This is a genomic window from Streptococcus thalassemiae (assembly GCF_903645285.1).
GTDB classification, from domain to species: domain Bacteria; phylum Bacillota; class Bacilli; order Lactobacillales; family Streptococcaceae; genus Streptococcus; species Streptococcus thalassemiae.
Genome location: NZ_CAHJXN010000002.1, coordinates 1 through 57,671, shown reverse-complemented (window position 1 = coordinate 57,671; position 57,671 = coordinate 1). Strand labels below are relative to the sequence as shown.

The window sequence follows — 57,671 nt, the reverse complement described above, 5'->3', positions numbered from 1 at the left end:
GAATGGCACTGTTAAAATTTTATGATAAAATAGTGGTAAGATTATCATGCTTATTTGAGGGACAAGCTACCCTTCAGGAGCGTTAAAGGCCTGTTTAGGATTTGGTGGGCTTGTATCATAGTATTTTTGCTATTCTCTTTTTAGGAAGAAATCGAAACAAGGAGAGTAAGAAGATGAGAATATTTGTTTTAGAAGATGATTTTTCCCAACAGACTAGGATTGAAACGACGATTGAAAAACTCTTGAAGGAACATCATATCACTTCCAGTTCTTTTAAAGTTTTTGGTAAGCCAGACCAACTGTTGGCTGAAGTGCATGAGAAGGGAGCCCATCAACTATTCTTTTTGGACATTGAGATTCGAAATGAGGAGATGAAGGGTCTGGAAGTGGCTAGAAAGATTCGGGATCGGGATCCTTATGCTCTCATCGTCTTTGTGACGACTCACTCGGAGTTTATGCCCCTGTCCTTTCGCTTCCAAGTGTCTGCTTTGGACTATATTGATAAGGCCTTGTCAGCAGAGGAGTTTGAATCTCGTATCGAGACAGCCCTCCTCTATGCCAATAATCAAGATAGTAAAAGTCTGGCGGAAGATTGCTTTTACTTTAAATCAAAATTTGCCCAATTCCAGTATCCTTTTAAAGAGGTCTACTATCTCGAAACATCGCCCAGAGCCCATCGTGTTATTCTCTATACCAAGACGGACAGGCTGGAATTTACAGCGAGTTTAGAGGAGGTTTTCAAGCAGGAGCCTCGTCTCTTGCAGTGCCACCGCTCTTTTCTCATCAATCCTGCCAATGTGGTGCGTTTGGATAAGAAAGAAAAACTGCTTTTCTTTCCCAATGGGGGAAGCTGTCTGATCGCGCGTTATAAGGTCAGGGAAGTGTCTGAGACTATCAATAACTTACACTAAGTGAGGTGATGTAATGGAAATAGTTTGGAAGATAGTATATTCATTTTTGATAGCTGGATTGGAATTGTTTATATTTTTTAAGGTGGATGGAATTGTTCTAACTCTGGAGAGATTTTTTAAAGCTTTTCTTTTTAAGTTACTTTTAGCAGTCGTTTTTGTAACGATTAACTATATAGTAGGAAATACTTACCTAACTTATTTTATGGAACCCTTGTACGGCATTGGTTTATCTTTCTTATTGTTAAGAGGGCTTCCTAAAAAACTACTCTTCTTTTATGGTCTCTTCCCAATGATGTTGGTGAATCTTTTTTTCAGGGTAGTCTCCTATTTTGTGATTCCATTTTTGGGGCAAGGGCATGTGTATGATGACCGCTCTTTTATTTGGTTATGTATAAAAATTTTCATTTGCTTTATTTCTCTAGCCTTTTTGAAATGGTTAGACTATGATTTTACTAGTTTGAGAAGGGAGACTCTCGATAAAGGTTTTCAAAAGTCCCTGACTACGATTAACTGGATAATGGGGGCTTACTATCTAGTGATGCAAAGTCTGTCTTTCTTTGAATATGAACAAGGTATTCAATCAACGACTGTTCGCCATCTCATCCTAGTCTTTTACCTACTCTTTTTTATGGGTATTATCAAGAAGCTAGATACCTATTTGAAGGACAAACTCCATGAGAGATTGGACCAAGAACAGGCCTTGCGCTACAGAGATATGGAACGCTATAGTCGGCATATAGAGGAACTTTACAAGGAAGTCCGGAGTTTTCGCCATGACTACACCAACCTCTTGACCAGTTTACGTCTGGGCATTGAAGAGGAGGATATGGAGCAGATAAAAGAGGTCTACGACTCGGTCTTAAAGGATTCTAGTCAGAAATTGCAGGACAACAAATATGACCTTGGCAGATTGGTAAATATTCGGGACCGTGCCCTCAAAAGTCTTCTAGCAGGGAAATTTCTAAAAGCTAGAGATAAGAAGATTGTCTTTAATGTCGAAGTTCCTGAGGAGATTCAGGTCGAGGGGATGAGTCTACTTGATTTTCTAACCATTGTGTCCATCCTTGGTGACAATGCTATTGAAGCCAGTGCAGAGGCCAGTCAACCTCATGTTTCAATCGCCTTTTTAAAAAATGGAGCACAGGAGACCTTTATCATTGAAAATTCCATCAAAGAAGAGGGCATAGATATTTCTGAGATTTTCTCCTTTGGAGCCAGTTCTAAAGGGGAAGAGAGAGGAGTTGGTCTCTATACCGTCATGAAAATTGTGGAAAGCCATCCTAATACCAGTCTAAATACCACCTGTCAAAATCAAGTCTTTCGTCAGGTTTTAACGGTTCACTCGATGTCGGTTGATGATTAGAAGATCTGTTGAAAGAAGTACTACCTGTAGTCATCAATTAAAATGCCATAGTATATGAGGTATCCTATATGAATAAGAAATCCTTTTTTATCATCTGTTCTACGTTGATTATAGCATCGAATCTTCTCATGATTTCCGTGGTGAACAAGGGAGAAGAAACAGGGAGCAACCTGTTTGTGATTGCTATAGCCTGTGTTATGCTACCAGCCTTTTTATATGCAGTTGAAAACAGACTTACTTCAATGGTAAGAGTAGAATCAATACTCCTGATTCAGTTGACAGTTATATCCCTACTCCGTCTTATCAATAGAATAGGGAGTACGCCTGAAATCCTCAACATTATCATTACCCTTATCGCTTTGGCAAGTGGGACAGCTGCTATCCTTGTTGCGATTATGAGAATATATGAGAACATACGGAAGTGAGGGTGAGTAGTTTTCTATTTTGTATTTTCACATTGTCAAGTTCCCCCAGGGCAAGTATGTTTTCCATGCTTGCTTTTTAAATTTTTACAATTCAAGAGGTTTTGATGACCATTTATGATTTGAGTGATCCAAGGATAAAATGAGTGCTATACTAGCAGTGTAAAGGTTGTAGCTAAACTAAGATAAAGCATACATTTAGGAGGAAATCTTATGAAGAAAAAAATACTAATCATTTTCGTTCTGTATCTGATCATGTCTATCCTTCTTTATCCGCTTAGGGAGAGTATTTGGTATCATCTATTTTATACCATAGCCTATATGATTGCGGTTGTGATCTATTTTGCTTTAACTAAAAAGAAAGGAGCAAAGAAATGAAAACTTTTCTTGCTAAAAAACGGAACATCTTCCTTGCGAGATTGTTCCTAGGTCAGTTGCCTTTACTTGTCTCTACTTATCTATTTCTATCTCGTCAGTTTTTAAATTTTTCCGTAGTTCTCCAATTTCTTTTAGTGGTTATTAACTTGGCCTCTATTTTGGTTACTGTTTACCTCACTAGGGAAATGAGAATAAGAGAGTTTGAAGATGATGATTTGGTTAGTCCTAGAACCAATCAACTCATGTATATCGGCTTGACAGGTTTTATGTCTATTATCTGTTTGTATAGAGGTATCACAGCAGGAGAATCTTACCAACAACTAATTGCTTATATTGGCGCTATTCTCTGCTTGCTTATCATGCTTCTGCTCATTTGGGGCTTGAAGTATTATAAAAAGTAACTTTCTATCCTCTTCTGGCAGTATATTTGAGTAGAAGGCTCTATTAAAAAGTTCGTGAAATAAATGAATGGAGGTATTTAATATGAAATACAGATTATTTTTTGTTATTTTCTTGAGTAGTGTGTTGAATATTCTTTTAGGGAAATTTTTACAAATCTCTAATGTATCGATTGGGTGGATTGTTCTCTACAGTGGCTTGTTTGAAGCAGGCGTTTTCCTTCTTGCTAATAAAGGGGTGGCGGTAAAAAGCAAGGAAGTAGATATTCGAAATCGCTTTAAATTTATTTTTGGAAAAACCTTATGGTTTCAAATTCTTTTGCTCATCTTTTTGATGGTCAAACTTTATCTTGGTTTGGATGCGAGGTTGATTTTATTCTATGGACATATTTTCATTGTCTTTAATGCCTTAATGTATCTATTATCTAGTAGTCAGGTTAGCCTTAAAAAGAACAAACTGTCTTCTTAATCTTGCAGTAATAGAGCCTGACAGGAGGAGGTTATCCTGTCTTGTAGATAGCGGGGAGGGTTTCTATGAAAAAACACTCTATTCTTTTTAAAACGAGTGCCATTCTTTCTTATTTGTTTCTGTTTTTCGGACTGTCTTGGACGACCCAATTTTGGAGCAATTATTGGGAGTTCTCGTCTTGGGTAGGAAATCTTATCTGGATTCGAAACATCATCAGCCTTCTCTTTATCTGCTTGATGATTTGGATTTTGGTTAGGTCGGGCCATGCTTATCTCTTTCGCATCCCTAGGAAAAAGTGGTTGAGCTATTCTGTTCTGACGGTGTTAGCCGCTGTTGTACTTATCTGCTTTAACTATCTGACAGCTAAACACGTTCAGGGGACGAACGAAGGGTGGAATTTGTTTATTGCCTATAGTGAGACAAATTTTGCGGAGTTTGGTGTTTACCTAACCTTAATCGTACTAGGACCTCTGATGGAAGAATTGGTGTGTAGAGGACTGCTTCAACATGCCTTCTGTAAGAATTCGAGGTGGGGGCTGGATCTTCTCTTTCCGTCATTCTTATTTGCCTTGCCCCACTTTTCTAGCTTGCCAAGTCTCGCAGATATTTTTGTCTATACGGCAGTGGGCTGTCTATTTGCCTGTCTAACACGTTATACGAAGAGTATCTATCCTTCTTATTCGATTCATATTGTTAATAATATCATCGCAAACTTACCATTTTTGCTCACTTTTTTACATAGGGTCTTGGGGTAAAAAAATAAAAGTCTTGCTTTTCAGCCATAGAGGAGGTCATCATGTATAAACACTTATTTTTCCTAGATTCCAAAACCTTAGACTGGTTGACGCCCTATATTCTAGTCTTGGCTTCTGACACCATTGCCTTTAATGTTTTTGTGCTAACCTTTGTATCTGTTGTGGCCTTTTATTTCCTAAACCCCATGCTATCTTTAATGGCTATCTTTTTAGGGGGTGGTTATGTGGTCGGATTTTGGTTACTAAAATGGTTTGTTTTGGAAAGGTTAGAGCTAAAGGATGACTTGTAGGAAGTCTGTTTGGTGAGGAGGATAGTTTTATGGAGTTTTTTGATAAATTTCATGCCTTTTGTTTTGGATTTTTAGTACTACTAATCGTCATTACAGTTCCTTATACGATTAACCATGGGGATTTTTTTCAAAATGAATCTGAATTGATTATTGTAAGTCTTCTAGTAACCTCGCTGAGTGTTGCTTATGCTAAAAAGTTTGAAATGATTTCTTTTGGGATGTTAAGCAAGAAAGAACTTTTGCTTTTCATTGCAATCTTTCTTCTAAGTGTGCTTGAGACGCTGGTTTATATTAAATTCTTTGCTGTTTCTTCTGGCGCAGGAGTTCAACACTTGTCGGAAGTTAGCAGAGGAATTTCTCTGTCTTTGATTTTGACTTCCTCAGTTTTTGGCACCTATCCAGGAGGAACTCATTTTCAGAGGACTTCTTCAAGGTGCAGTTTTTGACAACTCTTGGTTAGGGCTTGTGCTAACTTCCTCTCTCTTTTCTTTCATGCATGGACCTTCTAATGTTCCTTCGTTTATTTTTTATCTACTTGGGGGCTTGTTGCTGGGCTTTGCCTATAAAAAGAGCCAAAACCTATGGGTTTCTACTCTAGTTCACATGTTTTACAATGCTTGGCCACTCTTATATTATTTATAAAAATCATGAAAGGTAAGCAGAAGACGGTGCTTGCCTTTTTCTTTCTATAATGATATCCAAGCCAATCTAGAGGCTTTTCGGTAAATTCCCAAACTAAGTTCCACCGCTAGTAGAAGTGGAAGTTAGTCTGATAAAAATTGTAAAAACCAGTGGAAATCCGTGTCAGGGTAAGTTCCACTGGTTTTACTAATGCTTGATTTTATTGCTTTTGTAGCCAAAATGAATAGAAAAAAAGAGCGCACAAAATCCCCTCATCTGAAAGCGTTTCAGATTAAGTTCCGCTATGGTGGAAGTTAGTGTGAGACGTTTGAATGTGGTTAAAGGTTAGTTTTTAGAACTTATGTTGGAGTAATTTAGACGACTGACAGACGTCTTCTGCAGGTATTTTAGAAATACCTAGAAGTTTAGGAATTTCTTCTCCGTAAGTAAAGGCAAAGAGTTCATAGGCTGACTTTCCATTCAAAGCAGCGCGTTTGACACTGTTGACATGCGAACAGACGAGATTGATTTCCTCTTGAGTTAAATTGTCAAAAGAAGTTCCTTTAGGCAGAATGTCGCGAATCAGCGTGTGATTTTTCTCAATTCTCCCTTTCTGGTCAGAGCGATTAGGGTCACAAAAGAAGAGTTTACTCTCTCCTCGCACATCCATTTCGATATCATCAACCCTGGCAAACTCTCCACCATTATCTGTCAGGATGACAGGAAAGAGTTGACAGAAATCTTTATCAGCTTGGTGAAGAGTGTTCTTGATGTCATAGAGGTGTTTGGTAACCTCAAGGGCAGTTTTATTATCCAGAAGTCTAGCGAAGATAAAGTTACAGAAAGAGAGATTGAAGGTGAGTAGGACTTTACCTCCCATTCTGCCCATAACCGTATCCATTTCCAGCCAAGAGTCTAGTTGATGCAGTGCTAAATAGTTTTGGAAATCCTCATAGGAACGGCCTTTTTTAGCTTCTTTAGGGATGGAAGGTAGCTTAGTTTTCCGTCTTTCTTTGAATTTAACGGCTCTGGCTAGGTCAATAGGAGCGATAGATAGGTATCCTTTTCGGATGTGTCGATAGACGGTTGAGGAGCTGACATCAAGGTTATGAGTTTTGAGGATATGATAGATGTGTTGTCCCTTTTTAACCCCATCAGAAATGACTTTGTCCATTTCCCAGAAGGTCTTGGAATTGAGGGGAGTTCCTTCACGAGCTTCAACAAGAGTTTGTTCGTACTGTTTTTGAGCTTGTTTAGCGAGGTAGAAGATTTTCTGATAGCCACAGTTTTGTCTTCTTTTAGGACATCCATTACAGACAAAGGGAGCTTTGTCGAGTAGAGGGCAAGGAAGATTATTGCATGTAGACTCTCGGACTTGTCTGTTTCGTTTGACTTCTTTAGAAACAGTGGTTGGGTCTTTTAGAATGGATTGTCCAATAGCTTTGAAGGTTTCACCGCGCTCTAAGCCTAGTTGGATATCGTTACGGTCTGAAAGGGTAAGGTGTTTATGTTTTGTCATAGTGAGCCTCATTTCTAATTCAAACGTCTCATACTTAATTCCACCATAAAAATCCGTTTTAGACTAATTTCCACTTTGGTCAGGCAAGTGGAAGTTACTTTGAGAAGTTACCCTAGAGGCTTTTCTTTGAGAATCGGGTGTGGAGCGGTTGACGAATAGGTCAAAAACTAGTAGAATAGTAAGGAAACTTTATACGGAGGAAAGAAATGGATTTGGGTGATAATGAGCTAACACTGACTCCCATACCTGGGAAAAGTGGCAAGGCTTATATGGGTAGCTATCCTGATGGGAAGCGTATCTTTGTAAAAATGAACACCTCTCCAATCCTACCTGGTCTAGCTAGAGAACAAATTGCTCCACAATTATTATGGAGTCGCCGTTTGGCAGATGGGCGTGATATGTGTGCTCAAGAATGGTTGACAGGCAAGATATTGACCCCCTATGATATGAATCGTAAACAAATCGTCAATATCTTAACCCGTCTTCATCGCTCACGTCCGTTGATGACACAGTTGAGTCGTTTGGGATATGCCATGGAAACACCTGTAGATTTACTACAGTCTTGGCAAGAAACGGCTCCAGATGCTTTGCGTAAAAATCATTTTATCAGTGAAGTGATGGCTGATTTACGTCAGACTATACCAGGATTTAGAGAGGACTATGCGACCATTGTCCATGGAGATGTACGACATAGTAATTGGATTGAGACAGATAGTGGCTTGATTTATTTGGTAGATTGGGATTCGGTTCGCTTGACCGATCGCATGTTTGATGTGGCCCATATGCTCTGCCATTATATTCCAGAACATCAGTGGAAGGAATGGTTGACCTACTACGGTTACAAGTACAATCAAACGGTATTAAGTAAATTGTATTGGTACGGTCAATTGTCTTATTTGAGCCAGATTTCCAAGTATTATATGAACCAAGATTTAGAAAATGTCAATCGGGAGATTCATGGCTTGCGTCACTTCCGAGACAAGTATGGAAAGAGAAGATGAGAGTTAGAAATCGTAAAGGGGCGACAGAATTACTAGAGGCAAATCCCCAGTATGTGGTCCTCAATCCCTTGGAAGCCAAGGGGAAATGGCGGAACTTGTTCGGAAACGACAATCCCATTCATGTGGAAGTTGGAAGTGGAAAGGGTGCCTTTGTTTCAGGTATGGCCAAGCAAAACCCTGACATCAACTATATCGGGATTGATATTCAAAAGTCTGTTTTGAGCTACGCTTTGGACAAGGTGCTTGAAGTTGGAGTGCCTAACATTAAGCTCTTGTGGGTAGATGGTTCTGACTTGACTGACTACTTTGAAGACGGTGAGATTGATCGCTTGTATCTGAATTTTTCAGATCCATGGCCGAAAAAACGCCATGAAAAGCGCCGTTTGACCTACAAGACCTTCTTGGATACCTTCAAACGTATCTTGCCTGAAAATGGAGAAATTCATTTCAAGACGGATAACCGTGGCTTGTTTGAGTACAGCCTAGTGAGCTTTTCTCAGTATGGCATGAAGCTCAACGGCGTCTGGCTAGACTTACATGCTAGTGATTTTGAAGGCAATGTCATGACAGAATACGAGCAAAAATTCTCCAACAAGGGGCAAGTTATCTACCGTGTTGAGGCAGAATTTTAAGAAATAGCCTGAAATCAGGCTGTATAAGTGCTTTTGCTTTACATAAGTTAGCAAATGTGATATACTAAGGGTAAGAATATGAGAAAGAGAGGCGGGGAAATATCTTCGCCTCTTACTTATGAGGAGGTGGACGCAATCGCAACAATCGTAGAATTAGTCAGAGAAGTTGTAGAACCTGTCATCCAAGCACCTTTCGAACTCGTGGATATCGAGTATGGAAAGATTGGCAGTGACATGATTCTCAGTATTTTTGTAGATAAACCTGAAGGAATTACCTTGAACGACACGGCAGACTTGACAGAAATGATCAGTCCTGTCCTAGACACCATCAAGCCAGATCCCTTCCCAGAACAATATTTCCTAGAAATCACCAGTCCAGGCTTGGAACGTCCTTTGAAAACCAAGGATGCTGTCGCTGGAGCGGTTGGGAAATACATCCATGTCGGGCTCTACCAAGCCATCGATAAGCAAAAGGTCTTTGAAGGAACCTTGTTGGCCTTTGAAGAGGACGAGTTGACCATGGAATATATGGACAAGACGCGCAAGAAAACTGTCCAAATTCCATACAGTTTAGTATCAAAAGCACGTTTAGCAGTTAAATTATAGAAAAAGAAAGGATAGCTTTTGAGGATTCAAAAGTGAAGAAAACATGAGTAAAGAAATGCTAGAGGCCTTCCGCATTTTGGAAGAAGACAAGGGAATCAAAAAAGAAGATATCATCGACGCAGTAGTAGAGTCGCTTCGTTCCGCTTATCGCAGACGCTATGGTCAATCAGACAGCGTAGCTATTGACTTCAACGAAAAAACAGGTGACTTTACAGTTTATACTGTCCGTGAAGTGGTTGATGAAGTATTTGATAGCCGTTTGGAAATCAGCTTGAAAGATGCTCTTGCCATCAATTCAGCCTATGAACTTGGTGACAAAATCAAGTTTGAAGAAGCGCCTGCTGAGTTTGGTCGTGTAGCAGCCCAATCTGCCAAACAAACCATCATGGAAAAAATGCGCAAGCAAACACGTGCCATTACTTACAATACTTACAAAGAGCATGAGCAAGAAATCATGTCTGGTACAGTAGAACGCTTTGACAACCGCTTTATCTATGTCAACCTTGGTAGCATCGAAGCCCAATTGTCAAAACAAGACCAAATTCCTGGGGAAGTTTTTGCTTCTCATGATCGTATTGAAGTTTATGTCTACAAGGTTGAAGACAACCCTCGTGGTGTCAACGTCTTTGTTAGCCGTAGCCATCCAGAAATGATCAAACGCTTGATGGAGCAAGAAATTCCAGAAGTTTATGATGGAACTGTTGAAATCATGAGCGTGGCTCGTGAAGCTGGTGACCGTACCAAGGTTGCCGTTCGCAGCCACAATCCAAACGTGGACGCTATCGGTACAATCGTTGGACGTGGTGGTGCTAATATCAAGAAGATTACTAGCAAATTCCACCCAGCTCGCTACGATGCTAAAAATGACCGCATGGTACCAATCGAAGAAAATATCGACGTTATCGAGTGGGTAGCAGATCCAGCTGAATTTATCTACAATGCCATTGCTCCTGCTGAGGTTGACCAAGTTATCTTTGACGAAAATGACAGCAAACGTGCTTTGGTGGTTGTTCCTGATAACAAGCTTTCTCTTGCTATCGGTCGTCGTGGGCAAAACGTTCGCTTGGCAGCTCACTTGACTGGTTACCGTATCGATATCAAGTCTGCTAGCGAATTTGAAGCCATGGAAGACGCTGCTTCAGTAGAGTTGGAAGCAGAAAACGATACTGTAGAAGAATAAAAGCTGCTAGAGGAGGGAAAGATGAAAACAAGAAAAATCCCTTTGCGCAAGTCTGTTGTGTCCGATGAAGTGATTGATAAGCGGGATTTACTCCGCATTGTCAAGAACAAGGAAGGACAAGTCTTTATCGATCCGACAGGCAAGGCCAATGGCCGCGGCGCTTATATCAAACTAGACAATGCAGAAGCCCTAGAGGCGAAAAAGAAGAAGGTCTTTAACCGTAGCTTTAGCATGGAAGTGGATGAAAGCTTTTATGACGAGTTGATCGCTTATGTGGATCACAAAGTGAAAAGAAGAGAGTTAGGACTTGAATAAGCAAAAGATAAGCAATCTCTTGGGACTCGCTCAGCGAGCAGGCCGTATCATATCGGGTGAAGAATTGGTGGTCAAGGCCATTCAAGATGGCAAGGCTAAGTTGGTTTTTCTAGCCCATGATGCTGGACCCAATCTGACCAAGAAGATTCAAGATAAAAGTCATTATTATCAAGTAGAAATTGTAACCGTGTTTTCAACACTGGAATTAAGCATAGCAGTCGGAAAATCGAGAAAGGTTTTGGCTGTGACAGATGCTGGATTTACAAAGAAAATGAGGTCTCTTATGGAATAGAAGAGGAGGACATGATTTGTCTAAGAAAAGATTGTACGAAATCGCAAAAGAACTTGGAAAAGAAAGCAAAGAAGTTGTAGCGCGTGCAAAAGAGTTGGGCTTGGATGTGAAAAGCCACTCATCAAGTGTGGAAGAAGCTGTCGCTGCAAAAATCGCTGCCAGCTTTAAGCTTGCAGCTGCTCCGAAAGTAGAAGCAAAACCTGCAGCACCAAAAGCAAGTGCAGAAAAGAAAGCCGAAAAAGCTGAGCCAGCTAAACCAGCTGCAGCTAAGGAAGAGGTAAAATCTGCAGCCCCAAAAGCAAGTGCAGAAAAGAAAGCCGATAAATCTGAGCCAGCTAAACCAGCTGTAGTCAAGGAAGAGGTAAAACCTGTAGCACCAAAAGCAAGTGCAGAAAAGAAAGCCGAAAAGTCTGAACCAGTAAAACCAGCTGTAGCCAAGGAAGAGGCAAAACCAGCTGAGGCAGTCGCTCCGAAGGCAGAAAAAGTAGCAGCTAAACCACAAAGCCGTAATTTCAAGGCTGAGCGTGAAGCACGTGCTAAAGAGCAGGCAGAACGACGCAAGCAAAATAAGGGCAATAACCGTGACCAACAACAAAACGGAAACCGTCAGAAAAACGACGGTCGTAATGGTGGAAAACAAGCTCAAGGCAACCGCGACAATCGTCGCTTTAATGACCAAGCTAAGAAACAGCAAGGTCAGCAAAATCGTGGAAATAATCGCCGTCAACAAGAGGACAAACGTCCAAATCAAGCGGCTCCACGCATTGACTTTAAAGCCCGTGCGGCAGCTCTAAAAGCAGAGCAAAATGCAGAGTACGCACGTTCAAGCGAGGAACGCTTCAAGCAGTATCAGGCTGCCAAAGAAGCCTTGGCCCAAGCTAACAAACGTAAGGAACCAGAGGAAATCTTTGAAGAAGCGGCTAAGTTAGCTGAACAAGCGCAACAAGCACAGCAAGTTCAAGCAGTGGTTGAAGTCGTTCCTGAGAAAACAGAACCTGCAGTGGATACACGTCGTAAAAAACAAGCTCGACCAGACAAAAATCGTGACGATTATGATCACGAAGAAGATGGTCCTAGAAAACAACAAAAGAATCGAAGTAGTCAAAATCAAGTGAGAAATCAAAAGAATAGTAACTGGAATAATAACAAAAAGAACAAAAAAGGCAATAACAAGAACAACCGTAATCAGACTCCAAAACCTGTTACGGAGCGTAAATTCCATGAATTGCCAACAGAATTTGAATATACAGATGGTATGACCGTTGCGGAAATCGCAAAACGTATCAAACGTGAACCAGCTGAAATCGTTAAGAAACTCTTTATGATGGGTGTCATGGCCACACAAAACCAATCCTTGGATGGAGAAACAATTGAACTCCTCATGGTGGATTACGGTATCGAAGCCAAACAAAAGGTTGAAGTGGATAATGCCGATATCGAACGTTTCTTTGTCGAAGATGGTTATCTCAATGAAGATGAATTGGTTGAGCGTCCACCAGTTGTAACTATCATGGGACACGTTGACCACGGTAAAACAACCCTATTGGATACCCTTCGTAATTCTCGTGTTGCGACAGGTGAAGCGGGTGGTATCACTCAGCATATCGGTGCCTACCAAATTGTGGAAAATGGCAAGAAGATTACCTTCCTTGATACACCAGGACACGCGGCCTTTACATCTATGCGTGCGCGTGGTGCTTCTGTTACCGATATTACTATCTTGGTTGTAGCGGCAGATGACGGGGTTATGCCTCAGACTATCGAAGCCATTAACCACTCAAAAGCGGCCAACGTTCCAATCATCGTAGCCATTAACAAGATTGATAAACCAGGTGCCAACCCAGAACGCGTTATCGGTGAATTGGCAGAGCATGGAGTTATGTCAACAGCTTGGGGTGGAGATTCTGAATTTGTTGAAATCTCAGCTAAATTCAACCAAAACATCGAAGAATTGTTGGAAACAGTCCTTCTTGTGGCTGAAATCCAAGAACTTAAAGCAGACCCAACAGTTCGTGCGATCGGTACAGTTATCGAAGCACGCTTGGATAAAGGAAAAGGTGCAGTCGCAACCCTTCTTGTTCAACAAGGTACCTTGAATGTCCAAGACCCAATCGTTGTCGGAAATACCTTCGGTCGTGTCCGTGCTATGACCAACGACCTTGGTCGTCGTGTTAAAGTTGCTGGACCATCAACACCAGTTTCTATCACAGGTTTGAACGAAGCGCCAATGGCTGGTGACCACTTTGCTGTTTACGAAGATGAAAAATCTGCGCGTGCAGCAGGTGAAGAGCGTGCCAAACGTGCCCTTATGAAACAACGTCAAGCTACCCAACGTGTCAGCCTTGAAAACCTCTTTGATACCCTTAAAGCTGGTGAACTCAAGTCAGTTAACGTAATCATCAAGGCCGACGTACAAGGTTCAGTTGAAGCCCTTTCTGCTTCACTTCAAAAGATCGATGTGGAAGGTGTCAAAGTGACCATCGTTCACTCAGCGGTCGGTGCGATCAACGAATCAGACGTGACCCTTGCCGAAGCTTCAAATGCCTTTATCGTTGGTTTCAACGTACGCCCTACACCACAAGCGCGTCAACAAGCTGAAGCTGACGATGTTGAAATCCGTCTCCACAGCATTATCTACAAGGTTATCGAAGAGATGGAAGAAGCCATGAAAGGGATGCTTGATCCAGAATTTGAAGAAAAAGTTATTGGTGAAGCGGTTATCCGTGAAACCTTCAAGGTGTCTAAAGTCGGAACTATCGGTGGATTTATGGTTATCAACGGTAAGGTTACCCGTGACTCAAAAGTCCGTGTTATTCGTGACGGTGTCGTTATCTATGATGGTGAACTTGCAAGCTTGAAACACTACAAAGACGACGTCAAAGAAGTTACAAACGGTCGTGAAGGTGGATTGATGATCGACGGCTACAATGATATCAAGACTGATGATGTGATTGAGGCTTATGTCATGGAAGAAATCAAGAGATAAGATTTTTGCTCCTTTCTTAGGTGGTGAGGGACGCAAGCAAACCGATGGTTTCATTGCTTATTTTTGAGCCTAGGGTCTCAAAAATCCCCTGTGATGGGACTGATAAATCAGTTCCATCACTTTCACCACGGCGAAAGAAGCAGATGACTTCAAATTGAACTTCGTTTCAATTTGAAATGAAAATCAAGAAGTTTAAAATAGCTAGGTCTGCTGGCCTAGCTTTTGATTCAAAGTAGAGAAAGGAATATCATGGCAAATCATTTCCGTACGGATCGTGTGGGCATGGAAATCAAGCGTGAAGTCAATGAGATTTTGCAAAAGAAAGTCCGTGATCCGCGTGTCCAAGGCGTGACCATCACAGATGTTCAGATGCTGGGTGACTTGTCTGTAGCCAAGGTTTACTACACCATTTTGAGTAACCTTGCTTCAGATAATCAAAAAGCTCAAATCGGGCTTGAAAAAGCAACTGGTACCATCAAACGTGAACTTGGTCGCAATTTAAAATTGTACAAAATCCCAGATTTGACTTTCGTCAAAGACGAGTCCATCGAGTATGGAAACAAGATTGACGAAATGCTACGCAATCTGGATAAGAACTAAAGAAGAGGGGCAACCCTCTTTTTTGGTGGAGAAATGGCTATAAAATATATTGGCGGAACCTTTCCAGACTTAAAAATTATTAAAAAGCTTTATAAAATTCAGATAGTGTGATATTATGAAAGAAAGATACAAGAAAAAGAGGTATTTATATGGCTGAACAAGAGTTAGCTATGCAAGTATTGCAACAAGTGGTGAAACTACCTGTTGTTAAGGTTGATCGTTCGAAATTTTTAGTGGATAAGTTTTCCAAAGAGTTGGATCCACAGGACATTCCTACCTTATTAGAACAAGGCCCAACGTCTCTCTTATCTCAAGAAACCTTAGATAGAGCGGCTAATGCCTGCATTAGGGATAATGTTTTATTAGCGAGTGGAACGTCTGTTGTTGCTGGATTACCAGGTGGACTTGCCATGGCAATTACCATACCAGCGGATGTAGCTCAATTTTATGCTTTTTCTTTAAAATTAGCTCAAGAACTAGGTTATATTTATGGATATGAGGATCTTTGGGCTTCACGCGATGAGTTGAGTGAAGATGCTCAAAATACCCTCTTGCTTTATCTAGGTGTCATGTTGGGGGTGAATGGAACTGCTGCTTTGCTACGTGCTGGTGGTATAACAATTGCCAAACAGGTAATGAAAACAGTACCTAATAAAGCTGTAACAAAGACGCTTTGGTACCCTATTTTGAAAAAAGTCTTAAAAATATTTGGTGTGAATCTGACCAAGGGAGGGCTGGCCAAAGGAATGGGGAAATTTATTCCTATCTTGGGTGGTATCATTTCAGGTGGTTTAACCTTTGCAACTATGAAACCAATGGGGGAAAGCTTGCAGAAAGAATTATCCAAGCTAGTCAACTATAGTGAAGTTCAATATCAAGAAGATGTTGAAACAATCCGAAAAGAGGCTGAAATCATCGAAGGAGAGTAATATGGGACTCATAAAAACTCTAGCTAAAACTTATGTTAATTACTTTTTGACCGTGCAAGGTGTAAAAGTAATGAAAACGATAAAGAAAGATGACCACGCCGTTGTCGGTCTGGGAAAACTTTTTATTGCAGACAAGCTAATGGATACGGCTCGGTGGCTCATCAAGCCAGAGGAGAGAGAATGAAATTTTTCTGGGGACTTCTTGCCATTATTTTTATCAAACCGATTATTGGAATTGTGAAATTCTTTTGGATGATCATCTCTTTTGCGGTCCAATTGCTGTTTTACAAGCTATTATTTAAAATATTGGATTGGCTCTTTAAACTTATCTAGGTGGTTATCCAAGTCGCAGTGAACTAGCAGGAACTCTTCTGCTAGTTTTTTAATCTCTTTCCATATGGTATAATATAAGCAGTAAAATCATTTTAGAACATACATGGAGGTCGTCATGGACAATATCATCGATGTGTCAATTCCTGTTGCAGAAGTGGTGGACAAGCATCCAGAAGTCTTGGAAATCCTAGTGGAGCTGGGTTTTAAACCACTTGCCAATCCTTTGATGCGTAACACCGTTGGTCGTAAAGTATCACTTAAACAGGGTTCTAAGCTTGAAGGAACCCCTATGGACAAGATTGTCCGCACACTGGAAGCTAATGGCTACGAAGTGATCGGATTAGACTAATGGCAGATGAACGGATTCATGTCCTACGGGATATTTTGTTAGAATTGCACAATGGCGCCTCTCCTGAGTCGGTTCAGGAGCGTTTTGATGCGACCTTTGCGGGTGTCTCAGCCATAGAGATTTCCCTCATGGAGCACGAGCTGATGAACTCAGACTCAGGTGTCACCTTTGAAGATGTCATGGAACTCTGTGATGTCCATGCTAATCTTTTTAAAAATGCTGTTAAGGATGTCGAAGTTTCAGATACCGAGCACCCAGGTCACCCAGTTCGTGTCTTCAAGGATGAAAATCTGGCCCTCCGTGCTGCCTTGATTCGTATTCGGAGATTGTTAGATACCTATGAGACCATGGAAGACGAGGAAATGTTGGCAGAGATGCGCAAGGGTTTGATCCGTCAGATGGGACTTTTGGGGCAATTTGACATCCACTACCAGCGTAAGGAAGAGCTCTTTTTCCCTATCATGGAGCGCTATGGACACGATTCACCTCCTAAAGTTATGTGGGGAGTGGATGACCAGATTAGGGAACTCTTTCAAACAGCTTTAGCGACAGCCAAGTCATTGCCAGAAGTGTCGATTAGCAGTGTAAAAGAAGCTTTTGAAGCTTTTGCGACAGAGTTTGAAAGTATGATTTTCAAGGAAGAGTCCATCCTTCTCATGATTCTCCTCGAGTCCTTTACTCAGGATGACTGGCTTCAGATTGCGGAGGAGAGCGATGCCTATGGTTATGCCATCATCCGTCCGTCTGAGAAATGGGTGCCAGAAAGACAGAGTTTTGTTGAAGAAAAGAGTGCAGGGGAGCCTGTACAGCTAGATACGGCAGAGGGTCAAGTTCAGCAAGTTATCGATACGCCTGAAGGACAGTTCACCATTACCTTTACCCCTAAGGAAAAGGAAGCAGTGCTGGACCGCCATAGTCAACAGGCTTTTGGGAATGGCTATCTCTCTGTCGAGCAGGCCAACCTCATCCTCAATCACCTCCCTATGGAGATTACCTTTGTCAATAAAGACGATATTTTCCAGTATTACAATGACAATACGCCGGCTGACGAGATGATTTTCAAACGAACGCCGTCCCAAGTCGGGCGCAATGTCGAACTCTGTCATCCGCCTAAGTATTTGGACAAGGTCAAGGCTATCATGAAGGGACTTCGTGAGGGAGTCAAGGACAAGTATGAGATGTGGTTCAAGTCTGAGTCGCGAGGTAAGTTTGTCCACATCACTTACGCCGCAGTGCACGATGAAAACGGAGAATTCCAAGGTGTACTGGAATACGTTCAGGATATCCAGCCCTACCGTGAGATTGACACGGACTATTTCCGTGGATTAGAATAAGGAGAATCAATGAGTTACGAACAAGAATTTATGAAGGAATTTGAAGCTTGGGTTAATACCCAGATTATGATTAACGACATGGCGCACAAGGAAAGCCAAAAAGTCTACGAAGAAGACCAAGACGAGCGTGCCAAAGATGCCATGATTCGCTACGAAAGCCGCTTGGATGCTTATCAGTTCTTGCTTGGCAAATTTGAAAACTTCAAAGCAGGCAAGGGATTCCATGATTTGCCAGATGGATTGTTTGGTGAGCGAAATTATTAAACGAGATAGATTCTTGATTTTTTACTAAAATCTTGATAGAATATTTATATTAAATCCTTGTCAGAACAGGGATTTTTTATTGAAAGGATTTTATCATGTCAAAGAAACTCAATCGTAAAAAACAATTACGAAATAGCCTCCGTCGTGCAGGTGCTTTTTCAAGTACTGTGACTAAGGTTGTAGAAGAGACAAAGAAAGTTGTAAAACGTGCAGAACAGTCAGCAAGCCAAGCTGGTAAGGCTGTTTCTAAAAAAGTTGAACAAGCAGTAGAAGCTACTAAAGAGCAAGCACAAAAGGTAGCCAATTCTGTAGAAGATTTTGCAGCAAACTTGGGTGGACTCCCACTTGACCGTGCCAAAACTTTCTATGATGAAGGCATCAAGTCTGCGTCAGATTTTAAAAACTGGACTGAAAAAGAACTCCTTGCCTTGAAAGGAATCGGCCCAGCTACCATCAAGAAATTGAAGGAAAATGGCATCAAGTTCAAGTAATCTTTCTTGTGCCTTGCATTTCCATCAAAATCTTGCTACAATAGAGCCATTAGAGGTGTTTTGAATCCCACATTTTACAGAAAGTGGCGGTGCTGAGAAGTCCATAAATGTGTCAAAACTGGTTGCTAATGGATGAAAAATTGAAATAAAAGTGTCTTTTTGTTTTAAAGACGAGAGTTGCGGGCTCTGCCCGAAATTGGGTGGTACCGCGGATAAACACATTCGTCCCTGTCATGTAGATGGCAGGGGCGATTTTTTGTAGAAAGCGAGGTATAAGGATGACAAGAACTGAACTGCCAGAACGATTAGAAACAGAACATCTCGTTTTACGAGTCCGTACTGTGGCGGATGCTGAGGATATCTTTGACTATGCTAGTTTGCCAGAGGTCGCCTATCCAGCAGGTTTTCCTCCAGTCAAGACCTTGGAAGATGAGATTTATTATCTGGAGCACATTCTTCCGGAGCGTAATCAAAAGGAAAATCTCCCAGCAGGCTACGGGATTGTCGTCAAAGGAACGGATAAGATCGTTGGCTCTGTCGATTTCAACCATCGCCATGAAGATGATGTGCTGGAAATCGGCTATACCTTACACCCAGACTATTGGGGGCGAGGTTATGTGCCAGAAGCTGCGCGTGCCTTGATTGATCTAGCTTTTAAAGAACTGGGGCTTCATAAGATTGAGCTGACTTGCTTTGGTTACAATCTTCAAAGTCAACGAGTCGCGGAAAAGCTTGGCTTTACCCTCGAAGCTCGCATAAGAGACCGCAAAGATGCTCAAGGCAACCGCTGTGATGATTTGAGATATGGCTTGCTGAGGAGTGAGTGGGAGGTGATTTGATGCATCTTTTCATCATTGGGGCTCCGGCTTCTGGGAAAATGACGATTGGTCAAGAGTTATCTCGACTGACAGATGCTACCCTCTTTTATAACCATCAAGCCATCGATTTTGCATTAGAAATCTATCAGGATTTTACAGAGGAAATGTGGGAATTTGTTCGTGGAATCACCTTTTCTTTCCTTGGAGCAAGTGCAAGAAATCAGCGATCAGTAATTTTAACTGACGTAATTGATTTTTCAAATCAGTACCAGCTGATGTATTTAAAGCAAATTCAGGATTTATTGGATAAGTTTCATCAAGAGATTCTGTTTGTTGAGTTGGAAACAAGTCTTGAAGAGTGTTTACGTCGAAATCGAACGGAGAACCGGTTGAAGCACAAGCCCTTGAAACGGCATATTGAGATATCTGAAAGAGAAATTTTGGAGACCACTGAAACACTTCAATTAAATTCCCGATGTCAACCTAATGAGTTGTACTACTACCTTAAAATAAATAATACGAATCTGTCTGCAGAAGAAGTTGCTAAGCAAGTTCAAAATAAAATGAACAAAATAGAGAAAGGACAAACACATATCTAAACAACTTCATGAAGACGTTCTCAAGACTCAAGAAGTTCAAAAGTCTCAACCTTTTTCATTCGTGATTCCACCACCAAACGTAACTAGAAAACTCTACCTTAATCACACCTGGGGTACAACCTTCAAAGTAAACGAATCACAAAGAAGCTTAGATTCCCGTTCAAGCCTGTAGCTGAGTCCCGAAGGATATCTAAGTCAGTTGAGTCGAATCTATTGAAGGATGAATTAGAGGAGAAAATAGATGGCTAAAAAGAAAAATAGAAAAAAAGAATTAAAACGCCAGCAAAAGTTGGATATCAAAGTTATTTCTGAAGAAGAGGCTGCTTGGACAGAAATTATGGCTAAAAATCCAACTTTTGTAGAACGTCGGACTATTCAAAATTTCGATGAACTGCATACAGCAGTGATGCAATATGCTGATGAACACGGAGAGTATCCAGATCTTCAGCTAATCAATTACCAACTGAAAAATAGGACTTTTGATTGGAATCAGGATCACGCTTTATTTAGAGAAGCGATGCATACTCCAAATACACAGAAGCGAAATAAACTGTTAAAACAAGTTTTAAAAATCAATCCAGATTATTTTGCGGCTGATTTTCACTTGTTCTTATCCGAGGTTGAAAGTTTTGATTTGTCAACCTTTAAAAAAGTATTGGATTTTGAAATTCTAGTTTTAGAAAAATGGAAAATGAATGGCTACAAAAGTTGGAATTATTTTGAAGCACGCCCTATCCTGTCTGCTCTGATGTTTCTGATTGAATATTATATGACAGAAAAAATTTATTTTAAGGCTTTGGAATTGGTTAACTTATACTTAAGTAAGCGACCAGAACGTTTTCCTCCTAATTTTGTCTTCTGTATGCTTTCCTTGTATCATATTACCGGTCAGGAACTAAAGGTTGAGCGCTTCTACCGTGAAGAATTGAATAAAGGGAAACGGGACGATACCATTCTTATTCATGCCATCATCTCTGCTTTTTCTCAAGGAAAAATTGAGGAAGCCAGTCAGTTATTTGCAAAATTAGTGGAAATCAATGATGAAGCTGTTGAATTCTTTATAGAGGAAGATTGGCAATTCAAAGTTATAGATATCGAAGACCAAGAATGTTATTGTCCAAATTCAGTTGAATCGCTACAAGCTAGTTTGTATCCTCTGTTTGATTATTTACTAGAAAATATTATTTTAACGAAATTTTTAACAAACGAAGCCAAAAAGTTCCGCCGTAAACCAGTATTTTCGAATCATTCTAGTATGATAAGAAATTTATCCGAGGTATCCGATTGGTATTCCTTTATGAATGAGGAAAAAATGAAGGGAATCCGGATGGATCTTGTTCGTATCTTTGTAGAAAACAGGATCCGTACATCTTCAGATTTCAAAAAATGGACCGAAAAAGAAGTTCTCGCTTTGAAGGGAATTGGTCCCGTAACCGTTAAAAAGCTGAAGGAAAACGGCATAAAGTTTAAGAAAGAGAAGTAATTGTTTATGGAAGGGAGGAGGTGAAATTGTCTTGAATGAAATTTCTAATTTCATCCTGTATACTACACCAAATGGCGACGTTCAGCTAGATATCCTTTTACAAGATGAAAATCTTTGGTTGACTCAAAAAGGTCTTGCAGAGCTCTTTGGAGTTGAACGAAGTGTCATTACAAAGCACTTAAAAAACATTTATGATAGTGACGAGTTGGATAAGGTATCAACTTGTGCAAAATTTGCACAGGTTCAACAAGAGGGAAATAGAACTGTTCGGCGTGAACTTGAATATTACAATCTGGATGCTATCATTTCAGTTGGCTATCGCGTAAATTCCAGTAAGGCTACTCAATTTAGAATATGGGCAACCAAGACCTTGAAAGAATTTATCATCAAAGGTTTTGTTTTAGATGATGAACGCTTGAAACAAGGACAGACAGTTTTCGGACAAGATTATTTTCGTGAACTTTTAGAACGAATTCGCTCTATTCGTTCTAGCGAGCGCCGAATCTATCAACAAATCACGGATATCTTTGCTGAATGTGCCATAGATTATGATCGAAACTCAGATATTACTAAAAATTTCTATGCTATGGTGCAAAATAAATTTCATTATGCAATTACTGGAAGTACGGCTGCAGAAATTATCTATCAACAAGCCGATGCTAGTAAAGAAAAAATGGGATTAACTTCTTGGAAGAATGCACCTGATGGACGAGTGCTCAAATCAGATGTAACGGTAGCCAAAAATTATTTGCAAGAAAAAGAAATTCGACAACTAGAGCGAACTGTTACAGCCTATTTTGATTATATTGAGGGTTTGGTTGAGCGCCGTAATACTTTTACAATGCGAGGATTGGCAGATAGTATTGATCGTTTTCTATCTTTTAATGAGTACGAAATTTTAGAAGGAAAAGGAAGTATTTCCAAGAAACAAGCAGACTCAAAAGCCATCCAGGAGTATGAAAAATTTAACCGAACTCAAAAAATTCTATCGGACTTTGATAAACATATTCTGAAGATAATGAGAGAAAGTTAATGTAAAATTTTTATACAGTTTCTTTTTTGCTAATAGAAGATACTGAAAAAATCAGATGTGCTGAATCAAGGCCTATCTTCTACATACAAATTTAATTAAAGATATTAACTAGAAAGGACACACATATGTCTAAAGAACTTTCACCTAAATACAATCCAGCCGAGGTTGAGGCTGGTCGTTACCAAAAATGGCTTGATGCTGATGTTTTCAAGCCTTCAGGAGATCAAAAGGCTAAGCCTTATTCAATCGTGATTCCACCACCAAACGTAACTGGTAAACTTCACCTTGGTCACGCTTGGGATACGACTTTGCAGGATATTATCATCCGTCAAAAACGCATGCAAGGTTTTGATACCCTTTGGCTTCCGGGAATGGACCACGCAGGGATTGCCACTCAGGCTAAGGTTGAGGAGCGCTTGCGTGGAGAGGGAATTACACGTTATGACCTAGGTCGTGAAAAATTCCTCGACAAGGTCTGGGAATGGAAAGACGAATATGCCACTACTATCAAGGAACAATGGGGCAAGATGGGGCTCTCTGTCGACTACTCTCGCGAGCGTTTCACTCTTGATGAAGGTTTGTCAAAAGCTGTTCGTAAGGTCTTTGTGGACCTTTACAAGAAAGGCTGGATCTACCGTGGTGAATTCATCATCAACTGGGACCCAGCAGCTCGCACAGCCCTTTCTGATATTGAGGTGATCCACAAGGACGTCGAAGGTGCCTTCTACCACATGAACTACATGCTGGAAGACGGTTCACGCGCCCTTGAAGTTGCCACAACTCGTCCTGAGACCATGTTTGGGGACGTTGCCGTTGCGGTCAATCCAGAAGACCCACGCTACAAGGACTTGATTGGTAAAAACGTCATCCTTCCAATCGCTAATAAACTCATCCCAATCGTTGGAGATGAGCATGCTGATCCTGAGTTTGGTACAGGTGTCGTGAAAATCACACCTGCCCATGATCCAAATGACTTCTTGGTTGGTCAACGTCACAACTTGCCACAAGTCAACGTCATGAACGACGACGGAACTATGAATGAGCTTGCCTTTGAATTTGCAGGCATGGACCGTTTTGAAGCTCGTAAGGCAGTCGTTGCTAAGCTGGAAGAAATCGGTGCTCTTGTCAAAATCGAAAAACTTGTTCACAGTGTTGGCCACTCAGAACGTACAGGTGTCGTGGTTGAGCCACGCTTGTCTACTCAGTGGTTCGTCAAGATGGACCAATTGGCCAAAAATGCTATTGCCAACCAAGACACAGATGACAAGGTAGAATTCTACCCACCTCGTTTCAACGATACCTTCCTTCAATGGATGGAAAATGTTCACGACTGGGTAATCTCTCGTCAGCTCTGGTGGGGTCACCAAATCCCTGCTTGGTACAATGCTGAGGGTGAAATATATGTCGGCGAAGAAGCTCCAGAAGGTGACGGTTGGACTCAGGACGAAGATGTCTTGGATACGTGGTTCAGTTCGGCTCTTTGGCCATTCTCTACCATGGGCTGGCCGGATGTCGACTCAGAAGACTTCAAACGTTATTATCCAACATCAACTTTGGTGACTGGTTATGATATTATCCCGTTCTGGGTATCTCGAATGATTTTCCAAGGTTTGGAATTTACTGGCAAGTCGCCATTTAAAAATGCCTTGATTCATGGTCTCATTCGTGATGAGCAAGGACGCAAGATGTCCAAATCTCTCGGTAACGGGATTGATCCAATGGATGTTATTGATAAGTACGGAACAGATAGCCTTCGTTGGTTCCTTTCAAACGGTTCTGCACCAGGGCAAGACGTGCGTTTCTCTTATGAGAAAATGGATGCTTCATGGAACTTTATTAACAAAATCTGGAACATCTCACGTTACATCCTCATGAACAATGAAGGCTTGACTCTTGAGCAAGCAACTGCTAATGTGGAAAAAGTTGTCAACAAGGAAGCTGGAAATGTCACAGACCGTTGGATTCTCCACAACCTCAATGAAACCATCGGCAAAGCTACTGCCAATTTTGACAAGTTTGAATTTGGTGTCGCTGGACACATCCTCTACAACTTCATCTGGGATGAATTTGCGGACTGGTACGTTGAGTTGACCAAGGAAGTCCTTTATAGCGATAACGAAGAAGAGAAAGTCATCACACGTTCTGTTCTCCTTTATACTTTGGACAAGATCCTTCGTCTCCTTCACCCAATCATGCCATTCGTGACAGAGGAAATCTTTGGGCAAATCTCAGAAGGTTCTATCGTGACAGCAGAATACCCAACTGTCAATCCAGCCTTTGAAGACCTTGTAGCCCACACTGGTGTGGAAAGCCTCAAAGACTTGATTCGTGCCGTTCGTAATGCGCGTGCGGAAGTAAACGTAGCACCAAGCAAGCCTATCACCATCCTTGTTAAGACAAGCGATAGCGACTTGGAAGCCTTCTTTAACAGCAATGTCAACTACATCAAACGCTTCACAAATCCAGAACACTTGGAAATCGCATCAACTATTCCTGCACCTGAACTCGCTATGTCAAGTGTCATCACAGGAGCAGAAATCTACTTGCCACTCGCTGACCTCCTCAATGTCGAAGAAGAACTGGCTCGTCTCGATAAAGAACTGGCTAAATGGCAAAAAGAACTGGACATGGTTGGTAAGAAACTCTCTAACGAACGCTTCGTAGCCAACGCCAAACCAGAAGTCGTCCAAAAAGAACGCGACAAACAAGCCGACTATCAAGCTAAATACGATGCGACCGTCGCACGTATTGATGAGATGAAGAAGTTGGTGAAATAAAGCTAAATAAACACAGAAACACGGTGATGAGCCGTGTTTTTTGGTATAATGAAATCAATATCCATTGATGGAGAAAGTGATGTCTAAACACCCTCATTATGAATTGTTAAATTTAATTGGCTATGGTCTTGCCAAGTTTGATAAGCTTTTTATAAAAGAATTTCAATGTTCTAGCAAGTCGGAGTTTTATCGCTACGTGGTTTCTTTGGGAATTGCTGAAACAACTGGAGTTGTAAAGAATAGAATGGATTTATTTGATCCTTATTTTGACAATAATCGAAAAGGTTGGTGGCAGAAAGCTGAAGTTTACCGTTTTCGTAAAGATTTAATTGATATGATGTTTGGGAATGAAGATGTTCATAGTTATGCTGAAATCGTTAAAATGTTACTTGCTAGTGAAGGAAAGCGAACAGGCATTACTACCCTTGAAAAACCAATTATTCGAACTAAATTCAAACGTCTACAAGAAACTGGAATGGAAGCAGAAAATTATTTTATACTCAACTTTGATAAAGAAGAAAAATTTCAAGGTGGGCTATTGACCGATGCCCGTCTTTATGGTGATGGATATGATTTCCAAGTAGATGTTCAAGAACATTCTTATCTTGCCGAAGTTAAAGGGATTCGAAAACCTAAGGGTCGCATTCGTATGACTGCCAACGAATTTGGGAAAGCTAAAGAGTTTCAATCAGATTTTATTTTATCTCTAGTCACCAACCTAGATGATATTCCAAAGTTAGTGTTAATCGATAATCCTTTAAAACATTTTGAGTTTAAAAAGAATATTATCAAAAATGAAATCATTGAATATAGAAGCTTAGAAGAATTGTATTAGTTCCCCCTTAATTTTACTAGTTGAATAAGATAGAAACCTTGACAGGTCAACGACTCAATGAACTGGAAATCAACGGTATTCGTTTAACCAAGTTTAAAAATGGGGAAATCGGTATTGAATTTATCTGGATTGATACCGAAAATCCCCCAAGTGATGCCATCGGATGGGTAGCAAAGAAATAAAAGTTTTCAAAGCTATTGTAATAAGTAAGGGATTTTATTTTCGTGTACAATTTCAGCTATTCTTGTTATAATCAGCCTATAGGAATCAAGGAGGTGACTCTTATGGCTGTTTTTGTGTCTTTGGATGGAATTGTGGTAGAAGTCCTTGATGTCTTTTCTTCTTTTAATGGGGATAGTGAGTTTTTCTTGTGTAAACGTCTTAAAGACAAGAGTCAGTTTGTGATGGAACGCTCTCGGTTCGAGGAGATGTTCCAACTTCAAAGTAGTCACTTGACGACGCAAGAAAAATTACAATTGTTTACCTCCGTGTTTGCTGGCCGTTATGATGTTTATGCTAAGAGTTTTATCAATGATCAAGGGAAAATTCAGTATTTTCCATCCTATGATTATGGTTAGAAGCAGTTGCCACCTGAAAAACGGAGTTTCCAGACATTGACGGACTCCGGTTTGAAATCTCATTTTCGTGGGGAGATAGCTATCGGTATCTTTCCTATGCACTTAGATGATAGCTGTTATTTTTTGGTACTGGATTTGGATGAAGGGGATTGGAAAGAAGCTGGTTTAGCCATTCGAAGAATAGCCAGGGAACGCCAGATGGAAGCCCATTTAGAGATTTCTCGTTCGGGTCACGGACTCCATATTTGGTTCTTCTTTGAGGAAGCGATTCCGAGTTGAGATGCTCGCTTGTTTGGAAAGAAACTGTTAGAACTGGCTATGCAGGAAAGTATGCAACTGTCCTTTGATTCTTTTGATCGCATGTTTCCGAATCAGGATGTTCTTCCTAAAGGTGGATTTGGTAATTTGATTGCCTTGCCTTTTCAAGGAGAAGCTTATCATCAAGGGCGAACTGTCTTTGTGGATGAACAGTTTCAGCCTTATGAAGACCAATGGAGGTATCTACAAGAAATTCAGAGGGTTTCAACTGCTAAAGTGGCACTGTTAATCCAAGAGGAGGTAGGCAAGCAAGAATTGGATAAGGAGTTGAAGGTCGTCTTATCCAATATGATCCAACTTGAAAAATCGTCTGTGACACCCAAGACACTGTTTTTCTTGAAAAATATGGCTTCATTTTCTAATCCCGAATTTTATTTAAAGCAGGCTATGCGACAGCTAACCTATCAAATTCCTGAGCGAATGTATTTATTTGGAGAATCCGATCATTATTTATGGCTGCCAAGAGGTTTACTATATCCATTGTAAGATAAATTTAATACTCTTCGAAAATCTCTTCAAACCACGTCAGCTTCGCCTTGCCGTACTCAAGTACTGCCTACGGCTAGCTTCCTAGTTTGCTCTTTGATTTTCATTGAGTATGAGCAGGGATCTGTGGAAGATAGGAGAAAGGTACAAAGGTCTATTAGAGTGGAATTTAAGGGAGAACTCACTTTTGAGCAAGAGTTAGCCCTGTCAGATATGATTTCCAAAGAAAATGGTTTACTTCATGCGGAGACTGGTTTTGGGAAGACCGTTTTAGGTGCTGCTCTCATCTCTAAAAGGAAGGCCAAAACAATTATCCTAGTTCATAATAGGCAACTCTTAGACCAGTGGCTGGACCGCCTAAAGTGTTTTTTGACTTTCGAAGAGGAAGAAGTTACCCGTTATACGCCATCAGGTCGTGAAAGGGTAATAGGCTATGTCTGGCAGTACGCTGGGACTAAGAAATGGCTGAGTAAACTGGTTGATGTTGTTATGATTCAATCTCTATTTAAGTTGGAAAATAGTCAAAGTCTTTTGGATAAGTATGAGATGATGATTGTGGATGAGTGTCATCATGTCTCTGCCTTGATGTTTGAAAAAGTTGTTGCTCAGTTTAGAGGGAAGTATCTTTACGGTTTAACGGCTACGCCTGAGCGTAAGAATGATCATGATCCTATCGTTTTTCAGAGAATTGGTGAGATACTTCATACTGCTGATAAGAGGGAAACGGATTTTAAACGGCAATTGCAATTAAGATTCACTTCTTTTGGTCATTTGGAGATTGAAAAGACCAAAGCAAGTAATTTTATACAGCTTGGTGATTGGATTGCTACTGACTCAGTGAGGAATCAGATGATTCTCAAGGATATTCTAGACCAAGTGGCAGAAGGACGAAATATCTTGGTTTTAGTCAATCGAATTCAACAGATAGATTTCTTTGAAAAATTATTGAAAGAGAAAGAGGTTGATGATTTTTATATTATTAGTGGCAAAACCAAAGTCCGAGAGAGAACAAGTTTACTGGAGATATTAGAACAGCTAGATAAAGGGTTTGTATTGTTGTCAACTGGAAAATACATTGGCGAAGGTTTTGACTTGCCTCAGCTAGACACGCTTATCTTGGCAGCGCCCTTTTCTTGGAAAAATAATTTGATTCAGTACACCGGTCGGATTCATAGAAACTACAAGGATAAGTCTTTGGTGCGGATTTTCGATTATGTGGATATTCATGTTCCTTATTTAGAAAAGATGTTTCAGAAACGACAAGTAGCTTATCGAAAGATGGATTATTGTGTCATTGAGGGTGAGGAGAAACAATTCGTTTATGTTGATAGTAGATATGAGAATGTGCTGAGAGAGGACTTGGCAGGGGAAAGACAGGAGTGTATGCTTATTTTACCTTATGTGCACCAGACAAAACTGATGAAATTTCTAAAAGAATTTAGGATTAGTCAAATTGAGATATGTGTACCAGAGACGGTTGCAAATAAAACATGGATAGACCAGATGAAGAGCAAGAAAATTAAAGTGTCTTTCACTCAATCAAAAATAGTCACGCCTATTCTTTTGGTAAACAAGACCATTGTTTGGTATGGTGCAATGCCATTATTAGGGAAGGTAGATGAAATGACCATACTACGTTTGGAATCAGCTAGTATAGCTTCTGAACTAGTGGAAGGTTTACGATAGAGAAAACTTTTAAAAATTTCTATGTATGATTTTCATTTTTTAGTGAGAGTGATGACATTTTCACATTCGAAGCACAGCTAACAAGCAGAAGTGAGATAGGTCTTGCAAGAATGCTAAAAATCTGATAAACTATGTAGTAATTGAATAGGAATCCGCAAGACTAGTAACTCAAGGGAAGTATATCAGGGAGGAGAGCCGTGACTGCAAGCTCTCTATATGAAAGCTGGGTGAATTCACTTGCGCATGGATTTAGAAATGAAGGTCTGACTTGTCAGATAAAAACGGATGGTACCGCGTGTCAACGCTCCGAGTGGAGTTTTTGGCATGTGGTTTTCTTTTTATCTACGAGCGACTGATGGAGGAATTATGTCAACTATTGAAGAACAATTAAAAGCGCTTCGCGAAGAAACGCTGGCTAGCTTGAAGCAGATTACTGCTGAAAATGAAAAAGAGATGCAAGATTTGCGTGTCTCAGTCCTTGGGAAAAAGGGTTCACTTACTGAAATCCTCAAAGGGATGAAAGATGTCTCTGCTGAGATGCGTCCAATCATTGGGAAACACGTCAATGAAGCTCGCGATGTCTTGACAGCAGCCTTTGAAGAAACAGCTAAGCTCTTGGAAGAAAAGAAAGTTGTAGCTCAATTAGCAAGTGAGAGTATCGATGTGACCCTTCCAGGTCGTCCAGTTGCGACTGGTCACCGTCATGTCCTCACACAAACGAGTGAGGAAATCGAAGATATCTTTATCGGTATGGGTTACCAAGTCGTGGATGGTTTTGAAGTAGAGCAAGACTACTATAACTTTGAACGTATGAACCTTCCCAAAGATCACCCAGCCCGTGATATGCAGGACACTTTCTATATCACAGAAGAAATCTTGCTCCGTACCCACACGTCTCCAGTGCAGGCGCGTGCTATGGATGCCCATGATTTTTCTAAAGGTCCTTTGAAGATGATCTCACCAGGGCGTGTGTTCCGTCGTGATACGGATGATGCGACTCACAGTCACCAGTTCCACCAAATTGAAGGCTTGGTTGTTGGGGAAAATATCTCAATGGCTGATCTTCAAGGAACCCTTCAGTTGATTGTGCAAAAAATGTTCGGTGAAGAGCGTCAGATCCGTCTGCGTCCCTCTTACTTCCCATTCACAGAGCCATCTGTTGAGGTGGATGTTTCTTGCTTCAAGTGTGGTGGAGAAGGCTGTAACGTATGTAAGAAAACAGGTTGGATCGAAATTATGGGGGCCGGTATGGTTCACCCGCGTGTCCTTGAAATGAGTGGAATCGATGCGACTGTTTACTCTGGATTTGCCTTTGGTCTTGGACAAGAGCGTGTAGCTATGCTCCGTTACGGAATCAACGATATCCGTGGATTCTACCAAGGAGATGTCCGTTTCTCAGAACAGTTTAAATAATGATTAGAAAAGTAGAAATGGCAGATGTTGAGGTGTTGGCTAAAATTGCCAAACAAACCTTTCGTGAAACATTTGCTTATGATAATACGGAAGAGCAGTTACAGGAATACTTTGAAGAGGCTTATAGTCTGAGAGTTTTGTCAACTGAGTTGGAAAATCCAGAATCCGAAACCTATTTCATTATGCATGAAGAGGAGATAGTTGGTTTTCTCAAAGTCAACTGGGGAAGTGCTCAGACTGAGAGAGAATTAGAGGATGCTTTTGAAATTCAACGTCTCTATGTGCTACAAAAATTCCAAGGATTTGGATTCGGTAAGCAACTATTTGAATTCGCTCTTGAACTTGCTACAAAAAATAGTTTTTCCTGGGCTTGGTTAGGTGTTTGGGAGCATAATACAAAAGCTCAAGCGTTTTATAACCGATATGGTTTTGAAAAATTTAGCCAACATCATTTTATGGTTGGTCAAAAAGTAGATACGGATTGGTTACTGAGAAAGAAATTAAGGTAAGAAGAGGATTCTTCTATTGAAATGATAGGAAAGGAAAAGAACTAGAGTGATAACTGTCATTCTGGAAAACTAAATTATGCTTGTATCTTATAAATGGTTAAAAGAATTGGTGGACATTGATGTGCCATCACAAGAGTTGGCTGAAAAAATGTCAACTACAGGGATCGAGGTAGAAGGTGTCGAATCACCGGCTGCTGGTCTCTCAAAAATTGTCGTCGGTGAGGTCTTGTCTTGCGAAGATGTGCCAGACACTCACCTCCATGTTTGTCAGGTTAACGTTGGCGAAGAAGAAGCCCGTCAAATCGTCTGTGGTGCCCCAAATGTGCGTGCTGGTATCAAGGTTATGGTAGCTCTTCCAGGAGCTCGTATCGCTGACAACTACAAAATCAAAAAAGGGAAAATCCGCGGTCTTGAGTCACTTGGGATGATCTGTTCACTTGGTGAATTGGGAATTTCTGACTCGGTTGTGCCTAAGGAATTCGCAGATGGTATCCAAATCTTGCCAGAAGATGCTGTTCCAGGTGAGGAAGTCTTCTCATATCTAGACTTGGATGATGAAGTTATCGAACTTTCAATTACCCCTAACCGTGCAGATGCCCTTTCTATGCGTGGAGTGGCTCACGAAGTGGCAGCCATCTATGACGAGGCAGTTAGCTTTAAGGAATTCAGTTTAACAGAAACGGACCAAGCTGCAGCAGATGCTCTTTCTGTGGGTATTGAGACAGACAAGGCGCCTTACTATGCCGCTCGTATCTTGGACAATGTGACTATTGCACCAAGTCCACAATGGTTGCAAAACCTTCTTATGAATGAAGGTATCCGTCCCATTAACAACGTAGTGGACGTGACCAACTACATCCTGCTCTACTTTGGTCAACCTATGCATGCTTTTGACTTGGGTACCTTTGAAGGGAGTGACATCCGTGTACGTGAAGCGCGTGTTGGTGAAAAATTAGTGACCTTGGATGGTGAAGAACGTGACTTGGACGTGAATGACTTAGTTATCACTGTCGCAGACAAGCCAGTAGCCCTTGCAGGTGTCATGGGCGGTCAAGCAACAGAAATCTCTGAAAACTCTAGTCGTGTTGTCCTTGAAGCTGCTGTCTTCAATGGCAAATCTATCCGTAAGACTAGCGGTCGCTTGAATCTTCGTTCTGAGTCATCTTCTCGCTTTGAAAAAGGTATCAATGTGGCAACTGTTAACGAAGCCCTTGATGCAGCAGCTAGCATGATTGCCGAACTTGCAGGCGCGACTGTGCGTAAAGGCATCGTTTCAGCAGGTGCACTTGATTCTTCAGATGTGGAGGTTTCTTCGACTCTTGCAGATGTTAATCGCGTCCTTGGTACGGAGCTTTCATACGCTGATGTCGAAGATGTCTTCCGTCGTCTTGGCTTTGGTCTTTCTGGAAATGCAGACAGCTTTACAGTCAGCGTACCACGTCGTCGCTGGGATATCACTATCGAAGCAGACCTCTTTGAAGAAATCGCTCGTATCTATGGATATGATCGCTTGCCAACCAGTCTTCCAAAAGATGACGGTACAGCTGGTGAATTGACAGCGACACAAAAACTTCGACGTCAAGTTCGTACCATTGCTGAAGGAGCAGGTTTGACAGAAATCATCACCTATGCTCTAACAACTCCTGAAAAAGCAGTTGAGTTTACGGCTCAACCAAGCAACCTTACTGAACTTATGTGGCCAATGACAGTGGACCGTTCTGTCCTCCGTCAAAATATGATTTCTGGTATCCTTGATACAGTTGCCTACAACGTGGCTCGTAAGAACAAAAACTTGGCTCTTTACGAGATTGGAAAAGTCTTTGAACAAACAGGCAATCCAAAAGAAGAACTTCCAAATGAGATCAACAGCTTTGCCTTTGCCTTGACAGGCTTGGTTGCTGAAAAAGATTTCCAAACAGCAGCAGTTCCAGTTGATTTCTTCTATGCTAAGGGAATCCTTGAAGCCCTCTTTGCTCGTTTGGGACTCCAAGTAACTTATACAGCAACATCTGAAATCGCTAGCCTTCACCCAGGTCGTACAGCTGTGATTTCACTCGGTGACCAAGTTCTTGGTTTCCTTGGCCAAGTGCATCCAGTCACTGCTAAGGCTTACGATATTCCAGAAACGTATGTAGCTGAGCTTAACCTTTCAGCCATCGAAGCTGCGCTTCAACCTGCTGCTCCATTTGTGGAAATCACCAAATTCCCAGCAGTCAGCCGTGACGTTGCCCTCCTTCTCAAGGCAGAAGTGACTCACCAAGAAGTTGTGGACGCGATCCAAGCTGCCGGCGTGAAACGTTTGACAGATATCAAACTCTTTGACGTCTTCTCAGGAGAAAAATTGGGACTTGGTATGAAGTCAATGGCTTATAGCTTGACCTTCCAAAATCCAGAAGACAGCTTAACGGACGAAGAAGTCGCACGCTATATGGAAAAAATCCAAGCGTCTCTCGAAGAAAAAGTCAATGCAGAAGTGCGTTAAACGATAGTATGATACAAATTCCCCCTCTAGTTTATGAACACTAGAGGGGTGATTTTATATAATACTCAATGAAAATCAAAAAGCAAACTAGGAAGCTAGCCGTAGGTTGCTCAAAACACTGTTTTGAGGTTGTAGATAAGACTGACGAAGTCAGTAACCATATGTCTAAGGTAAGTCGACGCTGACATGGTTTGAAGAGATCGTCGAAGAGTATAAAATAATTAAAATGTGATTTCTGTAAAAATACATCTATGATCAGAGTTTTGAAAACTTACAATGTCTAAATCTTTAACATAGTAGTGGTTTTTAGGCAATAAAATATGATCTATTGTTGCATTAAAAAGTTTTGGACTTTGGCTATTCCAAGTTCCTCTTTTAAAAGGTGGAAGTGCATTTAATGCGTCCCTATGAGAGCTTATTTTTGCAAGTGCTCCATGACGCATAGTTGCATTAAAATCACCTGCAATAATAGCCTTTGGATATTTTGAAGCCAGTTGATTATGAATGATGTTTAAGTCTTGCTTCCAGATTTCCATTAAACCTGGCAGAGGAGGAGCAGTATGCAAAGCAATGATATCTGGTATATTTTGTTTTCTCGAATGTAATAGAATTGTCCCGAACCGTGTTGTATGGAAAGTTTCAGCTTCTGTATAGAAATCGTAACTTTTCTTGACAATCACAGTCACAGGAGCTACTCCACTATTGGTAGGTGGAGAAGTAAAAATATCATAGTTGGCCATAGAAAGTCCAACTTGATGAAACAATAGTTTGATTCTCTGGTTTTCTTGCTCACCTCTGATATTGGTAGCTAGTTCAGGAAATATAGCCATATCGGCATCAAAATGGCTAAAAATTCGCTCAATATGTTGTGCTTCTATTTGATTAGCGACGTTCCAAGTTACTAATTTTAAGGTTTTAGTCTTATTTGATGCAGAAGAAAGGGTTTTATCTGTTCCGAATAATAGTAATATGAACGATAGTAAGAGCAAGATGCTAGAATAAAACCGTATTTGTTTATTTTTCTTGTAAAAAGATAGGGAAAAAAATACGAAACTTAAAATAGAAGCCATAGTTGCAGTAGCTAAGGGGAAGGCATAAATCTGTGCCAAGATAGGTCTGGTAGATAGCCAAATATTAAGATTAGAAGATGGAAAAAAAGAATAAGCTATGATAGGGATAGCAAAGAGAATGACAGAAAAGGCAGAGAGAAATATTTTAATCATTGTATGAGTACCTCGATTTGCAATGGTTGCTCGGAGCTAATGTGACTTTGTGACTTTACTTGATTGATATTCTTTTTTTGTCTTCCTCATAGATTAAGTACAACCCAAGTAAAAAAAGTCCAATTTAAGATTGAAATGATTAAAAGGCACAGAAATGCAAGACAATTATACTACAAAAGGCAAACATTTGACAATCGATAGCCGTCGCTTAATCGAACGATGGAAAAAAGAAGGAAAATCAAATAGAGAAATTGCCTCTCTACTTGGAAAAGTTTCTCAAACTATCCACACTGAAATCAAGCTTGACCAAGGAACTAAAGGAAAAGATTCTCCACTATCATAACCAAAAATTTTCGGCTGAAATGATGGGGATGGCTAAAGGGGTTAACGTGGAAATTTCAACCATTTACTATTGGATTCATCATGGAAAATTAGGATTGTCAAAACAGGATCTGCTTTATCCTAGAAAAGGAAAAGCGCTTAAGAAACAAGCTAGTCCCAACTTTAAACCCGCTGATCAATCTATCGAATTATAATTCGCTCATTTTTTCAAAAAATACATAGATCTAAAAGACAGAGGCTTAAGCGATGAAGAATAGTGCTATCGGGAGTAACTGGAAGGATGTCCGATCTCAACTCTTTACCAAGGAGGAAATTCTTGAAAGTGATATGCGGGTAGCTATCATGAGCGAGTTGATTGAAGCCAGATATAAGCAAGGAATCAGTCAGAAAAAGCTAGAGGAACTTAGTTGGAGTGAGTCAACCTGTCATAGCTAGGATGGAAACAGGTAAGACTAGTCCCCAGTTGGATACGGTATTGAAAGTTTTAGCCAGTTTAGGAAAGACACTAGCAGTCGTCCCACTCGAACAGAGAAAAAGTTGATAGGAAGAAGTTGGAAAACTTTAACAAATTTAACAGTTATAGTGCCTCAAGTGTATAATATAGAAAAATTATGCTTTATTTATATCAAGTGTGAACGAAGTGAGCTTTTAGCGGATATTTCCCGCTATAGTGGTATTCTAGATAATAATTTATTATTATCTAGAACGGAATTTTTGAGACATTCTGGCTCAAAAATTAGGGATGAAATTACGAAGTAAGTTGCTCCCGTCCGCACTTTTCAGGGAAATATCAGAATTACAAAAGAAAAATCAACCTATAGTCTTTTCTAATAACAAGTCATAGTCACTTATAAGAATTACTAATAACGCGTTTGAGCATTCTAACCGGAATACGCCTATAAAACAAGCTATACAAAGGATTTGAGGCATTTGTTTCAAGTCTTTTTCTTTTGTATAAAACAGAGATATAGTTTCAAACTATATCAAAGCCTAATTTTTTACAATTATACAGACGCATTCTTTTCTGTTAAGATAGTTTCAACAACAAATTTTGGAGGACACATCATGTCAACTACAATCATCGGTTTCCCTCGTTTGGGCGAATTCCGCGAATTAAAATTTACAACTGAAAAATACTTTAGAAAAGAAATCTCAGAAGAAGAACTCTTGGCAGCAGCAAAAGATTTGCGTGCTAAACACTGGAACATTGTCAAAGAAAAAGGCATCACTGAAATTCCATCAAATGACTTTTCTCACTATGACAACTTCCTAGATGCAGCTTTCCTTTTCAACGTGGTACCTGCTTCAGTTCAAAACTTGGACTTGTCTGACCTTGAGCGCTACTTCGCTTTGGGTCGTGGTTACCAAGGAGAAAAAGGGGACGTTCGCGCCCTTCCAATGAAGAAATGGTTCAACACCAACTACCATTACATCGTTCCTAAATTTGAAAAAGACACTCAAGTAAAATTGGCAGGTCACAAGATTTTCGATGAATTCCAAGAAGCAAAAGAACTTGGATTGAACACTCGTCCTGTCCTTGTAGGTCCATTCACTTTCCTTCAATTGTCAGACTTTGAAGAAGGTGTGAAAGCAGAAGATTTCGTAGACAGTCTAGTGGCTGCTTACCAAGAAGTTTTTGCTAAATTGGCTGAACTTGGTGCATCTCGTATCCAACTCGACGAAGCTGCTCTTGTGAAAGATTTGACTGCCGAAGAAAAAGCTCTCTTCTTGAACCTTTACAATAAACTTTTGGCTGACAAAAAAGGTCTTGAAGTATTGCTTCAAACTTACTTCGGTGACGTTCGTGACGTTTACGCTGACCTTGTGAAATTGCCAGTAGATGCTATCGGTCTTGACTTCGTTGAAGGTAAGAAAACTCTTGAATTGGTTAAAGGTGGCTTCCCAGCTGACAAGACTCTCTACGCAGGTATTGTCAATGGTAAAAACATCTGGCGTAACAACTACGAAAAGAGCTTGGCTGTTCTTGAACAAATCCCAGCTGAAAACATTGTCTTGACAAGCTCATGCTCACTTCTTCATGTGCCATTTACAACAGCTAATGAAGAATTTGAACCAGCAATCTTGAACCACTTTGCCTTTGCAGTTGAAAAATTGGATGAGATTCGTGATTTGGATGCTATCCGCAATGGTCAAGGAGAAGAAGCACTTGCAGCTAACAAAGAACTCTTTGCGACTGAGCGTGTTGGTGAAAATGCTGAACTTCGTGCGCGTATCGCTGGCTTGACAGACGCAGACTACACTCGTTTGCCAGCCTTTGCAGAACGTGAAGCTATCCAAGAAGAAGCTTTCAAACTTCCAGCTCTTCCAACAACAACTATCGGTTCATTCCCTCAAACTAAGGAAGTTCGTGCGAAGCGTTTGGCTTACCGTAAAGGTGAATTGTCTCAAGAAGAGTACGATGCTTTCCTTGCTGAAACAATTGACGAATGGATCAAATGGCAAGAAGATATCGACTTTGATGTCCTTGTTCACGGTGAATTTGAGCGTAATGACATGGTTGAGTACTTCGGTCAAAACTTGTCAGGTTACCTCTTCTCTAAAAATGGTTGGGTACAATCATACGGTATGCGTGGGGTGAAACCACCAATCATTTGGGGTGATGTCACTCGTCTTAACCCTATCACTGTTAAATGGTCTAGCTATGCACAAAGCCGTACAAACAAACCTGTTAAAGGTATGTTGACTGGACCTGTGACCATCCTCAACTGGTCATTCCCACGTGAAGACATCTCTATTAAGGATTCTACTCTTCAAATCGCCCTTGCGATCAAGGATGAAGTGCTTGACCTTGAAGCTGCTGGTGTGAAGATCATCCAAATCGACGAGGCTGCTCTTCGTGAAAAATTGCCACTCCGTCGTAGCGACTGGTACGAAGACTACCTTGACTGGGCAATTCCTGCCTTCCGCTTGGTACATTCAACAGTAGCACCAGACACACAAATCCACACTCACATGTGTTACTCAGAATTTACAGATATCATCCCAGCTATCGATAACATGGATGCAGACGTTATTTCCTTTGAAGCTAGCCGTTCAAACCTTGAAATCTTGGACGAACTCAAAGCGAAAAACTTCCAAACAGAAGTGGGCCCTGGGGTTTACGATATCCACTCACCTCGTGTACCAAATGAAGGCGAAATCGACAATACAATCGAAGCCATCCTTGCTAAAGTGCCAAGCAAGAAAGTTTGGATCAACCCTGACTGTGGTTTGAAAACACGTGGTATTCCAGAAACAAAAGAAAGCTTGATCCGCCTTGTGGAAGCAGCTAAAGCTGCGCGTGAGAAATTGTAAGATAAGATTTCTCTAAAAGCGCTGTTTGGTCAATCTGCCTGTTTCACTTGGGTTCTAGGAGTCCAGCTAACGAAAAAATCAACTAGAAAAGGATAATGACTATGTCACGCCAAACACCGTCACTCTCATTTGAAGTGTTCCCTCCAAACCCAGCCGTGGGTAATGATAACATTATTTCTGCTCTTCAAGATATGCAGGAGTTGGCTCCCCACTTTATCAGTGTAACTGCCAGCAATAATAAATTTAATATCAAGGAAACGACGGTTCGTTTGGCTGACTTTATCCAAAATGATTTGGCGATTCCGACTATTGCTCACTTGCCAGCTATCTATCTGACCAAGGACAAGGTGGCTGAAACGATTGCAGACTTGGACAAGGTTGGAGTGCAGAAAATCTTGGCTCTTCGTGGGGATGTTATTCCAGATGTGGAACCACAAAAGGATTTCCGCTACGCAACTGACTTGATCGAGTTCATCAAGGAACAAGCCCCTCACTTTGATATTGTTGGTGCTTGTTATCCAGAAGGTCATCCAGATTCACCAAATCAGATTTCAGATATTCAAAATCTTAAGAAGAAAGTGGATTCAGGCTGTTCGAGTCTCGTAACTCAGCTTTTCTTTGACAATGAGCGCTTCTATGATTTCCAAGACAAGTGCATCTTGGCTGGGATTGATGTTCCTATTCATGCAGGGATTATGCCAATTCTGAATCGAAATCAGGCTCTCCGCCTCTTGAAGACTTGTGAGAATATCCACCTTCCACGCAAATTTAAAGCCATCTTAGACAAGTATGAGCATGACCCTGAGTCGCTCAGAGCAGCAGGACTTGCCTATGCAGTGGACCAAATCGTGGACTTGGTAACTCAGGATGTTGCAGGTGTGCATCTCTACACTATGAACAATGCTGAAACAGCAAAATACATCCACCAAGCAACCCATGCCTTGTTTAATCATCAGTCCTTAGGGTAATAAAAAGCAAACCATTCTTCTCAGGTGAGGGGAATGGTTCCTTTTTAATGGTAAAGACCGTACTTTTTAAGAAAAATATGATAAAATAAACTCTGTACGTACTTGATACAAAGATGAGGGTATTGAAGTTTTAAAGGTTTTTTCAAATGTGGTTGGAGCGACACGAGTGAGTCAAATCGATATTATTTGACGAGAGAGTTAGTAAAGCATTTAGCTAATCGCCTGATAGCGATTAGCGTGAAAGGTTTAGATGCTTTAGTATCAAATCTTTCTAATGATTTATATCTTGAGTAATTGAACTCGCCTACAACTCTGTGGAAAAAGATAAATCTGCCTAGGAGCGGTCGCTCCGTCGTCCGATTTCCTATTTTCCTTTGAGTTGCTTAACGGCTTAGTATCTTGATCTTTGTAGGCAAGGCGTATAATTTCATCAATCCAAAGGGGATTAAAATGACAAAACAAGTGTTTCAAACGACTTTTGCGGGTCGTGAGTTAATTGTAGAGACTGGTCAGGTTGCTAAGCAGGCAAATGGCTCTGTTGTCGTGCGTTACGGTGAGTCAACTGTCTTGACTGCGGCCGTGATGTCTAAGAAAATGGCAACTGGAGATTTCTTCCCTCTTCAAGTCAACTACGAAGAAAAAATGTATGCAGCTGGGAAGTTTCCTGGTGGCTTTATGAAACGTGAAGGACGTCCTTCAACGGATGCGACTTTGACAGCACGTTTGATTGACCGTCCAATCCGTCCAATGTTTGCGGAAGGTTTCCGTAATGAAGTGCAAGTGATTAACACTGTCCTTTCTTACGATGAAAATGCATCTGCACCTATGGCAGCTATGTTTGGTTCATCATTGGCATTGTCTATTTCAGATATTCCATTTGACGGCCCAATTGCTGGGGTACAGGTGGGCTATGTAGATGGTCAAATCATTATCAACCCTACGCAAGAACAAGCAGAGCAATCTCTCCTTGAATTGACAGTAGCTGGTACCAAACACGCCATCAACATGGTAGAATCTGGTGCTAAAGAATTGTCAGAAGAAATCATGTTGGAAGCTCTCCTTAAAGGGCACGAAGCAGTTAAAGAATTGATTGCCTTCCAAGAAGAAATCGTTGCGGCAGTCGGTAAAGAAAAAGCAGAAGTGGAATTGCTTCATGTAGACGCTGACTTGCAAGCTGAAATTATCGCAGCCTACAACAGCGACCTCCAAAAAGCGGTTCAAGTAGAAGAAAAATTGGCTCGTGAAGCTGCTACTCAAGCAGTTAAAGACCAAGTAACTGCTGTTTACGAAGAAAAATATGCAGACCACGAAGAATTTGACCGTATCATGCGTGATGTGGCTGAAATTTTGGAACAAATGGAACACGCTGAAGTGCGCCGTTTGATCACAGAAGATAAGGTACGTCCTGATGGTCGTAAGGTCGATGAAATCCGTCCTTTGGATGCGGTTGTTGACTTCCTTCCTCGTGTACACGGTTCTGGTCTCTTCACTCGTGGCCAAACTCAAGCTCTTTCAGTCTTGACCTTGGCTCCGATGGGAGAAACTCAAATCATTGATGGTTTGGATCCAGAGTACAAGAAACGCTTTATGCACCACTATAACTTCCCACAATACTCTGTAGGGGAAACTGGTCGTTACGGTGCGCCAGGTCGTCGTGAAATCGGTCACGGTGCTCTTGGTGAGCGTGCTCTTGCTCAAGTCTTGCCAAGTTTGGAAGAATTCCCATATGCTATCCGCTTGGTAGCTGAGGTCTTGGAATCAAATGGTTCTTCATCTCAGGCTTCTATCTGTGCTGGAACGCTTGCCCTTATGGCTGGTGGTGTGCCAATCAAGGCGCCAGTAGCAGGGATTGCTATGGGACTTATCTCAGATGGAAATAACTACACAGTCTTGACAGATATCCAAGGTTTGGAAGACCACTTTGGAGATATGGACTTTAAGGTTGCAGGTACCCGTGACGGGATTACAGCCCTTCAAATGGATATCAAGATCCAAGGGATTACTGCAGAAATCTTGACTGAGGCTCTTGCCCAAGCCAAGAAAGCGCGTTTTGAAATCCTTGATGTGATTGAAGCAACCATTCCAGAAGTTCGTCCAGAATTGGCTCCAACTGCTCCGAAAATTGATACCATTAAAATTGATGTGGACAAGATTAAGATTGTCATCGGTAAAGGTGGAGAAACTATCGACAAGATTATCGCTGAAACAGGCGTTAAGATTGATATCGATGAAGAAGGAAATGTGTCTATCTACTCTAGCGACCAAGATGCTATTAACCGTGCCAAAGAAATTATTGCTGGTCTGGTTCGTGAAGCTAAGGTGGACGAAGTTTACCGTGCTAAAGTCGTTCGTATCGAGAAATTTGGTGCCTTTGTTAACCTTTTTGATAAGACAGATGCCCTTGTTCATATCTCTGAGATGGCTTGGACGCGTACCAATAATGTCGAAGACTTGGTAGCCATCGGAGACGAAGTTGATGTTAAGGTTATCAAGATTGATGAAAAAGGACGTGTGGATGCTTCTATGAAAGCCCTTCTTCCTCGTCCTCCAAAACCTGAACGTGATGAAAAAGGCGAAAAGTCTGAGAGACCTTACCGCCCACGTCATCACAGGGATCACAAACCTAAGAAAGAATTTACAGAAACACCAAAAGATTCAGAATAAGAAAAGGAGAAATGTATGGGATGGTGGCGCGAAACCATTGATATCGTAAAAGAAAATGATCCAGCGGCCCGCACCACTTTGGAGGTTTTGCTGACTTATCCAGGTGTCAAGGCCTTGGCGGCCCACCGTCTCTCGCATTTTCTCTGGAAGCATGGCTTCAAACTCTTGGCTCGTATGCACAGTCAGTTTTGGCGCTTTTGGACTCAGATTGAGATTCATCCAGGTGCCCAAATCGACTCTGGAGTCTTTATTGACCATGGTTCAGGCCTGGTTATCGGAGAGACTGCTATTGTTGAAAAAGGTGTTATGCTTTACCACGGGGTGACTCTTGGTGGAACAGGGAAAGACTGTGGCAAACGCCATCCTACCGTTCGCAAAGGAGCGCTTATATCCGCTCATGCCCAAGTCATTGGACCTGTGGAAATTGGTGAAAATGCTAAGGTTGGTGCAGCAGCAGTTGTTGTGGCAGACGTGCCTAGTGATGTGACGGTTGTTGGTATTCCGGCCAAGATTGTCCGCCTTCATGGTAAAAAGGATGAGCCGGTCATTCACGAAGTTGAAGAAAAACGAGAGTACTATGTCAATAAACTCGAGCAGGCTAAAGAAGCCAGTCACAGATCGTCTGGTTTGTAGAGGGTACCTATATGATTCAAGCAAGAAACAAGTTAAGCCAAGAGGAGCTATCTGAGGCGAAAAAACTAATTAACTGTTGCCAAAACTATGACGGTACCTATCGTGATCCCTATCTCTCTAACATGCTTAATTTTGACCCAAACATGCCCGCCTTTTTCCTTTATTATGAAAAAGGCGAACTTGTTGGTCTCTTAACTGTCTATGCAGATGATCAAGATGTGGAAGTGACGATACTGGTTCATCCAGGTCATCGCCATCAGGGGATTGCGCGTGCATTGTTTACTAGTTTTGAGAGAGAAACAGTTTCTTTTTCTATTAGTTCAGTCACTTTTCAGACAGAGCGTGTTTTTCTAGACCGTTATCCTGATTTTGTCATCAACTGGGGATTGATCGAAGACGAGGATACAGAAACCTGGTTAGGTAAGGATAGCAAACCTTATCCGTTAGCAACTGTTTCCAATCTTGAAGTTTTGTTAGCAGATAGTTCGTATCAGGATCAAATTAGTCAATTAAAATTTCAGGCATTCTCAGAGGAACATGAGTCTAGAGAGATTGTGGATAGATATGTCGCTGAAGCTCTGAAGGATCCAGAAAGCCGCTTGTATATTTTATTAAAAGATGGTCAGGTTATTGGGACTTGCACGGTAGATTTATCGACTAATACGAATTACTTCTATGGTTTAGCAATATCGGAACCTGAACGTGGAAAAGGCTATGGAAGCTACTTAGCAAAATCACTTGTCAACCAACTAATTGAGCAAAATGACAAGGAATTTCAGATTGCAGTAGAGGACAGCAATGTAGGTGCCAAGTGTTTGTATGAAAAAATTGGCTTTGTCAAACAGACTCAGGTGGTTTATCTGAATGAGAAAGGAGCAAGGGATTCCGAAGTGTAGAGACATTCGGACTGAAATTCAATTGAACTCTTAGTGATGAAATTAACTGTCCTTGGATTTTAGTTTTCCTGACTATTATTTTATGATTAAAATTTACGATACCATGTCTCGTGATTTGGGAGAGTTTGTCCCGATTGAGGATGGTAAGGTTAAGATGTATGTTTGTGGGCCAACGGTGTACAACTATATTCACGTGGGGAATGCCCGTTCGACGGTGGCTTTTGATACCATTCGTCGCTACTTTGAATATCGTGGTTATGACGTTGCCTATATTTCCAATTTTACGGATGTGGATGATAAGATTATCAACCGTGCCAAGGAAGAAGGTATCACGCCTCAGGAGGTTGCGGACAAGTACATCGCTGCCTTTCGTGAGGATGTGACGGCCTTGGGCGTCAAACCTGCGACTCGCCATCCGCGTGTGGTGGAGTTTATGGATGATATCATTCGTTTTGTCGCTGACTTGATTGAAAAAGGTTATGCTTACGAGAGTCAAGGGGATGTTTACTTCCGTGTGGAAAAATCTCACAACTATGCCAAATTGGCTAACAAAACCTTGGAAGATTTGGAGCTAGGTGCATCAGGTCGTACTGATGAAGAAACGGCTCGCAAGGAAAATCCTGTAGACTTTGCACTATGGAAATCTGCCAAATCAGGCGAGATTTCTTGGGACAGTCCTTGGGGACCTGGTCGTCCGGGTTGGCATATCGAATGTTCAGTCATGTCAACAGAGATTTTGGGAGATACCATTGATATCCACGGTGGTGGAGCCGACCTAGAGTTTCCACACCATACCAATGAAATTGCCCAGTCAGAAGCAAAAACAGGCAAGACCTTTGCCAACTACTGGATGCACAATGGCTTTGTCAATATCGATAATGTCAAGATGTCCAAGTCCTTGGGTAACTTTATCACAGTGCACGATGCCCTTAAAACTCTTGATGGCCAAGTGCTTCGTTTCTTCTTTGCGACTCAGCATTACCGTAAGCCTATCAACTTTACGGAAAAGGCAGTGCGTGATGCAGAAACTAATCTCAAGTATCTAAAGAACACTTACGAACAACCATTTACAGGAAACGTGGATGCCCAAGACTTGCAAGCTTTTAAAGATAAGTTTGTAGCAGCTATGGATGAGGATTTCAACTCTGCCAACGGTATTACAGTAGTCTTTGAAATGGCCAAATGGATCAACTCAGGGAACTATGATGCAAGTGTTAAGCAAGCTCTTGCGGCTATGTTAGATGTCTTTGGAATTGTTTTTATTGAGGAAGTTTTGGATGCAGAGATTGAAGACTTGATCCAAAAACGCCAAGAAGCGCGTGCCAATCGTGACTTTGCGACAGCGGACCAGATCCGTGACCAATTGGCTGCTCAAGGGATTAAGCTCCTTGACACCAAGGATGGAGTGAGGTGGACTCGTGATTGATGTCAATCTCATTAACGGGATTGCGTTAGCTTTTGAGGGGGACGCGGTGTATTCCATGTATATTCGTCGTCACCTTATCCTCAAAGGTATGACCAAGCCCAATAAACTTCACCAAGAGGCGACCAAGTATGTCTCAGCCAAAGCTCAGGCTCGCCTGATTTCCCTCATGTTAGAGGAGCAGGTCCTAACGGAAAAAGAAGAAGAAATCTATAAACGTGGTCGTAATACCAATAGTCACACCAAGGCTAAAAATGCCGATGTGGTGACTTATCGTATGTCCACAGGTTTTGAAGCAGTCATGGGTTATCTCCATATGACTGAAAATTTGGAACGTCTTGAGAGCTTGATTTCGTGGTGCATCCAAAAAGTGGAGGGATAGGACATGATGGCAAAAGAACTACAAGACTGGTTTCCTGAGGCTCAGATTTCAGACCAACCAGTAGAGAAAGAGGGTTACTTAACTCTTCCTTTAGCTTCTCAGCAGTGGCTTTTGCTGGAGAAAGCTGGGCTCAGTGAGCGTGAAAAGCAGTTGGTTGCCCTTTTGACCCAGCAGGAGCAGGCTCGTTCGCTCAATCCTTGGTATTCCTATCTGATTGAGGGCAAGGGTCAGGCACCACAAACTTTTAAAAAGATTCAGTTGGTTTATTGTCATCTTTCCTATTTTCAGCAGGAAAATCTAGCTTCTTGGCTAGATATGATGCGGATTCTTTTTCCTAACTGTCAGACAGTGCTTCAGGTCGGAGCTCAGGATTATGTTTTCGTGTTGCAACAAGATAAGTACTCCTCTGTACGTTCAATCTTATCTGATACGATTGAAGCGGTTGAGTATGACTTTGGACTGCGTCTCTCTATTATGTTAGGCCAGGTTTGGTCTCAGACGGGGAATCAAGCCCTATCGGACTTAATCAAAGCGGAGCGGGATTTGTTTAAGATTTGGTGGCGTCAGGGTCACCAAGGTGTTCATACTTTTTCTCAGCTCTATCTTTGGAGTATGGGAGAAAGACTCGTGGACTTGAGAGTAATCAAGGAATGTCTACACCAGATGATTTTGGATCAAGATCAGATTCAGGAAATCATCCTCTCTCTTTGGGAAAATAGTGCTGTTCTCACTAAAACAGCCCAGCAACTCTATCTGCACCGCAATTCTCTCCAATACAAGATTGATAAATGGGAAGAGTTGACAGGGCTTCAGTTGAAAGAGTTGACCGACCTGACCCTGTGTTATCAATTGATTTTAGGTTCTTTGTCAACTATAGTTGGTTTGTAAAGAAGTTAATATTTGGAGAAGAGGATTGCCATCTTCTCCATTTTTATGTGCAGAGTTATAGTGGATTGATGCTGGGAAAGTACACTGTGACTGCTAAAACATTCTTAGAAGTTGCTTTGATTCTCCAAATCTATTTATGTAAATTTTATGTTATTTTACTATAGTTGTTTGATTTTTGTTTAGTATTAGAAGATTAAAAATCAATGAATAAATCTACCAGCAGATGATTCAAAACGTCCTTTTGAAGCTCTAGGTAAAGCAAAGTTGACGTAGTTTGAAGAGGTCTTTCATAGTGGGAACATCCAATTTTGGTGTGTTTAGTTATGGAGTTTTTCCTAGTGATACTTATATCTAGACACAAAACTATAGCTTGAGAGCTAGTCATTTTCAGATAAGATTTAACTTTTCCTAATACTGGGTTTTGTTTGCTTTTCAGAGTCCTTTTCTACTAGAAACTGGAATGTATCCTATTTATAGTAGTAATCGCTAGAAATATGGTAGAATCAAAAAAGAATCAGCTGCTTTTTTATGTAAATTTCAACCTGTGAAGTCTAAAAATTTTTAACTTTCTCCTTTCTTTTCCGAATAAATAGATAGTAGCAGTGAATCTAGTAAACCTAGATTTAATACTCTTCGAAAATCTCTTCAAACCACGTCAACGTCGCCTTGCCGTATATATGTGACTGACTTCGTCAGTCTTATCTGCAACCTCAAAACAGTGTTTTGAGCAACCTGCGGCTAGTTTCCTAGTTTGCTCTTTGATTTTCATTGAGTATAAGACTGTGGTATAATAAAAGGAGGAAAAGGATGATTCTAAGACATCCGGGCATTAGCCCAACTAATGATTTGGTTGCTAAGAAAATTTTCAGCAACCCAGAAATCACTTGTCAGTTTATTCGCGATATGCTGGACTTGCCAGCAAAAAATGTGACCATTTTGGAGGGAAGCAATATTCATGTCTTGCCTTCCATGTCCTATTCAGCGCAGGATTTCTACACCAGTATAGATGTCTTGGCGGAGTTGGATAATGGAACCCAAGTAATCATTGAAATTCAGGTGCATCATCAGAATTTTTTCATCAATCGTTTATGGGCTTATCTGTGCAGTCAGGTCAATCAAAATCTTGAAAAAGTTCGCCAACGAGAAGGTGACACACACCAAAGTTACAAACACATTGCCCCAGTTTATGCTATTGCAATTGTAGATAGTAACTACTTCCAAGATGACTTGGCTTTCCATAGCTTTAGTATGCGCGAGGACACGACAGGTGAGGTTTTAACTATCACCAATAATGGACAAGAAAACCATCTAGTTAAGATGGCATTCTTGGAATTAAGAAAATATAGAGAAACCAGCAAAGACAAGGTTCGCAAGCCGTGGTTGGAATTTTTCGGGAATAAGCCCTTTACCCAGCAACCTGAGCGAGCCATCAGCCAGGCAGACCAACTGCTGGACTACAAGAGCTGGTCCGAGGAGGACAGGAAGATGTTTAGTCAACTACGTATGCGAGAAGAACAAGCCTTGTTAGCGCAGGACTATGCCTTGGAAACAGCTAGGGCGGAAGGTATCGAACAAGGACTTGAACGTGGGAAAGTTGAAGGAAGTCTGTCTATGCTACTAAATCTCGTTCGTCAAGGTCTTCTAACATCTGAAGTTGCCAGTAAGCAGTTGGGGATGACCGTCGCTGAGTTTGAGGCGCTTTTGTAAGTTAGGGGATGTATCTAGCTTTTCTCTTAAAATCTTATCAGAGTGCTAGGAAACTTACATCATATTTCACGATTTTCAGCAGAATGGTTCTGCTGATTTTATATAGAAAAAATGGCGGATTTTATCTTTCTATAGATAGGGTCTGTTTTTTATTTATATTAAATTTAAAATATTATCCATAATAAGGTTGATAGATAAGGGTTTGCATATATATATATATATATAATCGCAAGAAAATACTGTTATATCGGCTTTTTTGCTACTTTTTTAATCTTATCTTCATCTTGGTTTATACTTGATTTCTTTCCGTAAAAGTATTACTATAAAGTTGACATATTATGTGTTGTGGGTTTTTGTGTACTCTTTTGAGGAAAGTTGACCTGTGATACAATGAAAGGATGCTATGCTCATGTTTGGAAAAAAACATAGTGATAATGGTGAAAAAATTTACCGTTACTCAATAAGAAAATATCATTTTGGAGCTGCTAGTGTTGCAGTGGCGGCTCTGATGTTCTTTGCGAATGGGGTGCAAGCGCAGGCCCCTGCAGTGTCTCCAGTAACAGCTAGTGATGTAGTTGCTGGACCTTCTGGAAATTCAGATGGGGATCCACAGGATTCAGATGAGGAGAGTCCTGAGAAAACGGCAGTAGTTGAACAGCCAGTTGAGCTCAAATCAGCAGGAGAATCTAGCGCTCCAGAAGCTAAAACTGAAGAAGGAAGTCAAGAAGAATCAGAAGCTGAAGTTAAAAGTCCTCAGCCCGAGACTAAGATAGATGAGAACGCAGAAGTTCCTCAAGTGACGAAGGAAAAGGATCAGGAAGTATCAGCGCCAGTAGCTGACACAAGTGCAGCCAAATCGACACAAAGCACCCTAGAAGCTTTGTTGGCAAATCTGACCTTAGACTCCATGAAGGCTCTCCACACTGAAGTGGAAGAAGGTCTCGCAAAGGCTAAGGCGGTCTTAGAGAATCCAAAAGCGACACAAGCACAGGTTGATGAGCAAGTCAAACTCATGGAAGACCTGACTCGTCGGGTCAAGGAAGCTTTGTCACCTCAAGTTTCAACTCCTCCAGTCTTAGAAAAAGCAGGTCTAACAAACACTACGCTGGCTGCTCCAGAGGGGGCTGTACTAACTCCAAAGGAAGCTGTTACAAAAGTCCTAGAGAAGAATCCGGTAGCATCAACTAATGGAGAAGTTAGGACTCCATCAACTAAACTTTCAAAGTCAGAAGTTAGTGATAATCAGAATAAAGAAAAATTGAAAACGATTTCAAAAGATTTATCTGCCTATCTGATACAGGCAAATGAAATCACACGTCCTGAGACTAAGAAACTTTTAGAAGGAGTAGAAGAAATTGTTAAATCAATTGAAGCTAGTGTATTACAACCTCAGTTAACACCAGCTGAAATTGAAGAACTCCTCAAAAAAGGAAAGCAAGCTGAGAAGAAACTTGCCTTAGCACTTACTCGTGAGAACTCTGGTAAACGTGATTTGCGAAATAGCAAACCAATGAAACAAGGCTCAGACTTTAGAGCTAATCCGACTGGTCTTAATACAAAAAGAGCCTACATTGTTCAAAATGGTGATGGTTCTGGATTGCCTGCTGAGACTTATTTGTATGCATTGAGACGGGGGCTGAGCGAAAGACCTAGGGCAGATAATTTACGAGAAGTAAATGAGGCTTTGGAAGAAGCTAAGATTACGGTTCAGGATAACGGTAATGGTGATTTTACTTGGAATATTCATTTTAATAGTGGCTATAAAGGTCACAAAAATGCTTTCTATTGGTTTACTCTTCCTAAAGGTCATAAAGTTACAGAGGTGCTGGGGATTACAAAAACCTCTTCTCGTGGGGGAAGAAGTTCTTCGATTGGTAGTTTTGACTTGGATAAAGAGTGGGATACTAAAATTCTATCCATTGTAGGAGGAGATAAAAAAGGAGCTCATGGACCTGCTAAAGGTCCACATGATTTTAATTTTAATTTTAACAGTCTTACAGATGTTACAAATACTACTTTTATCCCTAGTGTTGGTGGGACGCAAAGAGTTCAAACAGGTCCTACTTCTGATAAAAGTTCCTCAGGGTATTATTATTTAGGACCTCTTACTAATAGATTTAATATGATAGATTGGAACACATCTGTTCCTGATGGAGTTGCAAAAAAAGCAGCTAGGAACATTGAAGGGTTACATGCTAACACCAATCAGTTATATCACTTTACTCATGATACTGGTGAGATTACGATTACGTATAAAACTCACACGGAAGATAAGTACGCTCCGCTATATTATGCTGCTGGTATGAGAAGCATTGAGGATAATTCTGCAAAAATGTACTTCATGGCGAGAGGTTTACAAGAAAAGCCGAATGCTCCGACAGTTACACCTAATAGTGAGGGAGCAGTAACCGTAACTCCTTATGCTGATTCTGCTCAAAATAAAAACGTGGATAAGGTAGAACTTTCTTATACGAATAATGGTGCAAAGAAAACGGTAACCCTAATACGTAACCCTCAAAACGGAACATGGAGTAGTAGTGGGGATGGTGCGGATGGAATTCAAATCAATGGAAATTCATTTTCATTAAAAGCAGGAACTGCTAGTGTTGGAACAGATGTTATAGCGAAATCTTACTTTGGAAATAGTGATGCTAGTAACGAAAGTAGACAAAGAATTCGTACGCGTACTGTAAAACCGACAGTTACTCCTAATCAAGATGGTTCTGTGACAGTAACTCCTAACGGAAATGCTGACTATTTGACTGTTAAATATATTGAAGAATCTAATAATCAAAATAAGGAAATTACTGCTAATAAGCAAGGTTCTACATGGACAGTGACAGGTGGTACCAATGTTACAATTGATTCAAGTAGAGGGATAGTGACTATTCCAGCAAATAGTGTTAAAGACAGTAGTACAGTAGAAGCCCAAGCTCAAGCAAAAGCTGCAGATGAGTTCATAAGTGAGAAGGTTACTGCTAGAGCTGAGGATCAAGATAGAACTGCTCCAACTATTCGAGTTCGTAAAAATGGAACAAACACATGGTTGACGCCTAAAGACGGTGTAGTAACAGTTGTTGCTAAGCCAAATAATAGTGGGGAAGTTCATTTAGACGTAAGCATTGAAGATAATCAGGGAGGTAGTGGGTATCATTTCAGTTCTGTTTCAGGTAGCTCACAAACAGCTAAATATGAGGGAACTGGTTATAATAGCAATTCATCATTATATACAACGATTGATAAAGCGTCTGATGCAACAGCTCTTTTGAAATTAAAGTTGAATAATGTTGATAATCAACCTGCTACTGAAGTTCCTAGTTCAGGAATTACTGTAAAATTAAATGCTAAAGATAATGCTGGAAACTGGACAAGTGCTTCGAATAAAAAAGAAGTAACAGTAAAAATTGTTTCTGCTAAACCGACATATCCAGACAAAATCTTAGTGAAAAATCCTGATAATATAAAAGATACAGAAAAAAATGCCATTATTGAAAAATTGAAAGAGGCGAATAAAAATCATCCGGCAGGAGCTCCAACCTTTACTAAAGGTGAAGGAGAGCATGCAAATGATATTGTAGCAACTTATTCAGATGGCACAACTTATTATGTACCCTTAAATGATGTGACAAAATATGAAATTAAATCTAAATTCCCTAAAGGAACAAAAGATTTAACATTTATATCAGGAGAAGCAGGAAATACTAATTGGGGACATTCTAGAGATTATTTTACTTATGGTGATGGTACAGCTATTTCAGATAGTAGATGGTCTTCAGCGTTAGATGATATTACACGTCCATTTGCGAATGCTAGTTTAACCGTAGGAGATAATAAAAAAATAGAAGTTACAGGACCAGACGGAAATGGTTCTACTAAAAAATATATCATTGATTATAGAGTGGTAGATGCGGTAACCCCTAAAAAGAATATGTACACTGTAAAAGGGAAAGATTTTATTGTTTCTAATACAACTAAAAATGCATTGGCAGAAGACTTTTTTAATAATACTTCCGGAAAACAAATTACATGGAAAACAGGAAATCAACCAAATAAAAATGAGTCTGTAAATTCAGAACATACAGCAATTGCAAATGTAACATATCAAGGGGTAGGTAGAAATGGTCTACCAATTACTCGTGAAAGTTCAGTGAAGTATCGTATTGTAAATACTGTATCTAAAAAAGCAATTTTTGAAGCAAACCAAGGCGGAAGTTTAACGGGTGGAAATGATTCTCTAGCGTCTAGTTATACTAAGTCTGAATTAGGCGAGAAAACACATATTACTACGGAAGAATTCGTGGCTGGTTCTAATGGTATAACGGCTACTCCGCCTTCTGCTACAGTTCCAGGAAATGTGAATAAAAAAATAAAAGTCACATATGATAACGGGCAAACTGATGAGATTGATGTAGCAATAAGAGTGAAACCAAATACACCAACGGTAACACCGACACTTACTAATGGAAGAGTTTCTTCAATCGATAGAACATTGAAAGGAACAGGTATTCCAGGTGCTAAGATTACAGTAAAAGTAAAAGATGCTGTTCTTAAAGAAACTACTGTACGAAATGATGGGTCGTGGGAAGTTACTCTTGATAGAGGATTGAATAGTAATATTACAACTCAAGCACAACTTCCAGAAACTCCAAAGGATCCAGTGAAAGTTATTCAGAGTGTAGATGGTGTAGAGAGTACAGAAAAAAATGTTGAAGTAGCGTTAGGAGCTGCAAGACTTCAACCAACGGAAAATACTGGTACTAGTTTATATGCAGGTGCCAAAAAAATTGTTGTAAAAGTACCCCATGATGCTGGAGCGTTCTATGTAAAATATGTAAGTAAAAATAATGAGAATCATGAAGTAGGATTTTATCGTACATCAACTACTGGCAATTGGACAGCGGCTAATGAAGACCGTGGAGTAGTTGCAACTACAGAGAAATTAGATAATTTTACTGACACTGTTACGATAGATATGAAAGAATCTATCAAAGAAGGTACAGGCAATCAAGGAGCTGGAGCAAAGGCTAATATTACAAAATCTGGTTATGGAAGTCCAGAAGATTGGCAGTATATTAACGTAACCAACGAAAAACCAACGTTAGCAGCTGCTTTCCAAGGAGATAAGAAAGTCGTTGAATATGGTTCGACACTTGATTTGAATAGTTTAGTCACTGCAAGCGATAAGGAAGATGGCACAGGACTTATAAGAGGTAATGGAACATCAGTTGAAATTATTTCCGTTAATGATAGTGCTACAACTAAAGAGATTAACACACGTAATCTTGGTAGATATACTGTAAAATATAGAGCTACAGATAGCCAAGGAAAACAATCTGATGAAAAAACAATAACGGTAGAAGTTGTTGATACGGTTAAACCAGTTGTAAAACTAGTTGGTGACGATGGTCGTGATATTACCTTAACAGAAGGAACAGCAGATACAAACTTACCGAAAGTGACGGTATATCGTGGTGAAAAAGCAAATGTTACGATAAAAACGTCTGATAACACAGGTAAGATTCAAGAACTTCGTGGAAGTGGGATGCCAAGTGGTATATGGTTTAACAAGGATAAGAGTGCAGATAGAGAGGTTTGGTTATCTAGTGATACTGCTACGGAATCTAATCCGCTAAGTCATACAATTACAGGTGTCGTAGAAACACGTAACGCAATTGAAGAAAAAATTGTTACGATAAAAGCAACTAACAAGACTAACCCAGCAAACGTGACAACTGTTAAATTCAAAATGGTTGTGAAGGAACAAAAAGAAAAATATGATCCAACAACACCAACAAATGCAGTAAGCTTTAACAATTTAGGAAACAATATTCCAGCAACGGATGCTAATAAAATCACAGATCAAGTAAATATACCGAATTTATCTGCAGAAGCAACTCAGGCAGGAGTGACTAAAGCACTTAAGGACAATGGAACTATAAAAACAGTAGCTGGTAAGAAAGTTGTGACTGTAACAGTTACTTATCCAGACCGTTCTACAGATGAAGTGGATGTACCTGTTGCACAAAATTACAATGTGGTAGCTCGCCCTATTATTAACTTCAAGCAAGGAGAAACTCTATCTGATGCAGATAAACGTAGCTTAGTACAGTTACAAGATGGTGATAAGAAGGTAGATATTCCTAGTGATGCGAATGTTAGTTTGACTTTAGATACAAACAAATCTGCGACTGATGGTAAGGTTGTTACTAAAACTACAACAGCGACGGTAACATTTGCAGACAAAACTGTTAAACAGGTTACTGTAAATTATAAAGTTTTAAGTACATTCCCGATAGCAAATACTATTTATGATTTTGTAGGAGTAAGCCATGGAAGTGACCATTCCGCTTATTATGTCAATAATGGACATAATGTTCCTGATAATATGTCATGGGTTTATAAAAAAGAAAACGGCACTGAAAAATCTGGAACAGCGTTTACAAATGAACTTGCGAAAGATATAGTAGGCTCAACTACTTACACATTCACTGGTAAGTATAATTATGGTCGATTTACAGATAATCCAAGCGATGCAGATAAGTTAAAACATGAGGGTACTCTTGTTCATAAAGTGTTTGATATAGCCGCTAATACAACAAAATTGACAATTGCTAAGGGTCATCAATTGACAGCTGCACAAGCTAAAGATGCGGTGATGAAGGCGCAAGGGTCAGATGATTTACCAACAGGTACGACTTATGAGTGGGTAGAAAATCCAGACACAAGTACACCAGGGGTAAGAACCTATAGAGTGAAAGTGACCCTACCACCATCACAAACAGGCAATGATCAACCAACTGCAACACAAGTAAAACCGTCTAAAACAATTGATGTGACTGTTAATGTTAAACCAACAGCTCCAACGGTAACTCCGGCAACTAACGGTGATGTTACAGTAACTCCAGCGAATGAAACAAATGTGACTAAATTGGAAGTGACTTATACTCCAGCGGACACAAATCGATTAGAAGATAATGGAAATGTCGCAAAAACTACGCATACACCTACAAAGATTGTTGCTAGTAAGGGAGCTAACAATAAATGGACGATTACAGAAGGTGATAAAGCCGGCGTTACTATAAATGGCGATACGGGTGCAATTACACTGAAAGACCATATCGTTAAGGATCAAACAAGTGTAAGTTCAACTGATTCGGCACAAGATGTTTCAAGTAGTAGTAGTCAAGAGAATGCTAATAATGGCGAACAAGATAAGCCGACAATTGGTTTAAACAATACGCTTGTAGGTGTTGGAAAAGCGTTCAATCTTTCTCTTGATTTATCAGACGGAACTGGTGTAGGTGTAGACGATGCAAACATTAAGGTTACTGTACCAGCAGGAGTAACTTACGATGCAACAACAAAATCAATCAAAGGAACAATAAGTTCAGTCACCAAAAATGATATTACAGTAAGAGTCCTAGATAAAAATGGGAATAAAGCTGAGAAAACAATTTCTATAGCTGCTGTGAAACCTAAACCTATCTATGCGATTAAAGATAGTGCTATTCCGAATGTAGGCACTGCAAGTAATTTTGTGGAAGTTCCTACAGGGGTAACAAATCCAAGTGTTGCTTGGAAGGATGGTCAACCATCGACAGCGACAGCAGGCGAAACACATAAAACTGTGACGGTTAGTGCGAATGGTTATACTTCGACAGAAGTCGATGTTCCGGTGACGGTATATCCAAAAGTGACTTATCGTAAGGTAGGCGGAACAGAAGTGAATACCTACCATGAAATTGTTGATCAACCGTTGACGTCAAGATTAGTTTCAGGTGGAGGTGCCTTTAATCCTGTAACTCCAGATTACTATATAGCGTTTGAAGGAGGAGGAAAACCAGAAGGAACTCGTGTTGAATTTGAAGATGGAGCACCTGCTGATACAAGTACGACTGCAGGAGTAACGACTAAAACAATCGTTGTGACCTATCCGCATGGAACTGGAACTGTTAAGAAGACAGTTACATTCAAGACTTATGGTAATGAAGCGAAGTATGAGGATGGAAAAGATTCTGTAGAAACAATAGTCGGAACTCCTGTTACTGCAAGAAACAGTGTTAAGTTAAGTAATCCAAAACTTCCAAATCCAAGTGGTACTGCTTTTGTATGGTGGAAAAACAATAGAGAATACACTCCGAATAATAAAATTGGGAAACATATAGAAAATGCTAATGCTTGGTATGGTTCTACTGTCCGAACAGCTCGTGGAGATAGTACGAATAACTACAATGACCAAAACATTAGTGTTAATATAACAATCAAACCACAAGCACCGACAATTGAAGAGAATGCTTTGCGTGGTAAAGGAACGACTAAACCGAATGTATCGGTAGGAAATCTTCCAACGAATAATCAGTTAGAAACTGGTGCAAGAGTTACAGTTGAATTGTATTCAGGAGATAAGAAAGTTGCCTCTAAGACAGTAAATGGCGGAACAACTTCAGTTGAATTTGATAAGAATGATTATACTGATAATCTAACTTATAGTGATAAAGTTCATGCGGTGGTTAAAGTTGAGGGTGGTAGCGGAACTACAGCCTATAACTTGTCATCTGCAAATAGTAATGATGTCCAAGTCACTCCTCAAAAACCAACTTTTGACGCAACTGCGGTCACTTCAACTAGTCGTACACTAAGTGGTACATTAGGTGGATTTGACGATGCTAATAAAGTAGTCGAAGTTCATTTGAACGATGAACATAATACAGTTTTATCTAGTGCTGATGGGCGCGTGACAATCACTGGAGATAAATGGACAGCTAAACTTCCAGACAATGTAAAACTTCGCCAATCAGTTGCTAAAAATGGAGAAACTGCCAAACCATCAGGTATTACAGTAGAGAATAAGGTTGCAGGTACTACAATCTCTACTACAAGTGATGCAAAAGAAGTCTCAATGGGTTCTTACTCTGTAACACCTACAATTGCGGGTAGCAAGCATATCGATATTACAGTCCCACATGATGCTAAACGAGTTGAATTACGATTCCATAACAATCAAGAAACTGGGGATAAAGCAAATAGTATCACTCTTGTACGTAGCGCAGATGGTACTTGGCACACAGATGCAACTCGTGCTGATAATACAACGGTGACAGATGCAAATGGATATGTTGGAACAATTACTTCTATTGCAAGTCAGACTAATCCATCAGAAAGTATTATTACTATTCCTCTTAATGAAGAAAGTAACGGTAAGAAACTTCACATTAGAGAAGAAGCTGCTAACGGGGATAATACAGCAACCTACGGCAAAGGACTAGGTTTGCGTGTAGAATATCAACCAGAAGCAGGACAAGATCCAACAGCAGCTGGAAACTGGAAAGTCGCTAATGTTACGAATACAGCGCCTGTTCTAGCACATAAAGGAACAGAAGGAACTACTGAAGCTAATCGAAAAGTTTATGATTCTGGAACAACGTTGACAGCCGACTTGTTAAAAGATTTAGTGACAGTAACAGATGCAGAAGATGGACGTGCTACTGAAAGTGAAAAACCATACGGAACAGGAAATGTTAAAGTTGTATCTGGATTACCTACAGCAACAGGCGCAACTCCAGCTGGATTATATAAAGTAGCTCTGAAAGCAGTCGACAGCCAAGGTAAAGAAAGCAAAGCACTGACTGTTTATGTGGGAGTCAAAGAAGCCGCGCCAACTGCCCCAACCGTAGGACAATGGCAAAACGGTAACTTGAAAGTAACACCAGCCGCAGACAACGGAGGAGATAAGATTGAGATTCCGTTGAAAGCAGGCGGAACAGTTGTTGTCAAG

43 protein-coding genes and 9 pseudogenes are annotated in these 57,671 nt (G+C 40.6%); 50 read left to right on the top strand and 2 right to left on the bottom strand.

Going from position 1 to position 57,671, the window contains the following annotated elements:
- Positions 1 to 173 precede the first annotated feature (173 nt).
- The 8 genes and pseudogenes from HWX15_RS02885 (at position 174) to HWX15_RS02850 (ending at position 5,628) form a co-directional block, all read left to right on the top strand.
- Complete coding sequence (locus HWX15_RS02885; protein ID WP_175880225.1) at positions 174 to 911, top strand: response regulator transcription factor; 738 nt, start codon at positions 174 to 176, stop codon at positions 909 to 911.
- A 13-nt stretch (positions 912 to 924) separates the two neighbouring features.
- Positions 925 to 2,274: a sensor histidine kinase gene (locus tag HWX15_RS02880; protein WP_175880224.1), complete on the top strand. Its 1,350-nt coding sequence runs from the start codon at positions 925 to 927 to the stop codon at positions 2,272 to 2,274.
- A gap of 68 nt (positions 2,275 to 2,342) precedes the next feature.
- Entirely contained in the window at positions 2,343 to 2,699 is a 357-nt protein-coding gene (locus tag HWX15_RS02875) for a hypothetical protein (protein ID WP_033679716.1), read from the top strand.
- A 371-nt stretch (positions 2,700 to 3,070) separates the two neighbouring features.
- A complete protein-coding gene (locus tag HWX15_RS02870; RefSeq protein ID WP_175880223.1) occupies positions 3,071 to 3,475 on the top strand; it encodes an immunity protein in 405 nt (134 codons plus the stop codon).
- Positions 3,476 to 3,557: 82 nt separating this feature from the next.
- A complete protein-coding gene (locus tag HWX15_RS02865; protein WP_175880222.1) occupies positions 3,558 to 3,941 on the top strand; it encodes an immunity protein in 384 nt (127 codons plus the stop codon).
- Between the two features lie 65 nt (positions 3,942 to 4,006).
- Positions 4,007 to 4,696 carry a CPBP family intramembrane glutamic endopeptidase gene (locus HWX15_RS02860; RefSeq protein WP_175880221.1) on the top strand — a complete coding sequence of 230 codons (690 nt, stop codon included), beginning with the start codon at positions 4,007 to 4,009 and terminating at the stop codon, positions 4,694 to 4,696.
- Between the two features lie 41 nt (positions 4,697 to 4,737).
- Positions 4,738 to 4,986, top strand: coding sequence for an immunity protein BlpZ (gene blpZ, locus HWX15_RS02855; protein ID WP_061425323.1), 249 nt, complete (start codon positions 4,738 to 4,740; stop codon positions 4,984 to 4,986).
- 29 nt (positions 4,987 to 5,015) lie between these two features.
- Positions 5,016 to 5,628: pseudogene (locus HWX15_RS02850) on the top strand (lysostaphin resistance A-like protein).
- 331 nt (positions 5,629 to 5,959) lie between these two features.
- Here the strand turns inward: HWX15_RS02850 and HWX15_RS02845 are convergent.
- On the bottom strand, positions 5,960 to 7,126 hold the full coding sequence (locus HWX15_RS02845) for an IS30 family transposase (RefSeq protein WP_175880220.1): 1,167 nt from the start codon (positions 7,124 to 7,126) through the stop codon (positions 5,960 to 5,962).
- Between the two features lie 206 nt (positions 7,127 to 7,332).
- On the opposite strand from HWX15_RS02845, the gene ccrZ reads away from it, so the two are divergent.
- The 28 genes and pseudogenes from ccrZ (at position 7,333) to pheT (ending at position 33,455) form a co-directional block, all read left to right on the top strand.
- Entirely contained in the window at positions 7,333 to 8,127 is a 795-nt protein-coding gene (gene ccrZ, locus HWX15_RS02840) for a cell cycle regulator CcrZ (protein ID WP_000363006.1), read from the top strand.
- Complete coding sequence (gene trmB, locus HWX15_RS02835; protein WP_001266103.1) at positions 8,124 to 8,759, top strand: tRNA (guanosine(46)-N7)-methyltransferase TrmB; 636 nt, start codon at positions 8,124 to 8,126, stop codon at positions 8,757 to 8,759. Before ccrZ ends, trmB begins: the two co-directional genes overlap by 4 nt.
- 126 nt (positions 8,760 to 8,885) lie before the next feature.
- A complete protein-coding gene (rimP, locus tag HWX15_RS02830) occupies positions 8,886 to 9,365 on the top strand; it encodes a ribosome maturation factor RimP (protein WP_050230440.1) in 480 nt (159 codons plus the stop codon).
- 43 nt (positions 9,366 to 9,408) lie between these two features.
- Positions 9,409 to 10,545 carry a transcription termination factor NusA gene (gene nusA, locus HWX15_RS02825; RefSeq protein WP_000032272.1) on the top strand — a complete coding sequence of 379 codons (1,137 nt, stop codon included), beginning with the start codon at positions 9,409 to 9,411 and terminating at the stop codon, positions 10,543 to 10,545.
- A gap of 21 nt (positions 10,546 to 10,566) precedes the next feature.
- A complete protein-coding gene (gene rnpM, locus HWX15_RS02820) occupies positions 10,567 to 10,860 on the top strand; it encodes an RNase P modulator RnpM (RefSeq protein WP_000857552.1) in 294 nt (97 codons plus the stop codon).
- Positions 10,853 to 11,152 (top strand): YlxQ-related RNA-binding protein, encoded by a 300-nt coding sequence (locus HWX15_RS02815; RefSeq protein WP_001041390.1) that lies wholly within the window; start codon positions 10,853 to 10,855, stop codon positions 11,150 to 11,152. Before rnpM ends, HWX15_RS02815 begins: the two co-directional genes overlap by 8 nt.
- A 16-nt stretch (positions 11,153 to 11,168) precedes the next feature.
- A pseudogene (locus tag HWX15_RS10225) lies at positions 11,169 to 11,357 on the top strand (translation initiation factor IF-2 N-terminal domain-containing protein); the annotation flags it as partial.
- Positions 11,358 to 11,525: 168 nt separating this feature from the next.
- Positions 11,526 to 14,138 (top strand): annotated as a pseudogene (infB, locus tag HWX15_RS02810) (translation initiation factor IF-2); the annotation flags it as partial.
- Positions 14,139 to 14,387: 249 nt separating this feature from the next.
- Positions 14,388 to 14,738: a 30S ribosome-binding factor RbfA gene (rbfA, locus tag HWX15_RS02805; RefSeq protein WP_001273601.1), complete on the top strand. Its 351-nt coding sequence runs from the start codon at positions 14,388 to 14,390 to the stop codon at positions 14,736 to 14,738.
- A gap of 149 nt (positions 14,739 to 14,887) precedes the next feature.
- Positions 14,888 to 15,667 carry a hypothetical protein gene (locus HWX15_RS02800; protein ID WP_044791627.1) on the top strand — a complete coding sequence of 260 codons (780 nt, stop codon included), beginning with the start codon at positions 14,888 to 14,890 and terminating at the stop codon, positions 15,665 to 15,667.
- A gap of 1 nt (position 15,668) precedes the next feature.
- Positions 15,669 to 15,851: a hypothetical protein gene (locus HWX15_RS02795; protein ID WP_044791625.1), complete on the top strand. Its 183-nt coding sequence runs from the start codon at positions 15,669 to 15,671 to the stop codon at positions 15,849 to 15,851.
- Positions 15,848 to 16,000, top strand: a complete 153-nt coding sequence (locus HWX15_RS02790) for a hypothetical protein (protein WP_044791623.1) — start codon at positions 15,848 to 15,850, stop codon at positions 15,998 to 16,000. The genes HWX15_RS02795 and HWX15_RS02790 overlap by 4 nt, the downstream gene beginning before the upstream one ends.
- 115 nt (positions 16,001 to 16,115) lie before the next feature.
- Positions 16,116 to 16,349: a DUF1858 domain-containing protein gene (locus HWX15_RS02785; protein ID WP_000368739.1), complete on the top strand. Its 234-nt coding sequence runs from the start codon at positions 16,116 to 16,118 to the stop codon at positions 16,347 to 16,349.
- Positions 16,349 to 17,683, top strand: coding sequence for a DUF438 domain-containing protein (locus HWX15_RS02780; RefSeq protein WP_175880218.1), 1,335 nt, complete (start codon positions 16,349 to 16,351; stop codon positions 17,681 to 17,683). The genes HWX15_RS02785 and HWX15_RS02780 overlap by 1 nt, the downstream gene beginning before the upstream one ends.
- A 9-nt stretch (positions 17,684 to 17,692) precedes the next feature.
- Positions 17,693 to 17,947 (top strand): DUF1912 family protein, encoded by a 255-nt coding sequence (locus HWX15_RS02775; RefSeq protein WP_000119706.1) that lies wholly within the window; start codon positions 17,693 to 17,695, stop codon positions 17,945 to 17,947.
- 95 nt (positions 17,948 to 18,042) lie between these two features.
- Positions 18,043 to 18,438 carry a helix-hairpin-helix domain-containing protein gene (locus tag HWX15_RS02770; protein WP_000038635.1) on the top strand — a complete coding sequence of 132 codons (396 nt, stop codon included), beginning with the start codon at positions 18,043 to 18,045 and terminating at the stop codon, positions 18,436 to 18,438.
- 278 nt (positions 18,439 to 18,716) lie between these two features.
- The gene (locus tag HWX15_RS02765; protein ID WP_188110802.1) at positions 18,717 to 19,277 is read left to right on the top strand and encodes a GNAT family N-acetyltransferase; all 561 of its coding nucleotides are present in this window, start codon (positions 18,717 to 18,719) and stop codon (positions 19,275 to 19,277) included.
- A complete protein-coding gene (locus tag HWX15_RS02760; protein WP_175880216.1) occupies positions 19,277 to 19,855 on the top strand; it encodes an AAA family ATPase in 579 nt (192 codons plus the stop codon). Before HWX15_RS02765 ends, HWX15_RS02760 begins: the two co-directional genes overlap by 1 nt.
- 241 nt (positions 19,856 to 20,096) lie before the next feature.
- The gene (locus HWX15_RS02755) at positions 20,097 to 21,338 is read left to right on the top strand and encodes a helix-hairpin-helix domain-containing protein (protein ID WP_175880215.1); all 1,242 of its coding nucleotides are present in this window, start codon (positions 20,097 to 20,099) and stop codon (positions 21,336 to 21,338) included.
- A gap of 31 nt (positions 21,339 to 21,369) precedes the next feature.
- Entirely contained in the window at positions 21,370 to 22,371 is a 1,002-nt protein-coding gene (locus HWX15_RS02750) for a virulence RhuM family protein (protein WP_175880214.1), read from the top strand.
- A gap of 125 nt (positions 22,372 to 22,496) precedes the next feature.
- Complete coding sequence (locus HWX15_RS02745; protein ID WP_175880213.1) at positions 22,497 to 25,148, top strand: valine--tRNA ligase; 2,652 nt, start codon at positions 22,497 to 22,499, stop codon at positions 25,146 to 25,148.
- A 79-nt stretch (positions 25,149 to 25,227) separates the two neighbouring features.
- Positions 25,228 to 25,983, top strand: a complete 756-nt coding sequence (locus HWX15_RS02740; RefSeq protein WP_175880212.1) for a protein NO VEIN domain-containing protein — start codon at positions 25,228 to 25,230, stop codon at positions 25,981 to 25,983.
- 38 nt (positions 25,984 to 26,021) lie between these two features.
- Complete coding sequence (locus tag HWX15_RS02735) at positions 26,022 to 26,165, top strand: hypothetical protein (protein WP_001860191.1); 144 nt, start codon at positions 26,022 to 26,024, stop codon at positions 26,163 to 26,165.
- 102 nt (positions 26,166 to 26,267) lie between these two features.
- A pseudogene (locus HWX15_RS02730) lies at positions 26,268 to 27,362 on the top strand (TOTE conflict system archaeo-eukaryotic primase domain-containing protein); the annotation flags it as partial.
- 255 nt (positions 27,363 to 27,617) lie between these two features.
- Positions 27,618 to 29,051: pseudogene (locus HWX15_RS02725) on the top strand (DEAD/DEAH box helicase); the annotation flags it as partial.
- A gap of 366 nt (positions 29,052 to 29,417) precedes the next feature.
- Positions 29,418 to 30,464: a phenylalanine--tRNA ligase subunit alpha gene (pheS, locus tag HWX15_RS02720; RefSeq protein ID WP_175880211.1), complete on the top strand. Its 1,047-nt coding sequence runs from the start codon at positions 29,418 to 29,420 to the stop codon at positions 30,462 to 30,464.
- Positions 30,464 to 30,973 carry a GNAT family N-acetyltransferase gene (locus tag HWX15_RS02715; protein WP_175880210.1) on the top strand — a complete coding sequence of 170 codons (510 nt, stop codon included), beginning with the start codon at positions 30,464 to 30,466 and terminating at the stop codon, positions 30,971 to 30,973. Before pheS ends, HWX15_RS02715 begins: the two co-directional genes overlap by 1 nt.
- Positions 30,974 to 31,049: 76 nt before the next feature.
- Positions 31,050 to 33,455, top strand: coding sequence for a phenylalanine--tRNA ligase subunit beta (gene pheT, locus HWX15_RS02710; RefSeq protein WP_175880209.1), 2,406 nt, complete (start codon positions 31,050 to 31,052; stop codon positions 33,453 to 33,455).
- A 221-nt stretch (positions 33,456 to 33,676) separates the two neighbouring features.
- On the opposite strand, the gene HWX15_RS02705 is transcribed toward pheT, so the two are convergent.
- The gene (locus HWX15_RS02705) at positions 33,677 to 34,678 is read right to left on the bottom strand and encodes an endonuclease/exonuclease/phosphatase family protein (protein WP_175880208.1); all 1,002 of its coding nucleotides are present in this window, start codon (positions 34,676 to 34,678) and stop codon (positions 33,677 to 33,679) included.
- A gap of 154 nt (positions 34,679 to 34,832) precedes the next feature.
- Between HWX15_RS02705 and HWX15_RS10325 the strand changes: the two are divergent.
- The 14 genes and pseudogenes from HWX15_RS10325 to HWX15_RS10280 form a co-directional block, all read left to right on the top strand.
- Positions 34,833 to 35,205 (top strand): annotated as a pseudogene (locus tag HWX15_RS10325) (helix-turn-helix domain-containing protein); the annotation flags it as partial.
- A 61-nt stretch (positions 35,206 to 35,266) separates the two neighbouring features.
- Positions 35,267 to 35,561, top strand: a pseudogene (locus HWX15_RS02695) (helix-turn-helix domain-containing protein).
- Positions 35,562 to 36,085: 524 nt separating this feature from the next.
- Entirely contained in the window at positions 36,086 to 38,335 is a 2,250-nt protein-coding gene (gene metE, locus HWX15_RS02690; protein ID WP_124787891.1) for a 5-methyltetrahydropteroyltriglutamate--homocysteine S-methyltransferase, read from the top strand.
- 101 nt (positions 38,336 to 38,436) lie between these two features.
- Entirely contained in the window at positions 38,437 to 39,303 is an 867-nt protein-coding gene (gene metF, locus HWX15_RS02685; RefSeq protein WP_175880207.1) for a methylenetetrahydrofolate reductase [NAD(P)H], read from the top strand.
- A 450-nt stretch (positions 39,304 to 39,753) separates the two neighbouring features.
- Entirely contained in the window at positions 39,754 to 41,967 is a 2,214-nt protein-coding gene (gene pnp, locus HWX15_RS02680) for a polyribonucleotide nucleotidyltransferase (protein WP_175880206.1), read from the top strand.
- Positions 41,968 to 41,982: 15 nt separating this feature from the next.
- Positions 41,983 to 42,600, top strand: a complete 618-nt coding sequence (cysE, locus tag HWX15_RS02675; protein WP_120164262.1) for a serine O-acetyltransferase — start codon at positions 41,983 to 41,985, stop codon at positions 42,598 to 42,600.
- 11 nt (positions 42,601 to 42,611) lie between these two features.
- The gene (locus HWX15_RS02670) at positions 42,612 to 43,496 is read left to right on the top strand and encodes a GNAT family N-acetyltransferase (protein WP_050973751.1); all 885 of its coding nucleotides are present in this window, start codon (positions 42,612 to 42,614) and stop codon (positions 43,494 to 43,496) included.
- Between the two features lie 82 nt (positions 43,497 to 43,578).
- Complete coding sequence (gene cysS, locus HWX15_RS02665) at positions 43,579 to 44,922, top strand: cysteine--tRNA ligase (RefSeq protein ID WP_175880205.1); 1,344 nt, start codon at positions 43,579 to 43,581, stop codon at positions 44,920 to 44,922.
- Complete coding sequence (locus tag HWX15_RS02660) at positions 44,915 to 45,301, top strand: Mini-ribonuclease 3 (protein WP_000567927.1); 387 nt, start codon at positions 44,915 to 44,917, stop codon at positions 45,299 to 45,301. The genes cysS and HWX15_RS02660 overlap by 8 nt, the downstream gene beginning before the upstream one ends.
- Positions 45,302 to 45,304: 3 nt before the next feature.
- On the top strand, positions 45,305 to 46,189 hold the full coding sequence (locus tag HWX15_RS02655; RefSeq protein ID WP_175880204.1) for a helix-turn-helix domain-containing protein: 885 nt from the start codon (positions 45,305 to 45,307) through the stop codon (positions 46,187 to 46,189).
- 807 nt (positions 46,190 to 46,996) lie between these two features.
- Complete coding sequence (locus tag HWX15_RS02650) at positions 46,997 to 47,896, top strand: Rpn family recombination-promoting nuclease/putative transposase (RefSeq protein WP_175880203.1); 900 nt, start codon at positions 46,997 to 46,999, stop codon at positions 47,894 to 47,896.
- Positions 47,897 to 48,299: 403 nt separating this feature from the next.
- Positions 48,300 to 48,422: pseudogene (locus tag HWX15_RS10290) on the top strand (YSIRK-type signal peptide-containing protein); the annotation flags it as partial.
- 2,520 nt (positions 48,423 to 50,942) lie between these two features.
- Positions 50,943 to 51,530: pseudogene (locus HWX15_RS10285) on the top strand (hypothetical protein); the annotation flags it as partial.
- Between the two features lie 294 nt (positions 51,531 to 51,824).
- On the top strand, positions 51,825 to 57,671 hold a 5,847-nt coding region (locus tag HWX15_RS10280), incomplete at its 3' end, for a Rib/alpha-like domain-containing protein (RefSeq protein WP_420012136.1).

What these genes read in the sequence shown, in the direction of transcription:
- HWX15_RS02760 (WP_175880216.1), top strand. Translation starts at nt 19,277, where the DNA reads ATGCATCTTTTCATCATTGGGGCTCCGGCTTCTGGGAAAATGACGATT.
- HWX15_RS02885 (WP_175880225.1), top strand. Translation starts at nt 174, where the DNA reads ATGAGAATATTTGTTTTAGAAGATGATTTTTCCCAACAGACTAGGATT.
- pnp (WP_175880206.1), top strand. Translation starts at nt 39,754, where the DNA reads ATGACAAAACAAGTGTTTCAAACGACTTTTGCGGGTCGTGAGTTAATT.
- trmB (WP_001266103.1), top strand. Translation starts at nt 8,124, where the DNA reads ATGAGAGTTAGAAATCGTAAAGGGGCGACAGAATTACTAGAGGCAAAT.
- HWX15_RS02790 (WP_044791623.1), top strand. Translation starts at nt 15,848, where the DNA reads ATGAAATTTTTCTGGGGACTTCTTGCCATTATTTTTATCAAACCGATT.
- HWX15_RS02745 (WP_175880213.1), top strand. Translation starts at nt 22,497, where the DNA reads ATGTCTAAAGAACTTTCACCTAAATACAATCCAGCCGAGGTTGAGGCT.
- cysE (WP_120164262.1), top strand. Translation starts at nt 41,983, where the DNA reads ATGGGATGGTGGCGCGAAACCATTGATATCGTAAAAGAAAATGATCCA.
- HWX15_RS02715 (WP_175880210.1), top strand. Translation starts at nt 30,464, where the DNA reads ATGATTAGAAAAGTAGAAATGGCAGATGTTGAGGTGTTGGCTAAAATT.
- HWX15_RS02845 (WP_175880220.1), bottom strand. Translation starts at nt 7,126, where the DNA reads ATGACAAAACATAAACACCTTACCCTTTCAGACCGTAACGATATCCAA.
- pheS (WP_175880211.1), top strand. Translation starts at nt 29,418, where the DNA reads ATGTCAACTATTGAAGAACAATTAAAAGCGCTTCGCGAAGAAACGCTG.
- HWX15_RS02770 (WP_000038635.1), top strand. Translation starts at nt 18,043, where the DNA reads ATGTCAAAGAAACTCAATCGTAAAAAACAATTACGAAATAGCCTCCGT.
- HWX15_RS02765 (WP_188110802.1), top strand. Translation starts at nt 18,717, where the DNA reads ATGACAAGAACTGAACTGCCAGAACGATTAGAAACAGAACATCTCGTT.
- ccrZ (WP_000363006.1), top strand. Translation starts at nt 7,333, where the DNA reads ATGGATTTGGGTGATAATGAGCTAACACTGACTCCCATACCTGGGAAA.
- HWX15_RS02785 (WP_000368739.1), top strand. Translation starts at nt 16,116, where the DNA reads ATGGACAATATCATCGATGTGTCAATTCCTGTTGCAGAAGTGGTGGAC.
- blpZ (WP_061425323.1), top strand. Translation starts at nt 4,738, where the DNA reads ATGTATAAACACTTATTTTTCCTAGATTCCAAAACCTTAGACTGGTTG.
- cysS (WP_175880205.1), top strand. Translation starts at nt 43,579, where the DNA reads ATGATTAAAATTTACGATACCATGTCTCGTGATTTGGGAGAGTTTGTC.
- metF (WP_175880207.1), top strand. Translation starts at nt 38,437, where the DNA reads ATGTCACGCCAAACACCGTCACTCTCATTTGAAGTGTTCCCTCCAAAC.
- HWX15_RS02650 (WP_175880203.1), top strand. Translation starts at nt 46,997, where the DNA reads ATGATTCTAAGACATCCGGGCATTAGCCCAACTAATGATTTGGTTGCT.
- HWX15_RS02655 (WP_175880204.1), top strand. Translation starts at nt 45,305, where the DNA reads ATGATGGCAAAAGAACTACAAGACTGGTTTCCTGAGGCTCAGATTTCA.
- nusA (WP_000032272.1), top strand. Translation starts at nt 9,409, where the DNA reads ATGAGTAAAGAAATGCTAGAGGCCTTCCGCATTTTGGAAGAAGACAAG.
- HWX15_RS02755 (WP_175880215.1), top strand. Translation starts at nt 20,097, where the DNA reads ATGGCTAAAAAGAAAAATAGAAAAAAAGAATTAAAACGCCAGCAAAAG.
- HWX15_RS02740 (WP_175880212.1), top strand. Translation starts at nt 25,228, where the DNA reads ATGTCTAAACACCCTCATTATGAATTGTTAAATTTAATTGGCTATGGT.
- rbfA (WP_001273601.1), top strand. Translation starts at nt 14,388, where the DNA reads ATGGCAAATCATTTCCGTACGGATCGTGTGGGCATGGAAATCAAGCGT.
- HWX15_RS02860 (WP_175880221.1), top strand. Translation starts at nt 4,007, where the DNA reads ATGAAAAAACACTCTATTCTTTTTAAAACGAGTGCCATTCTTTCTTAT.
- HWX15_RS02795 (WP_044791625.1), top strand. Translation starts at nt 15,669, where the DNA reads ATGGGACTCATAAAAACTCTAGCTAAAACTTATGTTAATTACTTTTTG.
- HWX15_RS02870 (WP_175880223.1), top strand. Translation starts at nt 3,071, where the DNA reads ATGAAAACTTTTCTTGCTAAAAAACGGAACATCTTCCTTGCGAGATTG.
- HWX15_RS02800 (WP_044791627.1), top strand. Translation starts at nt 14,888, where the DNA reads ATGGCTGAACAAGAGTTAGCTATGCAAGTATTGCAACAAGTGGTGAAA.
- metE (WP_124787891.1), top strand. Translation starts at nt 36,086, where the DNA reads ATGTCAACTACAATCATCGGTTTCCCTCGTTTGGGCGAATTCCGCGAA.
- HWX15_RS02865 (WP_175880222.1), top strand. Translation starts at nt 3,558, where the DNA reads ATGAAATACAGATTATTTTTTGTTATTTTCTTGAGTAGTGTGTTGAAT.
- HWX15_RS02705 (WP_175880208.1), bottom strand. Translation starts at nt 34,678, where the DNA reads ATGATTAAAATATTTCTCTCTGCCTTTTCTGTCATTCTCTTTGCTATC.
- HWX15_RS02880 (WP_175880224.1), top strand. Translation starts at nt 925, where the DNA reads ATGGAAATAGTTTGGAAGATAGTATATTCATTTTTGATAGCTGGATTG.
- HWX15_RS02875 (WP_033679716.1), top strand. Translation starts at nt 2,343, where the DNA reads ATGAATAAGAAATCCTTTTTTATCATCTGTTCTACGTTGATTATAGCA.
- rnpM (WP_000857552.1), top strand. Translation starts at nt 10,567, where the DNA reads ATGAAAACAAGAAAAATCCCTTTGCGCAAGTCTGTTGTGTCCGATGAA.
- HWX15_RS02780 (WP_175880218.1), top strand. Translation starts at nt 16,349, where the DNA reads ATGGCAGATGAACGGATTCATGTCCTACGGGATATTTTGTTAGAATTG.
- HWX15_RS02670 (WP_050973751.1), top strand. Translation starts at nt 42,612, where the DNA reads ATGATTCAAGCAAGAAACAAGTTAAGCCAAGAGGAGCTATCTGAGGCG.
- pheT (WP_175880209.1), top strand. Translation starts at nt 31,050, where the DNA reads ATGCTTGTATCTTATAAATGGTTAAAAGAATTGGTGGACATTGATGTG.
- HWX15_RS02775 (WP_000119706.1), top strand. Translation starts at nt 17,693, where the DNA reads ATGAGTTACGAACAAGAATTTATGAAGGAATTTGAAGCTTGGGTTAAT.